Origin of the sequence: Pseudomonas sp. LB-090624 (assembly GCF_003205205.1) — a bacterium.
Taxonomy (GTDB): domain Bacteria; phylum Pseudomonadota; class Gammaproteobacteria; order Pseudomonadales; family Pseudomonadaceae; genus Aquipseudomonas.
In genome coordinates this window covers 57,672-114,208 of the sequence record NZ_QJRL01000004.1, presented here as the reverse complement: position 1 = coordinate 114,208, position 56,537 = coordinate 57,672, and the positions used below count along the sequence as shown (strand labels likewise).

At 62.8% G+C, this 56,537-nt stretch carries 52 protein-coding genes (1 of these 52 only partly in view); 33 read left to right on the top strand and 19 right to left on the bottom strand.

What is annotated here, in order from left to right:
- From DMX11_RS06190 to DMX11_RS06180, 3 genes are all read left to right on the top strand, one after another.
- Positions 1–431: the 3' portion of a LysR family transcriptional regulator gene (locus DMX11_RS06190; protein WP_012273604.1), read on the top strand. The gene continues 463 nt to the left of window position 1, outside the view; only the last 431 of its 894 coding nucleotides appear in the window; its start codon lies off the left edge, out of view; the stop codon is at positions 429–431.
- Between the two features lie 136 nt (positions 432–567).
- A complete protein-coding gene (locus DMX11_RS06185) occupies positions 568–2,133 on the top strand; it encodes a PAS domain-containing methyl-accepting chemotaxis protein (RefSeq protein WP_110743689.1) in 1,566 nt (521 codons plus the stop codon).
- Positions 2,134–2,217: 84 nt separating this feature from the next.
- Complete coding sequence (locus DMX11_RS06180; RefSeq protein ID WP_110743688.1) at positions 2,218–2,817, top strand: tRNA-uridine aminocarboxypropyltransferase; 600 nt, start codon at positions 2,218–2,220, stop codon at positions 2,815–2,817.
- Between the two features lie 114 nt (positions 2,818–2,931).
- Here the strand turns inward: DMX11_RS06180 and DMX11_RS06175 are convergent, their stop codons facing one another.
- The 3 genes from DMX11_RS06175 to DMX11_RS06165 form a co-directional block, all read right to left on the bottom strand.
- On the bottom strand, positions 2,932–4,290 hold the full coding sequence (locus DMX11_RS06175) for a TolC family outer membrane protein (protein ID WP_110743687.1): 1,359 nt from the start codon (positions 4,288–4,290) through the stop codon (positions 2,932–2,934).
- Positions 4,291–4,600: 310 nt separating this feature from the next.
- A complete protein-coding gene (locus DMX11_RS06170; protein WP_110743686.1) occupies positions 4,601–4,966 on the bottom strand; it encodes a YbaN family protein in 366 nt (121 codons plus the stop codon).
- 7 nt (positions 4,967–4,973) lie between these two features.
- Positions 4,974–5,561, bottom strand: a complete 588-nt coding sequence (locus DMX11_RS06165) for a YecA family protein (protein WP_110743685.1) — start codon at positions 5,559–5,561, stop codon at positions 4,974–4,976.
- 244 nt (positions 5,562–5,805) lie between these two features.
- On the opposite strand from DMX11_RS06165, the gene recQ reads away from it, so the two are divergent.
- Together recQ and DMX11_RS06150 are read left to right on the top strand one after the other, a co-directional pair.
- Positions 5,806–7,953, top strand: a complete 2,148-nt coding sequence (recQ, locus tag DMX11_RS06155) for a DNA helicase RecQ (RefSeq protein ID WP_110743684.1) — start codon at positions 5,806–5,808, stop codon at positions 7,951–7,953.
- Positions 7,954–8,103: 150 nt separating this feature from the next.
- Positions 8,104–8,541 carry a MarR family transcriptional regulator gene (locus tag DMX11_RS06150; RefSeq protein WP_110743683.1) on the top strand — a complete coding sequence of 146 codons (438 nt, stop codon included), beginning with the start codon at positions 8,104–8,106 and terminating at the stop codon, positions 8,539–8,541.
- Between the two features lie 32 nt (positions 8,542–8,573).
- Here the strand turns inward: DMX11_RS06150 and DMX11_RS06145 are convergent, their stop codons facing one another.
- Positions 8,574–10,760, bottom strand: a complete 2,187-nt coding sequence (locus DMX11_RS06145; protein ID WP_110743682.1) for a patatin-like phospholipase family protein — start codon at positions 10,758–10,760, stop codon at positions 8,574–8,576.
- Positions 10,761–10,827: 67 nt separating this feature from the next.
- Here DMX11_RS06145 and DMX11_RS06140 point away from each other — a divergent pair, with 67 nt between their 5' ends.
- Positions 10,828–11,109 (top strand): SelT/SelW/SelH family protein, encoded by a 282-nt coding sequence (locus DMX11_RS06140; protein WP_110743681.1) that lies wholly within the window; start codon positions 10,828–10,830, stop codon positions 11,107–11,109.
- Here the strand turns inward: DMX11_RS06140 and DMX11_RS06135 are convergent, their stop codons facing one another.
- Both DMX11_RS06135 and DMX11_RS06130 read right to left on the bottom strand, forming a co-directional pair.
- Positions 11,110–12,000 carry a DMT family transporter gene (locus tag DMX11_RS06135; RefSeq protein WP_110743680.1) on the bottom strand — a complete coding sequence of 297 codons (891 nt, stop codon included), beginning with the start codon at positions 11,998–12,000 and terminating at the stop codon, positions 11,110–11,112.
- A gap of 107 nt (positions 12,001–12,107) precedes the next feature.
- Positions 12,108–12,875, bottom strand: a complete 768-nt coding sequence (locus tag DMX11_RS06130; protein ID WP_110743679.1) for an AraC family transcriptional regulator — start codon at positions 12,873–12,875, stop codon at positions 12,108–12,110.
- Positions 12,876–13,001: 126 nt separating this feature from the next.
- Between DMX11_RS06130 and DMX11_RS06125 the strand changes: the two genes are divergently transcribed.
- Positions 13,002–13,793: a UDP-2,3-diacylglucosamine diphosphatase gene (locus DMX11_RS06125; RefSeq protein ID WP_110743678.1), complete on the top strand. Its 792-nt coding sequence runs from the start codon at positions 13,002–13,004 to the stop codon at positions 13,791–13,793.
- A gap of 40 nt (positions 13,794–13,833) precedes the next feature.
- Here DMX11_RS06125 and DMX11_RS06120 read toward each other — a convergent pair whose 3' ends face one another.
- A complete protein-coding gene (locus DMX11_RS06120; RefSeq protein ID WP_110743677.1) occupies positions 13,834–14,145 on the bottom strand; it encodes a DUF962 domain-containing protein in 312 nt (103 codons plus the stop codon).
- A gap of 151 nt (positions 14,146–14,296) precedes the next feature.
- On the opposite strand from DMX11_RS06120, the gene DMX11_RS06115 reads away from it, so the two are divergent.
- Positions 14,297–15,358, top strand: coding sequence for an AraC family transcriptional regulator (locus DMX11_RS06115; RefSeq protein ID WP_110743676.1), 1,062 nt, complete (start codon positions 14,297–14,299; stop codon positions 15,356–15,358).
- Here DMX11_RS06115 and DMX11_RS06110 read toward each other — a convergent pair.
- The gene (locus DMX11_RS06110) at positions 15,315–16,769 is read right to left on the bottom strand and encodes a TrkH family potassium uptake protein (protein WP_049275125.1); all 1,455 of its coding nucleotides are present in this window, start codon (positions 16,767–16,769) and stop codon (positions 15,315–15,317) included. The two genes, DMX11_RS06115 and DMX11_RS06110, sit on opposite strands and share 44 nt — an antisense overlap.
- Positions 16,770–16,871: 102 nt before the next feature.
- On the opposite strand from DMX11_RS06110, the gene DMX11_RS06105 reads away from it, so the two are divergent.
- A complete protein-coding gene (locus tag DMX11_RS06105; protein WP_110743675.1) occupies positions 16,872–17,429 on the top strand; it encodes an NAD(P)H nitroreductase in 558 nt (185 codons plus the stop codon).
- Between the two features lie 85 nt (positions 17,430–17,514).
- Here DMX11_RS06105 and DMX11_RS06100 read toward each other — a convergent pair whose 3' ends face one another.
- The 5 genes from DMX11_RS06100 to DMX11_RS06080 all read right to left on the bottom strand — a co-directional run bounded on the left by DMX11_RS06100 (position 17,515) and on the right by DMX11_RS06080 (position 21,126).
- Entirely contained in the window at positions 17,515–18,855 is a 1,341-nt protein-coding gene (locus tag DMX11_RS06100) for a HAMP domain-containing sensor histidine kinase (RefSeq protein WP_110743674.1), read from the bottom strand.
- A gap of 58 nt (positions 18,856–18,913) precedes the next feature.
- Positions 18,914–19,330 carry a Spy/CpxP family protein refolding chaperone gene (locus tag DMX11_RS06095; RefSeq protein ID WP_110743673.1) on the bottom strand — a complete coding sequence of 139 codons (417 nt, stop codon included), beginning with the start codon at positions 19,328–19,330 and terminating at the stop codon, positions 18,914–18,916.
- Positions 19,331–19,431: 101 nt separating this feature from the next.
- A complete protein-coding gene (locus DMX11_RS06090) occupies positions 19,432–20,109 on the bottom strand; it encodes a response regulator transcription factor (RefSeq protein WP_110743672.1) in 678 nt (225 codons plus the stop codon).
- Positions 20,110–20,231: 122 nt separating this feature from the next.
- On the bottom strand, positions 20,232–20,531 hold the full coding sequence (locus tag DMX11_RS06085; RefSeq protein ID WP_015271283.1) for a YciI family protein: 300 nt from the start codon (positions 20,529–20,531) through the stop codon (positions 20,232–20,234).
- Position 20,532: 1 nt separating this feature from the next.
- Positions 20,533–21,126 (bottom strand): septation protein A, encoded by a 594-nt coding sequence (locus tag DMX11_RS06080; protein WP_110743671.1) that lies wholly within the window; start codon positions 21,124–21,126, stop codon positions 20,533–20,535.
- A gap of 67 nt (positions 21,127–21,193) precedes the next feature.
- On the opposite strand from DMX11_RS06080, the gene DMX11_RS06075 reads away from it, so the two are divergent.
- From DMX11_RS06075 to DMX11_RS06050, 6 genes are all read left to right on the top strand, one after another.
- On the top strand, positions 21,194–22,054 hold the full coding sequence (locus tag DMX11_RS06075) for a PHP domain-containing protein (RefSeq protein WP_110743670.1): 861 nt from the start codon (positions 21,194–21,196) through the stop codon (positions 22,052–22,054).
- Positions 22,055–22,067: 13 nt separating this feature from the next.
- Positions 22,068–22,697: an L-threonylcarbamoyladenylate synthase gene (locus tag DMX11_RS06070; RefSeq protein ID WP_110743835.1), complete on the top strand. Its 630-nt coding sequence runs from the start codon at positions 22,068–22,070 to the stop codon at positions 22,695–22,697.
- A gap of 125 nt (positions 22,698–22,822) precedes the next feature.
- On the top strand, positions 22,823–23,545 hold the full coding sequence (locus DMX11_RS06065; RefSeq protein WP_177410717.1) for a ScpA family protein: 723 nt from the start codon (positions 22,823–22,825) through the stop codon (positions 23,543–23,545).
- Positions 23,535–24,317 carry an SMC-Scp complex subunit ScpB gene (gene scpB / locus DMX11_RS06060; RefSeq protein ID WP_110743668.1) on the top strand — a complete coding sequence of 261 codons (783 nt, stop codon included), beginning with the start codon at positions 23,535–23,537 and terminating at the stop codon, positions 24,315–24,317. Before DMX11_RS06065 ends, scpB begins: the two co-directional genes overlap by 11 nt.
- 137 nt (positions 24,318–24,454) lie before the next feature.
- Positions 24,455–25,522: a 23S rRNA pseudouridine(2605) synthase RluB gene (rluB, locus tag DMX11_RS06055; RefSeq protein WP_110743667.1), complete on the top strand. Its 1,068-nt coding sequence runs from the start codon at positions 24,455–24,457 to the stop codon at positions 25,520–25,522.
- A 643-nt stretch (positions 25,523–26,165) separates the two neighbouring features.
- Positions 26,166–27,584, top strand: coding sequence for an amino acid permease (locus DMX11_RS06050; RefSeq protein ID WP_177410713.1), 1,419 nt, complete (start codon positions 26,166–26,168; stop codon positions 27,582–27,584).
- A gap of 94 nt (positions 27,585–27,678) precedes the next feature.
- Here DMX11_RS06050 and DMX11_RS06045 read toward each other — a convergent pair whose 3' ends face one another.
- Positions 27,679–28,563, bottom strand: coding sequence for a LysR substrate-binding domain-containing protein (locus DMX11_RS06045; RefSeq protein ID WP_110743665.1), 885 nt, complete (start codon positions 28,561–28,563; stop codon positions 27,679–27,681).
- A gap of 152 nt (positions 28,564–28,715) precedes the next feature.
- Here DMX11_RS06045 and DMX11_RS06040 point away from each other — a divergent pair, with 152 nt between their 5' ends.
- Positions 28,716–31,736: an FAD-binding and (Fe-S)-binding domain-containing protein gene (locus tag DMX11_RS06040; RefSeq protein ID WP_110743664.1), complete on the top strand. Its 3,021-nt coding sequence runs from the start codon at positions 28,716–28,718 to the stop codon at positions 31,734–31,736.
- Between the two features lie 167 nt (positions 31,737–31,903).
- Here DMX11_RS06040 and DMX11_RS06035 read toward each other — a convergent pair whose 3' ends face one another.
- The 4 genes from DMX11_RS06035 to phhA form a co-directional block, all read right to left on the bottom strand.
- Positions 31,904–33,103, bottom strand: coding sequence for an MFS transporter (locus DMX11_RS06035; protein WP_110743663.1), 1,200 nt, complete (start codon positions 33,101–33,103; stop codon positions 31,904–31,906).
- A 91-nt stretch (positions 33,104–33,194) separates the two neighbouring features.
- Positions 33,195–33,323, bottom strand: a complete 129-nt coding sequence (locus tag DMX11_RS26165) for a hypothetical protein (RefSeq protein WP_256590512.1) — start codon at positions 33,321–33,323, stop codon at positions 33,195–33,197.
- A 190-nt stretch (positions 33,324–33,513) separates the two neighbouring features.
- Positions 33,514–33,870: a 4a-hydroxytetrahydrobiopterin dehydratase gene (locus tag DMX11_RS06030; protein ID WP_110743662.1), complete on the bottom strand. Its 357-nt coding sequence runs from the start codon at positions 33,868–33,870 to the stop codon at positions 33,514–33,516.
- Between the two features lie 39 nt (positions 33,871–33,909).
- On the bottom strand, positions 33,910–34,698 hold the full coding sequence (phhA, locus tag DMX11_RS06025) for a phenylalanine 4-monooxygenase (protein WP_110743661.1): 789 nt from the start codon (positions 34,696–34,698) through the stop codon (positions 33,910–33,912).
- A gap of 256 nt (positions 34,699–34,954) precedes the next feature.
- Between phhA and DMX11_RS06020 the strand changes: the two genes are divergently transcribed.
- Positions 34,955–36,514 carry a sigma-54-dependent transcriptional regulator gene (locus DMX11_RS06020; RefSeq protein ID WP_110743660.1) on the top strand — a complete coding sequence of 520 codons (1,560 nt, stop codon included), beginning with the start codon at positions 34,955–34,957 and terminating at the stop codon, positions 36,512–36,514.
- A 152-nt stretch (positions 36,515–36,666) separates the two neighbouring features.
- On the opposite strand, the gene DMX11_RS06015 is transcribed toward DMX11_RS06020, so the two are convergent.
- The gene (locus DMX11_RS06015; protein ID WP_003254526.1) at positions 36,667–36,921 is read right to left on the bottom strand and encodes a DUF2790 domain-containing protein; all 255 of its coding nucleotides are present in this window, start codon (positions 36,919–36,921) and stop codon (positions 36,667–36,669) included.
- Between the two features lie 398 nt (positions 36,922–37,319).
- Between DMX11_RS06015 and acs the strand changes: the two genes are divergently transcribed.
- The 16 genes from acs to csrA all read left to right on the top strand — a co-directional run bounded on the left by acs (position 37,320) and on the right by csrA (position 56,487).
- A complete protein-coding gene (gene acs / locus DMX11_RS06010) occupies positions 37,320–39,281 on the top strand; it encodes an acetate--CoA ligase (RefSeq protein WP_110743659.1) in 1,962 nt (653 codons plus the stop codon).
- A 507-nt stretch (positions 39,282–39,788) separates the two neighbouring features.
- On the top strand, positions 39,789–40,574 hold the full coding sequence (locus DMX11_RS06005) for an ABC transporter substrate-binding protein (protein ID WP_110743658.1): 786 nt from the start codon (positions 39,789–39,791) through the stop codon (positions 40,572–40,574).
- Positions 40,575–40,662: 88 nt separating this feature from the next.
- Positions 40,663–41,352 carry an ABC transporter permease gene (locus tag DMX11_RS06000; RefSeq protein ID WP_003254523.1) on the top strand — a complete coding sequence of 230 codons (690 nt, stop codon included), beginning with the start codon at positions 40,663–40,665 and terminating at the stop codon, positions 41,350–41,352.
- Positions 41,349–42,047 carry an ABC transporter permease gene (locus tag DMX11_RS05995; protein ID WP_110743657.1) on the top strand — a complete coding sequence of 233 codons (699 nt, stop codon included), beginning with the start codon at positions 41,349–41,351 and terminating at the stop codon, positions 42,045–42,047. Before DMX11_RS06000 ends, DMX11_RS05995 begins: the two co-directional genes overlap by 4 nt.
- 22 nt (positions 42,048–42,069) lie before the next feature.
- Positions 42,070–42,834, top strand: a complete 765-nt coding sequence (locus DMX11_RS05990) for an ABC transporter ATP-binding protein (protein WP_016711851.1) — start codon at positions 42,070–42,072, stop codon at positions 42,832–42,834.
- 98 nt (positions 42,835–42,932) lie between these two features.
- The gene (argR, locus tag DMX11_RS05985; RefSeq protein WP_110743656.1) at positions 42,933–43,913 is read left to right on the top strand and encodes a transcriptional regulator ArgR; all 981 of its coding nucleotides are present in this window, start codon (positions 42,933–42,935) and stop codon (positions 43,911–43,913) included.
- Between the two features lie 308 nt (positions 43,914–44,221).
- The gene (locus DMX11_RS05980; RefSeq protein WP_110743655.1) at positions 44,222–45,442 is read left to right on the top strand and encodes an aspartate aminotransferase family protein; all 1,221 of its coding nucleotides are present in this window, start codon (positions 44,222–44,224) and stop codon (positions 45,440–45,442) included.
- Positions 45,443–45,577: 135 nt separating this feature from the next.
- Positions 45,578–46,597 carry an arginine/ornithine succinyltransferase subunit alpha gene (gene aruF / locus DMX11_RS05975; RefSeq protein ID WP_110743654.1) on the top strand — a complete coding sequence of 340 codons (1,020 nt, stop codon included), beginning with the start codon at positions 45,578–45,580 and terminating at the stop codon, positions 46,595–46,597.
- A 78-nt stretch (positions 46,598–46,675) separates the two neighbouring features.
- A complete protein-coding gene (gene astA / locus DMX11_RS05970; RefSeq protein WP_110743653.1) occupies positions 46,676–47,704 on the top strand; it encodes an arginine N-succinyltransferase in 1,029 nt (342 codons plus the stop codon).
- Positions 47,705–49,168, top strand: coding sequence for a succinylglutamate-semialdehyde dehydrogenase (astD, locus tag DMX11_RS05965; protein WP_110743652.1), 1,464 nt, complete (start codon positions 47,705–47,707; stop codon positions 49,166–49,168). It abuts the gene before it with no gap.
- A 23-nt stretch (positions 49,169–49,191) separates the two neighbouring features.
- Entirely contained in the window at positions 49,192–50,541 is a 1,350-nt protein-coding gene (astB, locus tag DMX11_RS05960; protein ID WP_110743651.1) for an N-succinylarginine dihydrolase, read from the top strand.
- A 13-nt stretch (positions 50,542–50,554) separates the two neighbouring features.
- Positions 50,555–50,845, top strand: coding sequence for a topoisomerase II (locus DMX11_RS05955; RefSeq protein WP_110743650.1), 291 nt, complete (start codon positions 50,555–50,557; stop codon positions 50,843–50,845).
- Between the two features lie 10 nt (positions 50,846–50,855).
- Complete coding sequence (gene astE, locus DMX11_RS05950) at positions 50,856–51,863, top strand: succinylglutamate desuccinylase (protein WP_110743649.1); 1,008 nt, start codon at positions 50,856–50,858, stop codon at positions 51,861–51,863.
- A gap of 305 nt (positions 51,864–52,168) precedes the next feature.
- On the top strand, positions 52,169–54,793 hold the full coding sequence (alaS, locus tag DMX11_RS05945; RefSeq protein ID WP_146230340.1) for an alanine--tRNA ligase: 2,625 nt from the start codon (positions 52,169–52,171) through the stop codon (positions 54,791–54,793).
- Positions 54,794–54,895: 102 nt separating this feature from the next.
- Entirely contained in the window at positions 54,896–56,131 is a 1,236-nt protein-coding gene (locus DMX11_RS05940; protein ID WP_110743647.1) for an aspartate kinase, read from the top strand.
- 167 nt (positions 56,132–56,298) lie between these two features.
- Positions 56,299–56,487, top strand: coding sequence for a carbon storage regulator CsrA (gene csrA / locus DMX11_RS05935; RefSeq protein ID WP_003254503.1), 189 nt, complete (start codon positions 56,299–56,301; stop codon positions 56,485–56,487).
- The last annotated feature ends 50 nt before the right edge of the window (positions 56,488–56,537 follow it).

The window sequence follows — 56,537 nt, the reverse complement described above, 5'->3', positions numbered from 1 at the left end:
CGTTTTCCTCGCGCATGAGCGGCCTGCTGTACCAGCCGTTGTACCGCGAACAGCACTGGCTGTACTGCAGCAGCCGCCACCCGTTGTATACCGAACGGCGTATCCCGGAGCAGGTGGTGACCCAGCAGCGCATGGTCGGGCGTGGTTACTGGAGCCAGGCAGAGCTGGCCCGGCATGGGTTCAAGCACAGTGCGGCGACCGTGGAGAGCATGGAGGCGCAGTTGATCCTGATCCTGTCCGGCGCCTATATCGGTTACTTGCCCGAGCACTATGCCCAGGCCTGGGTCGACAAGGGCGACTTGCGCGTGCTGTCGCCGTCCACCTTTGGCTACCAGGCGCCGTTCTCGCTGATCATCCGCCGCGGGCGTAGTCGCGAACCGCTGATCCAGACCTTCCGTGACCTGCTGAAAAGCCAGCTTAACGTGGGTTGAGTGGCGCCGTGGTCATGTATTCCGTCGGGCGGCGTTAAATTTCGGTAGAAGCAGACCGCTAACCTGATAGCGCTCTGCTACATATCAACTTGCGCTGATGATTTCCCTTAATTTCATCCTGCAAGGATCGCCCAAGATGCGCATGAACTTGCCCGTCACTGAGCACGAAAGAACCTTCCCCAGCGAACAACGGCTGATATCCACCACCGACCTCAACAGCCGCATCACTTATTGCAACGACGCCTTTGTGGCGATCAGCGGGTTCACCTATGACGAGCTGGTCGGTCAACCGCATAACCTGGTACGCCACCCCGACATGCCGCCGGCGGTGTTCGGCCACATGTGGGAAACCATCAAGCAGGGCAAGCCGTGGATGGGCGTGGTCAAGAACCGGGCGAAGAACGGTGATTATTACTGGGTCAGCGCCTATGTCACGGCGGTCTACGAACAAGGCCGCATCAGCGGCTACGAGTCGGTGCGTTCGGTGCCCACGCGCGAGCAGATCCGCCGCGCCGAGGCGTTGTACGCGCGCTTGCGCGATGGTCGCGCGCCGGTATCGTGGGCAGCCCGCATGGGGCATGGACTGGGTCACGGCTGGCCACTGATGGGTGCGGGCCTGGTGGCGGCAGCGGGCTACTTGTGGCTACCGCCTTACGCGGCGCTCGGGGTGCTGATGGCCAGCCTGCTGCTGGCCTGGTACCTGGTGGAGCACCGGCAGAACCAGGCCATCCGTCGCACACTGGCGGAGCACCCCAAGGCCTTCACCAGCCCGCTGGTGGCGCTGACCTACAGCGACAACCCGGGCCTGCAGGGCCAGCTGGATCTGGCCATCATCAGTGAGGAGGCCCGCTTGCAAACGGCCCTGACGCGCCTGGTGGATGCCGGGGTTGGGGTGAAGTCGCGGGCCGCGCAATCCTCCGACCTGTCCGATGCACAGGCGCAGATGCTCGACCGCCAGCGCAGCGAGACCGACCAGTCGGCCACGGCCATCGCGCAGATGGCGGCAACCATCCAGCAGGTCACTCACAACGTGCAGAGCACGGCGCATGCCGCGGGAGATGCCGACCAGTTGGCGCAGCAGGGCAGCGAGCTGGCGCTGCAGAGCCTTAAAGCCATGGGCAGCATGAGCGATGCGGTCAACGACATTGGTCAGGCGGTGAATGCCTTGGCTGAGCAGACCCAGTCGATTGGCAGCGTGGTCGACGTGATTACCTCGATTGCCGAGCAGACCAACCTGCTGGCGCTCAACGCCGCCATTGAAGCGGCGCGTGCCGGCGAGCAGGGGCGAGGGTTTGCCGTGGTGGCCGATGAGGTACGCTCGCTGGCCCAGCGCACGCGCGCTTCGACCGAGGAAATTCACCAGATCATCGCGTCGTTGCGTGCCGGGGCGGAACGGGCGGTGAGTACTGCCAGCCGTGGTGAGCAGATATCGCGCGACAGCGTGCACAGTGTCGAGGCGGTGCAGGCCGCCTTGGGCGGGATTGCCCAGGCGGTCAGCCGCATCACCGGCATGAGTCAGCAGATGGCCACGGCGTCGGAACAGCAAAGCCATGTGGCCGAGGACATCAACCAGCAGATCGTGCGGATTGCCCAGCTGTGCGACCAGAGTGCCGGGCAGGCCAGGCAAGGTGCGGAGATCAGCCAGGACCTTGAGCGCATGGCAGAGTATCTGCATAGCCTGGCGGAACGGTTCAACCGCTGAAAGCGCTGGGGCCGCCTTGCGGCCCATTCGCTGGCAGAGCGGGTGCAGGTTCTGTGGCAAAATGTCCCCGCCAAGGAGACCTCCATGCCCAGACCCCGTTGCGAGCGCTGCCAGCGCCCGCTCGACCATTGCCTATGCCCGCTGATTCCCGCGCTCGACAGCCGTACCCGGGTGATCTTGTTGCAGCACCCCAGTGAAACCGCTCATGCGCTGAATACTGCCCGGCTGGCCGCCCTTGGCCTGCGTAATGCCGAGCTGCGGGTAGGTGAGGTATTCGATGACCTCGCACAGTTACTGGCTACCCCTGGCTACCGGCCTGCGCTGCTGTTCCCCGGCGACGACGCCCAGGTGCTGACCGCGTATGACGATGGGCGCGACAAACCGTTGCTGCTGATCGTGCCCGACGGCACCTGGCGCAAGGCGCGCAAGCTGCTGTACCTGAACCCGTTGCTGGAGGCCTTGCCGCGGGTCACGCTGGGGCAGGTGGCAGCTTCACGCTATCGCTTGCGCAAGGCGCCGGAAGCGGGAGGGTTGTCGACCATCGAGGCGGTGGTGGGGGCGTTGAACGCGCTGGAGCCGCCGGCCTGTTTCGATGCGCTGCTGGCACCGTTCGAGGCTTTGATCGAGGGGCAGATCAGGGCCATGGGCGAGGAGACGTATCAACGTAACCATGGTGACGGATGAGGGGGCAGGGAGGGCCTGTGGGGCAGGCTCATAGCGCGAAGCAGGCAAGTGGCTACAAGACGCGGCTGTGAGACGCAAAAGGGCCGCAAAGCGGCCCCGGTACTCTCACCCCGATCAACGCATCTCTGGCAAGCGCGCCTCGGTACGTACTTCGGTCGTTGCCAGCGCCTCTGGCGGCAGTGAAATACGCTGCTTGGTCAGCAATTCACCCATGGTCGCCAGCACGCGGTAGCGCGAGAACTCCTCGGTGTAACGCACTTCGGTGTAGCGGCGGTCGGCGTTGTACAGTTCGTTCTCACTGTCCAGCACGTCCAGCAGGGTACGCTGGCCCAGGCCGAACTGGTCTTGGTAGGCCGCGCGCACGCGCTTGGTGGTTTCGGCGTATTCACGCGCAGTCGGCAGCTGCTTGCTGGCGTTGTTCATGGCGTTCCACGCCAGGCTCAGGTTCTCGGTCAGTTCGCGCAGGGCGTTGTTGCGAATATCCAGGGCCTGGTTGATCTTGTGCGCGTCGGACTGCAGGCGAGCCTTGTCACTGCCGCCGCGGAACAGGTTGTAGTTCATCTCGACGCCGGCTTGCCAGTCGTTGTTGTTGTGACCCTTCTCGCCGCCGGTGTTGTTGTTGGCACCGGTCGCCAGAATGGCATCGAAGCGCGGGTAGAAGGTCGACTTGCCCACTTCGTACTGCTGCTCGGCGGCGTTCACGTCAGCCTGGGCCGACTTGATGTACGGGTTGTTCTGGCGCATGCCGTCGCGTGCCTCGTCGAGGGTGACAGGCACTTCACCCTTGATGGTCTGCGGGCTTTCCAGTTCGTCCGGTGCGCGGCCGATGACGCTGAAGAAGTTGGCCTCGGCATCGGCCAGGTCGACTTCTGCGGTGTCCAGGTTGTTCTCAGCCAGGGCGCGACGGGCGCGGGACTGGTCGAGGTCGGCAGTGCTGCCGACACCACGCTCATTACGCAGGCCGATCTGGTCATTGACCCGCAGGTGGGCTTGCAGGTTGTTCTTGGCCAGGGTCACCAGCTCACGACGCTTGAGCACTTCCAGGTACACCTCGACCGCACGCAGGGCCACATCCTGGGCCACTGCCTGGGTGTAGTAGGCGCGAGAGGTGGAGACAGCCTCGGTACGGCCCACTTCATTCGAGGTGTTGAAACCGTCGAAGATCATCTGCCGCAGGCGCAGCTCGGACTGGGTGTAGTTGAGGGTTTCCTTGTTGTGGTTACCTTCGGCACGGGTAGTGGCGTTGTCCGAGCGCTGGCGGCCGTAGCCGGCGACCAAGTCCACGGACGGGTAGTAGCCACCACGTGCGAACTTCACGTCTTCGTCGGCCGACAGCTTGCTGTTACGGTTGGAGCTGACTTGTGGGTGGTAGTCCACGGCGCTTTGGACAGCCTCGGTCATCGACATCGCCTGTACGTTGGCACTCGCCAGGGCCAACAGTAATGCACTGGTGATGGGGTTCAAAACGCGCATGGTACATCTCCCTGATCCTGGAATTGATCCTGCTGCTCGCCAAAAAAATGACGATAATTTATCGCGTATAGTGTTGCAGGTTTTTAACCACACAGCTAAGTACATTCAACGCGATAGATAAGAAGATTTATTCATATCAATGTGCCATGTAATAGTTTAATTGTCTAACGCGTTTATCCAAATAATCGTGCGTCGATCACCCGAAAACCCTTTCGATCCAGTAACTACAAGGGTTTCCTACGGTTCCAGAACCATTTCAGATAAATAAAATGATTGTTAGGCAAATTTGATATTTGGCGACAAAATATTGTCACTTTGGTTTGCGCAGGGTTTTTTGGCGGAGGATGTACAGGCTGACCAACACGGCACTCGTCAACATGAAGGCACGCGCCCAGAACAGCGGTACCAGGTAGCACGAAAGGCCGATGCTGGCCCACATCAGGCCGATGGCGTAGACCTTGCCCCTGAGGGGTATGCCTTCACCACTGAGGTAGTCGCGGATCCATGGCCCAAGCTTGGGGTGATGGACCAGCCAGTGGTGAAAGCGCGGCGAGCTGCGGGCAAAGCAGGCTGCCGCCAGTAGCAGGAACGGGGTGGTGGGCAAAACCGGCAGGAATATCCCCAACACCCCCAACGCGACGCTGAGCCAGCCCGCGGCCAGCAGCAGGTAGCGCACAGGCGGCTTAGTGGTGGCGTGGCTTGAGCAACGCCGGCTTTTCGTCGGGAGCGTGCAGCAGCAGGAACAGGGCAGTCAGCGCTTCGGGAATCTGTACGATCATGTCGTCCTGCAGGTTGGCGTTGCTGGCGATGTCGGCGAACTCTGGCTGTTCGTCGAACAGGCCCGAGCCGACCATGATCGGCAGCAGCATCTCGCTGACTTCTTCCTCGGCGTTTTCGAACCACGCCTCTTCACGCAGGAATACGCCTTCCATGAAGCCGATGCACCAGCCGCGCAGGTCGGAATCGTCCGGCTCGTCGCCCAGGTCGAGGTCGCACGGCAGCTCGAATTCGTCGTCGCTGGCCAGTTGGCGGGCGATGTGCGCTTTCAGCGCCACCAGGGTGGCCTCGATTTCGGTGCGCTGAGCTTCGCTGGCGTAGTGCGGCTCTTCGGCGAACAGCGCGTCGATCCACTCCCGCTCGGGCACGTCCTCGGCGTTGATCGACAGGGCAGTGAGGTAGCCGTGGGCGGCGACATAGTCCAGCGCTTCTTCGTGCAGCTCGTCGGCGTCGAGGAAGGCTTGCAGGCGGGTCAGTTGCTCGGCGAAGGACATTACAGGGCTACCTTGGGGAATAAACGATAACGAATTCTAGCACCTTGCAGCGGCAGCGGGGCAAAGGGAACGTCTGTCACCGTGGTGTCCTGCGCAGCGCGGTGCTGCGGTATACTCCGCGATTTTCAATCCAGGGGCAGGTTTTGCCGGCTGCCTGGCAAAAACCGCTTACGCATTTGGCGTGTGCGGGGCGGGTTTTTCGTCCAGCCTGTCTCCAGGATGGTACGGCGATTTGGAGTTGCACATGCTCGAACAGGCTCAGCGCGTTCTCAAGGATATCTTCGGCTACGACAGTTTCCGAGGGCGCCAGGCAGCGATCATCGAATGCGTGGCCAATGGCGGCGATGCCCTGGTGCTGATGCCCACTGGTGGCGGCAAGTCGTTGTGTTTCCAGGTGCCGGGGCTGCTGCGCCCGGGCCTCACAGTGGTGGTCTCGCCACTGATCGCGCTGATGGACGACCAGGTCGCCACCCTGGACGAGCTGGGCGTGGCGGCAGCCGCACTGAACTCCACGCTGACCGCAGAGCAGCAGCGTGACCTGGCCGGGCGCCTGCGCCGGGGCGAGGTGAAAATGCTTTACCTGGCGCCGGAGCGCCTGGTGCAACCGCGCATGCTCGACTTTCTGCGCGACCTCGACATCTCGCTGTTCGCCATCGACGAGGCGCACTGCGTGTCGCAATGGGGCCACGATTTCCGCCCCGAGTACCTGCAATTGGGCCAGCTGGCCGAGCTGTTCCCGCATGTGCCGCGCATCGCCCTGACCGCCACCGCCGACATGCGTACCCGCGAAGAGATCGTCCAGCGCTTGCATCTGCAAGGTGCCGAGCGCTTCCTGTCGAGCTTCGACCGGCCCAACATCTTCTACCGCATCGTGCCCAAGGAAGCGCCGCGCAAGCAGCTGATGGCATTCCTCGGCGAGCGCCGTGGCAACGCCGGCATTGTCTATTGCCTATCGCGCAAGAAGGTCGATGAAACCGCTGCGTTCCTTTGTGACCAGGGTTTCCCGGCACTGCCCTATCACGCCGGCCTGGCTGCCGAGACACGGGCGGCCAACCAGCACCGCTTCCTCAACGAGGAAGGGCTGATCATGGTCGCCACCATTGCCTTCGGCATGGGCATCGACAAGCCCAACGTGCGTTTCGTTGCCCACCTCGACCTGCCAAAGTCGCTGGAGGCCTATTACCAGGAAACCGGCCGTGCCGGCCGTGACGGCCTGCCATCCGATGCCTGGATGGCCTACGGCCTGCAGGACATGGTGATGCTCAAGCAGATGCTGCAGAACTCGGAAGGCGACGAGCGCCACAAGCGCATCGAACAGCACAAGCTCGACGCCATGCTGGCGCTGTGCGAAGAAACCCGCTGCCGTCGCCAGTCGCTGCTGGCCTATTTCGACGAAACCCTCGAACAACCTTGCGGGCACTGTGACAACTGCGTCGACAACATCCAGACCTGGGACGCCACCGAGCCAGCGCGCCAGGCGCTGTCGGCAGTTTTCCGCACCGGCCAGCGCTATGGCGTCGGCCACTTGGTGGATGTGCTGTTGGGCAAGGACACCGAGAAGGTGCGCAATTTTGGGCATGAGAAGCTTTCGGTGTTTGGCGTGGGTAAGGGCATGGCCGAAGTCGAGTGGCGTTCGCTGTTCCGCCAGCTGGTGGCGCGCGGCCTGGTCGATATCGACCTGGAGGGCTACGGCGGCCTGCGCCTGTCCGACAGCTGCCGGCCACTGTTGCGCGGCGAGGTGACCTTGCAACTGCGCCGCGACCTCAAGCCGCAGACAACCGCCAGGGCCTCGTCGTCCGGCGGCGGCAGCCCCGCCAGCCAGCTGGTGCGCGCCGAAGAGCGCGAGCTCTGGGAAGCCCTGCGTACCCTGCGGCGCAAGCTGGCCGAAGAGCACAGCGTGCCGCCCTACGTCATCTTCCCCGACTCGACGCTGCTGGAGATGCTGCGCAGCCAGCCGGTCAGCCTCAGCGACATGGCCCAGGTCAGCGGCGTGGGCGCGCGCAAGCTGGAGCGTTACGGCCAGGCGTTTCTCGAGGTGCTGAACAACAGCGGTGGCACCGAAGAGGCGCCGAAAGTGGTCCTGGACCTGCGTCACGAGCTGGTCAGCCTGGCCCGGGCCGGCATGACTCCGGCGCAGATCGCCGGGCAGCTCAACTGCAGCGAGAAGAACGTGTACAGCCTGCTGGCCGAAGCGCTGGGGCGGCAGGAGCTGAGCCTGGACCAGGCCCTCGACCTGCCGGAAGACCTGCTGATGGAAGTGCAGGATGCCTTCCTCGATGGCGAAGGCGAGTTGCCTCCGGTGTCGACGATTGCCCCGCTGTTTGGCGCACGGGTGCCTGAAGGCGTGCTGTATTGCGTCCGCGCGGCGCTGGCGGCGGAGTTCGAGCTGTAGGCATCGGCAGGATCGAAGGCAGAAGCGCCATCTGCTGACCTTTGTCATGCTTTTTGACGATTATCGAACACGCAAGCGTGCCCGAGCCTTGCCTCGTGGGGCCGGGCATGGTTAGCTGCCTAATAATTAGATCTACTCAATGAGTTGCTTATGCCCCTGACCGACAACCAACACCGCTTCGGCATGCAGCTGGCCCAGATGTCCCGGGGCTGGCGTGCCGAGCTGGACCGCCGCCTGGCCGGGCTCAACCTGTCCCAGGCGCGCTGGCTGGTGTTGCTGCACCTGGCCCGCTTCGAAGAAGCCCCCACTCAACGTGAGCTGGCCCAGAGCGTGGGCGTCGAAGGCCCGACCCTGGCGCGGCTGCTGGACAGCCTCGAAGCACAAGGCTTGGTGCGCCGGCAGGCGGTGGTAGAAGACCGGCGGGCCAAGAAGATCTTGCTGTGCCCGCCGGCCAAGCCGCTGATCGAGCAGATCGAAACCATCGCCAACCAGCTACGGGTGGAGCTGTTCAACGGCGTGGATGAGGCGGACCTGCAGGTGTGCATGCGGGTGCATGCCAAGATCCTCGCCAACCTCGAAAAATCCTGACATAGCCCGAACGTTACGGAGCAGTGCACGTTTCAGAAGGTATGCCCCAAGTTCAGGTATACCGCCTGCTCATGCGCACTGTTGGTGCCATAGCTGAAGTTCAGTGGCCCCAATGGTGTCTCCAGCCCCAGGAAGATACTCGCCGCATTGATGTAGCCGCTGTCGAACTCGTTGTCGTTGTTCCACGCGCGGCCACGTTCCAGCGACCCGCCAATGTACAGCGGGAAGTCCAGCGGCACGTAGGCTCGCGGCGTCAGCCGGCGGTAGTAGACCATGCGCATCAGGCTCACGTTCTGGCCCGAAACCGAGTCCTGGCGGAAGCCTGACAGCTCGCGCGCGCCGCCCATCACGAAGCTCGACGTCACCACTTCGGTGGCGTCCAGCGTGCGCCCATACCGCCCGCCCAGCACGAACGTATTGGGCCCGCTGCTGATGGCCTTGTCCAGGTTGAACAGCCACTGCCGGTAATCCTGGTCGGAGTCCAGTGACTTGTCGTACTTGCGCAAAGTCAGGCCAATGTCCTCACCGCTGTGCGGAAAATACACGTTGTCGAGGGTGTCGAACGAATACTTCAGTTCATAGAAACCTTCGTTGAAGCTGACCTTGGGCAGGTCCTGGTCGCCAATGCGTACCTCGGCCTCGCCCCATGCCTTGCCCACGCCCAGGCGCACTTCACCGTTGGTGCCAATCTGCCGCCCGAGGTTAAGGCCAAAGCCATAGCGCTCCAGGCGGTACTCGGCGACGGGGTCGTTGTCCAGGGTGGCCTCGATGTTCTGTGAGCTGAAGTCCAGGTACGGCGCGATGAAGTAGCGCGAGCCCACGTCCAGCGGCTGGTAAAACTCGCTGTACAGTTCTTGCTGGTCGCCAATCTGGCCACGTGTCAACCACTCGGCACCCAGGCTGTTGATGCCGTTGACCCGGTAGCTGGCGCCCAGGTTGAAGGCGCTGTCACCGCGCAGGTCGTCCGACAAGTTCAGGCCTAGCCGCAGGTAGTCGGTGCCGCCGCGTCGACCGCGCGCGTTGATGACCAAGGTGTTGTCGTCGCCTTTGTGCACCACGCGGTACTGCACCCGGTCGAAGTAGTCCAGGCCGTACAGCGTGCCCATGTCGGTTTGCAGGCGGTCCAGCTCCAGCGGTGCGTCGATCGGCTGACGGATGTAAGAGCGGATCACATCGTCGCTGACCTTGGAGTCATTCTCGATCTTGATCGCGGTGATCGTTGGCGTGCGCTGGCGTGGCGAACGCGCCACGGCCAGGCTGCTGTCGCCCTCAGGGTGGCGCAGGGCGGCCAGGCGAGGCTCGAGCAGACGGGTGGCGCGGTAGCCGGCGTCGATCATGTCCCGCGCGCGGCCGAAGTCGGTTACGCCAAAGGCGGCCAGTGGCGGCTGGATGAGGATGTCGTCGCGGTGCAGGCTGGCCAGTTGTTCTTCCGAATTGCGGCGGGTCATCAGGGTGATCGACTGGTTGAGCACATCGACTACCGTCAGCAATTGCTTGCGGTCCCGCAATGGGGTGCCGATATCGACCACGATGGCCAGGTCCACCCCCATTTCACGGGCGACATCGACCGGGATGTTGTCGACCATGCCGCCGTCCACCAGCAGGCGGCCATCCAGTTCGACCGGGGCGAATACCGCCGGAATCGACATGCTGGCGCGGATCACCTGGGGCAGGTGACCACGGCGGAACACCACCTTTTCGCCACTGGCGATGTCGGTGGCCACCGCGCGGAAGGGGATGGGCAGTTTGTCGAAGTCCCGGGTGTCGGCGGTGTGCGCCAGCTTGCTTTCCAGCAGCAGTGACAGGTTCTGCCCCTGAATCACGCCCAGCGGCAGGCCCAGGCTGCCGTCATCGCGAAAGCTGAGCTTCTGTTTGACCAGGAAATCGCGGTCATCCTGCTTGCGTCGGAACGGTACGTCCTTGCGCGGCGGGGCATCGGACAACGCCTGTTGCCAGTCGAGTGTGGTAGCGAGCTTTTCCAGTTCCTCGACACTGTAGCCCGAGGCATAGAGCCCGCCGACCACCGCGCCCATGCTGGTACCGGCAATCGCATCGATGCGTACGCCCTGTTCTTCGAGGGCCTTGAGCACGCCGATGTGGGCCAGCCCACGGGCGGCGCCACCGGATAGAACCAGGCCGACCTTGGGCCTGGCCGGTTCGGCGGCGCTTGCTGCGAGCGAGGTGAGGGTGAACAGGAAACAGAACAGCAAACGGCGCATCGTGAGTCTCAAACCGTGGGCTAAAGACCGCTAGTATAAGCGGCCCCCTACCTGGAGATGTTTCACCATGGCCGACACCAAGCCGGAAATCGTCATCACGTATTGCACCCAGTGCCAGTGGCTGCTGCGTGCCGCCTGGCTGGCGCAGGAACTGCTCAGCACCTTTGCCGACGACCTGGGGCGAGTGGCGCTGGAACCTGGTACCGGCGGCATCTTCCGCGTTGCCTGCGATGGGGTGCAGATCTGGGAGCGCAAGGCCGACGGTGGTTTCCCCGAAGCCAAGGTGCTGAAGCAGCGGGTCCGCGACCAGATCGACCCACAGCGCGACCTGGGCCACAACGATCGCTGATCAGGCGCCCTCGGCCACTGGCCGCTGCCTGGGTGGCTGCTCTGCCGCCAGGCGGCTGGACAGCACGATGGCGAAGATGATCAGCGCGCCGCCCAGCAGCATGCGCACGGTGGGGGTTTCGGCAAACACCACCCAGGCCACGGCAATGCCGTAGACCGGCTCCATGCCGAACACCACGGCAGCGGTACGTGCTTTGATCACCGCCAGGCTGGCAACGAACAGGCTGTGTGCCACGCCGGTGCAGAAGATGCCGAGCAGCGCGATCCACAGCCAGTCCATGGGCGCCACGCCTGGCAGGCCTGGTGCTGCGAACGGCAGCAGGCAAAGACCCACCACCAGGTTTTGCCACAGCGCTGCCTGTACCGCAGGCAAGCGCCCGGAGCCGACGCGGTTGGTGAGCGACAGCAGGGAGAACAGCAGCCCGGACAGCAGTGCCCAGAGCAGCCCGCCAGTGGCCTCGCTGGCCAGGTCGAAGGCCGGTGTGACCAGTACCAGGCCAATGCTTACCAGCAGCACCAGCACTGCCTCGTTGCGGCGAATGCGTTCGCGGAACAGCAGGCCTTCAAGGATCACGGTAAAGGCCGGGAAGCTGGCGAAACCGAGGGTGGCGATGGCCACGCCGCCGACTTTGACGGCGATGAAGAAACTGACCCAGTGGCCGGCCAGCAACACGCCGCCGAGCAACAGCCGGCGCACGTCCTGGCTGCCAAGGCGTTGCCAGCCCGGGCCGGCCACACTGGCGAACAGGGCCAGGGCAAGCACGGCGAAGGCGGCGCGGCCGAACACGATGATTGCCGGGCTTGCGCTGGCGGCCAACTTGCCGAAGACGCCGGTGAGGCCGAAGAACAGCGCGCCAATGTGCAGCGCGCCGAGGGCGGTACGGTGGTTCATGATGGGTCCTTGCTCAAGATCTTCACGCCGTGGGGTGCGCCCACGAAAGGTCCGGTACAGGCTCAGTGTATAGGCTCAGGCAAACGCGTTCTGTCGCAAGACTGCTGTCAGTTGTCGCCAGGCTCTCGCCGCAAAGCTAATGGCGTACACCCGAACGCCCGCAACATCGCCGCTGAAAACGCACTCTGCGAGCCATACCCCACCTGCGCCGCAATTTCACCCATCGGCAGCAGGGTCTGTACCACCAACCGCCGCGCCTTGAGCAAGCGCCGCTGGCGAATGTAGTCCATTGGCGTCATCGCGCACTCGGCAGTAAAGCGCGCGTGCAGCCGAGCGCTGGACAGGCCGGCGATGCGCGCCAGGTCGGCGACCTGCAGCGGGTAGGCTGCATGCTGCTCGATATGCGCATCGAAGGCTGCATAGGGCAATCGCTGGCTGGGGCGCACGTTGGCTGCTGTCGTGGCGTTCAAGCTGGCCAGCAACAGCGCTGCGCCTTGCCGGGCAATCAGCGGGTCGTCCATGGGGCTGGCTGCCAACCAGTCCACCAGTTGCTGCTGGCGAGCATCCAGGGCGAGGGTGGCGGGGCGGTCGAGCAGGCGCCGGCTGGCGTCGGCATGCTCGCCCAGCTGCTCGCGCAGCCAGTGGTCCCCGGGCACATCCAGCACCAGGCATTCGCTGCCCTTATCGCTGGCACAGGTGTGGTGAGCGCCGGCCGGCACCACGACCAACCCTTGGCGGGCGATCCCCGCACCTTGCCCCTGCACCTCGAACGCCAGACGGCCGCGCAGGCCGAACACCAGTTGCGGGTGTTCGTGGCTATGGGCGATCAGGCTGTCGCGGTAGTGGCGCAGGGAGAGGATCGGGCCGACGATCATGGGGCGTCCTCGCAAGGCAAAGGCCCATTGTGCCCGATTCGCTGCTCACCATCACTCGTCACCGATTTGCCACGGCGCTGTCATGCGCGCCTGCCAGTCTCCAGCAAACTGCGCCGGAGCTTGCCCATGACCCATGCCGAACTGTCCCGCCCCTCGCGCAAGCAACGCGTGCGCACCTTGTGGATATCCGACGTGCACCTTGGCACCCGCGACTGCCAGGCCGAACACCTGTCGCAGTTTCTCAAGGGCTACCAGGCCGACCGTGTATACCTGGTGGGCGACATCATCGATGGCTGGAAGCTGCGTGGCGGGATCTACTGGCCGCAGGCCCACACCAACGTGATTCGCCGGCTGCTGACCATGAGCAAGCGCGGCACCGAGGTGATTTACGTCACCGGTAACCATGACGAGTTCCTGCGCCGGTATTCCAGGCTGATCCTGGGCAATATCCAGCTGGTCGACGAAGCCGAGCACCTGACCGCTGATGGACGCCGGTTGCTGGTGATCCATGGTGACCAGTTCGACGTGATTACCCGCTACCACCGCTGGCTGGCGTTTCTCGGTGACCGCGCGTACGAGCTCACGTTGGTGCTCAACCGCTGGCTGAACCATTGGCGCGCGCGTTACGGCTACGGGTACTGGTCGCTGTCCGCGTACCTCAAGCACAAGGTCAAAGGGGCGGTGAACTTCATCAGCGACTTCGAGGCTGCGATTGCCCACGAGTGCACCCGGCGTGGTTTTCATGGCGTGGTGTGTGGGCATATCCACCACGCCGAGATGCGCAAGGTGGGCGAGGTGGAGTACCTCAACTGCGGGGATTGGGTGGAGTCGTGCACGGCGTTGATCGAGCACTGGGATGGCAGTATCGAGCTGTATCGGCTGGCGCAGGCGCAAGCGGCGGTGCGGGCATTGGTGTAAGGCTCGAGGGCCATGGGGCCGCGACGCGGCCCTGGCAATCCTACAGCTTGAGCTTGCCGAGCAGAATATCGCGAAACATCACGAAATCCCCGGCCAGGCTATAAAACGGATAGGTGAAGGTGGCCGGCCGATTCTTCTCAAAAAAGAAATGCCCGACCCAGGCAAAACCGTAGCCGAACAGCGGCACGGCCAGCAGCAGCAGCCATTTGCCACTGCCGATGGTGTAGGCCACCAGGGCGATCACCAGGCTGGTGCCGACAAAGTGCAGGCGGCGACAAGTAGGGTTGCTGTGCTCCCCCAGGTAGTACGGGTAGAATTCGGCAAAACTGCGAAACTGCGCTGTGCTGTTCATGGCAGTACTCCGGGATTAATACTTCTGGACGAGATGCACGGCGTGGAGCCTGATTCGAGTCTAGAGTGATTGGCAGTGCCTACCAGTGACAATAGGCGCCAATTGAATATCCTTGGGGTTCACCGCAGGAGCGGTCAGGGAAGAGCCTGTCATGAGTGAAAGAACCACGTCAGCCAGCTGGGCATCAGGGATCGTGAAAGCACTTGAACTGGAAGGGCTGGACTGCCGGGCCATGTTCAAGCAGCTGGGGCTGGACTTCGCCGCCCTCGACGACCCTGATGCGCGCTTCCCTCAAGACTCGATGACCCGGCTCTGGCAACTGGCGGTGGAGTTGTCGGGCAACGAGGCTATCGGCCTGAACATGGCGCGTGTGGTGCGCCCAGCGTCGTTCCATGTGGTGGGCTACGCCTTGATGTCCAGCCGCACCCTGGCCGAGGGCTTCGAACGGCTGGTGCGGTACCAGCGCATCATCGCCGAAAGTTCCGACCTCAGCTTCGTCCTCGGTGCCGAGGGCTATTCGCTGATTCTCACCGTGCATGGCGACCACCTGCCGCCGACCCGGCACAGTGCCGAAGCCTCGCTGGCCTGCGCGCTGGCGCTGTGCAAGTGGCTGAGCGGCCGGCCGGTGCAGCCGCGGCGGGTACTGGTGCAGGGGCCGCAGCCCAAGGATGTCGAGCCGTACAAGACGGCCTTCCATTCGCCACTGGTGTTCGGTGCACCGCACGATGCGTTGGTGTTCGAGCGGGCCGACATGGAGGCGCCACTGCCCACCGCCAACGAAGCCATGGCGGTGCTGCATGACCGCTTTGCCGGGGAGTACCTGGCGCGCTTTTCCGAAAGCCGGGTTACCCACCGCGTGCGCCAGGTGCTGTGCCGTATCCTGCCGCAGGGTGAGCCCAAGCGTGAAACCCTGGCCCAGGCCCTGCATCTGTCGCAGCGCACTTTGCAAAGGCGCTTGCAGGAGGAGGGCACCAGCTTCCAGACCTTGCTCGACGATACCCGCCGCGAACTGGCCGAACAGTACCTGGCCCAACCGGGCATGACCCTGCTGGAAACCGCCTACTTGCTGGGCTTTGCCGACCCCAGCAATTTCTACCGGGCGTTCCGCCGCTGGTTCGATGCCACGCCCAGCGAGTACCGCGCCCGCCTGGGCGCCGGGGCCGAAGAGCTCAGTGACGCCAGAACGCCGGCATGCACAATACAAGCACCGTGATGATTTCCAGCCGCCCCAGCAGCATGCCGGCGGCGAGGATCCACTTGGCTGCGTCCGGCAGCGTAGCGTAGTTGCCCGAAGGGCCGATCACTTCGCCGAGGCCCGGGCCCACACCCGAAACCGTGCCGGCAGCGCCGGTCAATGCGGTCATCCAATCCACGCCCAGCAGTGACAGCAGCAGCGCCATGACGCAGATGGTGATGGCGAAGAAGAACGAGAATGTCAGGATCGAGCGCACGATGTCTTCGTCGAGACGGTGGCCGTTGTATTTCTGCTTGATCACCGCGCGCGGGTGGATCAGCTGGTTGAGGCTGGCCTTGAGCAGGATGTAGGCGACCTGGAAGCGGAAGATCTTGATGCCGCCTGCAGTCGAGCCGGAGCAGCCGCCAACGAAGCCCAGGTAGAAGAACAACATCAGCGAGAAATTGCCCCATAGGCTGTAATCGCCCAGGGCGAAGCCGGTGGTGGTGACCACCGAGGTCACGTTCAGCGCCACGTGCCGCAGGGCATCCAGCCAGTGCAGGTTGGTGCTGTACCAGTACCAGGTGCCCAGCACCAGCCAGGTGACCAGCAGCATGCCCAGCAAGCCCTGTACCTGCTGGTCGCGGATGAGCGCCTTGCGGTTGCCACGCAGGGTGGCCACGTACAGGGTGAACGGCAGGCTGCCCATGATCATCACCACCACTGCCACCCAGTGCACTGCCGGGATATCCCATTTTGCCAGTGACTGGTCCGAGGTGGAAAAGCCGCCGGTGGAGATTGCCGACATGGCATGGTTGATGGCATCGAACGGGCTCATGCCGGCCCACCAGAAGGCCAGTGCGCCAAGGATCGAGAAGCCGACGTAGACCCCCACGATCGACTTGGCGACCATGTGCGAGCGTGGCATGACCTTCTCGGAGCGGTCGGAAGATTCGGTCTGGAACAGACGCATGCCACCGATGCGCAGCAGCGGCAGGATCGCCACCGCCATGGCGATGAAGCCGATGCCGCCTAGCCAGTGCAGCATCGAGCGCCACATGAGAATGCCCGGCGACATGGTATCCAGCCCGCTGAGCACGGTGGCGCCGGTGGCGGTGATACCCGACATGCTCTCGAAGAAGGCGTCGGTGTAGCTGATGTGCTGGGTCAGCAGGAACGGCAGGGCGGCGAACACGCACACCACCAGCCAGCTGCTGACGGTGAGCAGGTACATGTCGCGCGGGCGCAGGTGCACATGTTCGGGGCGCCCCGGCACCACCAGCGCCAGGCCGGCGATGAAGGTGATCAGGCTGGACCAGAGGAACGACGGCATGTCGCCGGTGCGCTCGAAGATCACCAGGGTCGCCATGGGCACGGCCATGCCTACGGCCAGGGTAATCAGGAAGATGCCGATGATGAAACCAATGATCCTTAAGGTCGGCAACGCCATGTGATCTGCTCTGACTCGATTTGGAAGGGCGCCATTCTACCTATGGGTCTGCTGATGTAAACGCTAGAATGGCTGCACATTCAACTGCCAGGAGGGTAGCCGATGGAGGCTCTCGACGCATTGCTCAACCGTGTTTCCGTGCCACGCCTGACCGACCCGGCGCCCAATGCCGCCCAGCGCGAGGCGCTGTTCCAGGCCGCCTTGCGTGCCCCGGACCATGGCCAGCTGCGGCCGTGGCGGTTCCTGACCATCGAAGGCCAGGGCCGCGAGAAACTGGGCGAGCTGTTCGCCGAAGCGGTGCAGCAAAAGGGTGATGCCAGCCAGGCTGCGCTGGACAAGGCTCGCGCCATGCCGCTGCGCGCGCCGTTGCTGATCGTGGTGGTGGCCACGCTGCAAGACCACTTCAAGGTGCCCAAGTCCGAACAGCGCCTGGCGGCGGGCTGTGCGGCGCACGGCATTCTGATCGCTGCGCATGCGCAGGGCATCGGTGCGGTGTGGCGTACCGGTGACATGGCCTTTGATGCCCATGTGCACAAGGGCCTGGGGCTGGCCGAGAACGAGGAGCTGATTGGCTACCTGTATGTCGGCACGCCGCTGACCGAGCCGCGGACCGCACCGGTCCTGGAAACGGCTGATTTTGTCAGTGCCTGGGGTGAGTAACCTGGCCTTGGGCTGATTCGTGTATCAAGGCTGGCGGCCTCTTCGCGGGTGAGCCCGCGAAGAGGCCAGGCGCCGTTACATCCCATCAACTGCCTGCCGCTTCAGCCAAGGGCAACTCCAGCCTGGCTACAAACCCGCCCTGTGGATGATTCTCCAGCACCAGACTACCGCCGTGGCGCTCCGCAGCCTTGCGCGCAATCGCCAACCCCAGGCCATGCCCCGGCGCTTCTTGCCCCGGCGCGCGGAAGAACGGCTCGCCCAGTTGCGCCAGGTGCTCCGCTGCCGCCCCAGGCCCATGGTCACGCACGCTGATCACGATCCGGTCCTGCGCGCGCGCGGCGCTGACCTCGACCGGTTGGCCCACCGGATTGAAGCGCAGGGCATTGCGCAGCAGGTTGTCCACGGCACGCTCGATCAACGTTGGCCAACCCTGCAAACTCAACCCCGGCTGCGCTTCCAGGCGCACGTCCTGATCCGGCGCGCTCAGCAGGGCGTCCTTGCGCACGCTGCCGAGCAAGGCATTGATGTCGACCGGTTCGGCATGAGCCTGTTCGGCATCGACCCTGGCCAAGGCGAGGATCTCGCTGATCAGGTCTTCCAGGCGGTCGCACTCGCGGGTCAGGCGTGGCCACAGCGCTTGCCGCTGCTCAGGCTCGGCGCGTTCGGCCAGGGCCAGGGCGATACGCAGCCTGGCCAGCGGCGAGCGCAGTTCGTGGGACACATCGCGCAGCAACTGGCGCTGGCTGCCAATGGTGCTTTGCAGGCGCGCGCCCATCTTGTTGAAGTCCTGGGCCAGTACCCCGAATTCGTCACGCCGCGCGGCAAGCCTGGCCAGGCTATTCTGCTGGTAGGTGCTCTGGCCCAGGTCGTGCACGGCACTGCGCAGGCGGCTTAGCGGGCGGGTGATGGACAAGGTCACCAGCAGGCTGAACAGGGTCAGTACCACCAAGGCAATACCCAGCGCGCTGAGTGGCCACATCAGGCTTTCACGATGCCAGGCGTCCAGCGCCGGATGGGGGATGCGGTAGATCAACAGGTAGGTTTCGCCGGTGTCGGGGCTGGTGTATTCCTCGGTCAGCCGGCGCCACGGCAAGCGCCGCTGGTCATTGTGCTGGCGTGCCTCGAAGGCTGCCGCGCGGCGTGGGAAGGTACCGGGCACCACCGCCTCGCCACTGTCGTCGAGCACCTGCACGTCTATCTTGTAACGGCCCTTGCGCTGCTCCAGGAACTGCTGCGCCGCCTCCAGGCCTTCCTGCTCATAATGCCTCGCCCACTGGCTGGCCAGCGTGTTCAGGCCCGGGTGGCGGCTGAGGATCCAGGCGTCCTGGTTGAGCATGTGGCCCAGCAGGATCGACAGGCCTGCGACCAGGGTGATGGCCAGCCAGAAGCTGGCCAGGATGCGCCAGAACAGTGAACGCAAGTGCACCTCCTAAACAGAAAAAGCCCGGCTCGCGCTTGGGCGGGCCGGGCGTTGGGCGGACAGCTTACTGGGCCTTGTTGCCTTTTTCAGCTTTCCAGGCCTGGAACTCTTGCCACTCGGCTTTCTTGGCGGCGCGTTCCTTTTGCAGTTCGTCGAACTTCTTCTGCTGGTCAGGCTTGAGCAGGTTGCGCACGGCGGTGTCGGTCTTGGTGCGACTGGCTTGCAGTTCGTCCTTCATGGCCTTCTGGTCGGCGGCCGGGAGCTTGGACAGGTAACGCTCAGTGATGTCGCGGCGCTGTTGCATCTGCTCGCCCATCAGCTTGCCGATCTGCTGGCGCTGGTCGCGGCTCAGGTCCAGTTGCTGGAAAGGCGCATCACCGCGATGATGCGGGCCGTCGTGACGCGGGCCGCCATCAGGCATGGCCATGGCTACGGTCGGCAGGGCGGCGGCGAACATCAGGGCGATAAGGGTCTTGCGCATGGTGTCTCTCCTTTCATAGGCCGGTGGTTACCGGATGAGCACAGTCTAGGGAGATCACCGTCAAGCGCAGTCAGCGGATGGTAAAGGCTCGGTAAAGATGGTCAGAGGCAGTAGTAATAGCCACGGCTGCGCAGCGCGACGATGCGTGGGCGGCCATCGGCGTGTGGGCCGATCTTCTTGCGCAGGTTGCTGACGTGCATGTCCAGGCTGCGGTCGTACAGGGTCAGCTTGCGCCCCAGGCCGATTTGCGCGAGTTCCTGCTTGTCCAGCGGTTCGCCGGGCTGGCGCAGCAGGGCTTCGAGAATGCGGCTTTCGGACAGGGTCAGGGTCATTTCGCGGCCATCGATGCTGGCCACACCACGTGCAGGGCTGTAGACCAGGTCGCCCAGCGCCACCTGGCTGGTGGTAGCGGTGGGGTGGCTACGGCGCAGCACCGCGCGCAGGCGGGCGGTAAGCTCACGCGGATCGCAGGGTTTGGCCAGGTAATCGTCGGCGCCCAATTCCAGGCCGAGGATGCGGTCCAGTGGCTCGCCACGGGCCGAGAGCATCAGCACCGGGAGTTCGGCATGTTCGCTGCGCAACTGCTTGAGCAACTCCAGGCCACTGCCGTCGGGCAGCATCACATCCAGCACCACGGCAGCGGGGGCGTGTTCGGCCAGGGCCTGGCGTGCGCTGTGGCCGTCGTGGCAGGCACGTACAGTGAACCCTTCCTGGGTCAGCCAGCTGCTGAGCAGCTCGCACAGCTCCTGGTCATCATCAATCAGTAACAGCTCGCTCATGACTCACTCAATTCAACCATTGACGGCGGTTAGATCGGCCCGCCAGTGGCAAAGATACCGCAGACTGATGGCAACCGCATAACTGCCGCACCGCGAAGGAGCTGACGCGGTGCGGAGGCTGATCAAGGCAGCACTTGCTTGAACGGCTTGACCACAACCTTGTCGTAGACACCTGCTGCAATATACGGATCAGCATCGGCCCAGGCCTGCGCTGCGGCCAGGGAGTCGAACTCGGCAACGATCAGGCTGCCGCTGAAGCCTGCTTCGCCAGGGTCGTTGCTGTCGATGGCCGGGTGCGGGCCGGCCAGCACGACGCGGCCTTCGGCCTTGAGTTGTTGCAGGCGCTCGATGTGCGCCGGGCGGGCGGCCAGGCGCTTTTCCAGGGAGTTTGCGACGTCGCTGGCGATAATGGCGTAGAGCATGTCAATCCTTGGGTTTGGAGGTAGAAGGGTCGTCGTGCAGGTGGCGCGACAGGTACACGCCTTGCGCCACCAGGAAGATCACGGTCATGCCCAGGCTGCCGAATACCTTGAAGTCCACCCAGAAGTCCTGGAAGGTGAAGGCGACGAACAGGTTGGCCGCGCCGCAGAACAGGAAGAAGGCGATCCAGGCCAGGTTCAGGCGGGCCCAGATGGCATCCGGCAGGGTCAGGGCGTGGCCCATGATGCGCTTGATCAGTACCCGGTCGCCGATGAAGTGGCTGCCGGCAAAGCCCAGGGCGAACAACCAGTTGACCACCGGCGCCTTCCACTTGAGGAAGGTTTCACTGTGGAAGGTCAGGGTCAGGCCGCCGAAGACCAGGCAGGCGACCAAGGTCAGCCACTGGCCTTTTTCCAGCTTGCGCTGGCGCAGGAACAGCGCACCGTACACCACCAGCGAGCTGATGATCAGCATGGCTGTGGCGCTGTAGATGCCGCCGAATTCGAAGCTGTGGCCGGCGACTTCCATGGGGCGCGGGTCGAGCTTGTAGACGATGAAGAACAGCAGCAGCGGGATGAAATCGATGAATTGTTTCACAATGGCAGCCAGAATCGGGATGTGACGGCATAATAACAAACATCGATTCCAGCGAAAGCGCTCCTCCATGAATGTTGATCTGCACTGTCACAGCACGGCCTCCGACGGCGCCCTGTCGCCCGCGATCCTGGTTGCCCGGGCCCATGAGCATGGGGTGCAAACGCTGGCGCTGACCGACCATGACACCATCGAAGGCCTGCCCGAGGCGCACCAGGCGTGCATTGAGCGGGGCATGCACTGGGTCAGCGGGGTAGAGCTGTCATGTACCTGGGGTGGCGCCACTATCCACGTGCTCGGCTATGACTTCCCGCTCGATGCGCCGCCGCTGCTGGCGGCGATCGAAGCGTTGCACCGTGGCCGCTGGCTGCGCGCCGAAGAAATTGACAAACGGTTGGCCGCCAAGGGCATGCCCGGCACCCTTGAAGGCGCCCGCGCCGTGCAGCACGAGCTGGGCGACAGCGGCAATGCCCCGGCCCGCCCGCACTTTGCCGAGTATTTGGTGCGTGCCGGGCACGTCAAGGACCGCGGCGAGGCGTTTCGCAAGTGGCTGGGCGCCGGCAAGCTGGGTGACGTGAAACAGCATTGGCCGACTCTTGACGAAACCGTTGCCACGTTACGGCAGTCCAACGCCTGGGTGAGCCTGGCGCATCCCATGCACTACGACCTGACCCGCAGCAAGCGCAGACGGCTGATTGCCGACTATATTCAGGCAGGTGGGCAGGCGCTCGAAGTGGTCAACGGGATGATGCCTGCCGAGCAAGTGGGCACCATGTCCATCCTTACCCGTGAGTTCGGCCTGCTGGCAAGCGCTGGCAGTGATTTCCACGGCCCCGGCACCTGGGGCGAGATCGGTGCCTACCGGCCTTTGCCCGAGGACCTGCCACCTCTGTGGCGCCGATTCAGCCATGAACAGCCTATGGCGGTATGAACAGGACGATTACGTGAGCCAATTTTTCCAGATTCATCCGGAGAACCCGCAGCAGCGGCTGATCCGCCAGGCGGTGGAGATCATCCGCAAGGGCGGAGTGGTGGTGTATCCCACCGATTCGGCCTATGCGTTGGGTTGCCAGATTGGCGACAAGGCGGCGATCGAACGCGTGCGGCGCCTGCGCGGCCTGGACAAGACCCACAACTTCACCCTGATGTGCTGCGACATGTCGCAGTTGGGGCTGTATGCCAAGGTCGACACCGGCACCTTCCGCCTGCTCAAGGCCCATGTGCCAGGGCCTTATACGTTCATTCTCAACGGTACCCGGGAGGTGCCGCGCCTGCTGCTGCACGAAAAGCGCCGCACCATCGGCCTGCGCGTGCCGGACCACGCCATTACCCTGGCGCTGTTGGCCGAGCTGGGCGAGCCGCTGATGAGCGTGAGCCTGATCCTGCCGGGGGACGACGAGCCGATGACCGACCCTTACGAAATTCGTGAGCGCCTGGAGCACCACGTCGACCTGGTGATCGACGGTGGTTTCGGCGACCTCAAGGCATCGACCATCATCGATCTGTCCGGTGACGAGCCGGAGCTGATCCGCGAAGGCTGCGGCGATCCGACTCCGTTCCTGGTCAACGCGTGAGCCAGGTGGAAGCGCCCGAGGCGCCGGCCGAGCAGGCCGAAGAGCCTCGGCAGTTACAACTGGCCCTGGTCTACGGCGAAGCCCTCACCGAGCTGCCGCTGGACCTGTATATCCCGCCAGACGCCCTGGAGGTCATCCTTGAAGCCTTCGAAGGCCCGCTGGACCTGTTGCTCTACCTGATCCGCAAGCAGAACATCGACATCCTCGACATCCCGGTGGCAGAAATCACCCGCCAGTACATGGGCTACGTGGAGTTGATGAAGAGCGTACGCCTGGAGCTGGCTGCCGAGTACCTGGTGATGGCGGCCATGCTCGCCGAGATCAAGTCGCGCATGCTGCTGCCGCGCTCCGCCGACATCGAGGAAGAAGAGGGCGACCCGCGCGCCGAGCTGATTCGCCGCCTGCAAGAGTACGAGCGCTTCAAGGCCGCCGCCGAGGGCATCGAGGAATTGCCGCGGGTTGGCCGTGACGTGGTAGTGCCCCGCCTGGAGGCCCCGCAGGCCAAGGTGCGCAAGCTGTTGCCGCAGGTCAGCCTGGAGGAGCTGCTGGTGTCCATGGCCGAGGTAATGCGCCGCAATGACCTGTTCGAAAGCCACCAGATCACCCGTGAAACCCTGTCCACCCGCGAGCGCATGAGCCAGGTGCTGGAACGCCTGAAGGGCGGCGCTTTCATACCGTTCGTCGAGTTGTTCGGCGCAGACGAAGGCAAGCTGGGCGTGGTGGTGACCTTCATGGCGGTGCTTGAGCTGGTGAAGGAATCGCTGATCGAACTGGTGCAGAATGAACCTTTCGCCGCCATCCATGTGCGGCTTCGCCCGGCGCTAGTTGAAGAACCCGATGAACCTTAATGAACCCCGCGACCTGGCGTCGCTGATCGAAGCCTTTTTGCTGGCGTCGGGCAAACCGCAATCCCTCGAGCGCCTTTACGAGCTGTTCGAGGAGGCCGAGCGCCCCGAGCCCAAGGTGTTCAAGCAGGCCCTGGAGGTGCTGGGCAAGTCCTGCAACGGCCGCGCCTTTGAGCTGAAGGAGGTGGCCAGCGGCTACCGTCTGCAAATTCGCGAAGACTATGCACCCTGGGTCGGGCGCCTGTGGGAGGAGCGGCCGCAACGCTATTCGCGGGCTTTGCTGGAGACCCTGGCGTTGATCGCCTACCGCCAACCGATCACCCGTGGCGAGATCGAAGACGTGCGCGGCGTGGCGGTGAACAGCAACATCATCAAGACCATGATGGAGCGCGAGTGGATACGCGTGGTCGGCTACCGCGAGGTGCCCGGGCGCCCAGCGATGTTTGCCACCACCAAGGCGTTTCTCGACCACTTCAACCTGAAGAGCCTGGACGAGCTACCGGCCTTGGCCGAGCTGCGCGAGATGGAGCCCGAGCCTGTGCTTGACCCGGATGATGCGCCGGTACCGGCGCATTTGCAGGCGTTGGCCGATGCCAGCCTCGGCGAAGAGGAAGCGGAGGGCGAGCCGAAGGAGGAAACCAGTTTCCGCAGCTTGCTGGTGGAACTGGATGCCATGGAAGAAGGGTTGAAAACCGACTTCGATGACTTGCGTGCAGAAGAGCCTGAAGGGTCTGTAGACGAAGAGGGCAAGGCACAGCCAACCCATCACCATTAGGCAGAAACCCCTCCCGGCCCGCACAAAACCCTCTAATCTCCAGTGCGTTCCCATGGCGAACCGCGTATGATGCGCGACCTTTTGGCGCTTCCGTCGCCAGAAACCCCTTTTTCATTCCTACACCGGGAGGTGCCCAGATGAGTGAGCAAGACCTGCAAGATACCGAGATCACCCCGCCATCCGGCGAAAAGCTGCAGAAAGTGCTGGCACGCATTGGCGTGGGCTCGCGCCGTGATGTCGAGGCCTGGATCAGCCAGGGCCGTATCAAGGTCAACGGCGTCGAGGCCACCCTCGGCCAGCGCGTCGACCTGCACGACGCCATTGCCGTTGACGGCAAGCTGATCAAGCGCGAGGAAGCCGCCGAGGCCACTCGCCGGGTGATCATGTACAACAAGCCCGATGGCGAAATCTGCACCCGTGACGACCCAGAAGGCCGCCCGACCGTGTTCGACCGCCTGCCACGGCCGAAAGAAGGCCGCTGGATCAACATCGGCCGCCTCGACATCAACACCACCGGGCTGCTGCTGTTCACCACCGACGGTGAACTGGCCAACCGCCTGATGCACCCGTCGTACGAAATGGACCGTGAGTACGCGGTACGTGTGCGTGGTGAAGTGGACGACGAGATGATCGAGCGCCTGAAGGCTGGCGTGATGCTGGAAGACGGCCCGGCCAAGTTCACCGACATCCAGAAGGCACCCGGTGGCGAAGGCTTCAACCACTGGTACCACTGCGTGGTGATGGAAGGCCGTAACCGTGAAGTGCGTCGCCTGTGGGAATCCCAGGGCATGGTGGTCAGCCGCCTGAAGCGCGTGCGTTTCGGCCCGGTGTTCCTCAATTCCGACCTGCCGATGGGCCGCTGGCGGGAAATGTCCCAGGGCGAGATCGACATCCTGGCCGCTGAAGTAGGATTGCAGCCAGTTGCGCTGCCAACCCTGAACCTCAAGGCCAAGGACAAGATGGAGCGTATGCAGCGCAAATCGTCTCGCCCACTGGGCCGTGGCGAGCGCGTGCGCAACTTGCGCCCGGCGCAAGAGGGCGCAGCTGCTGGCGAACGCCCTGCGCGTCAACCGCGTGAAGAAGCCCCGCGCAAGGGCAGCCGCGGCAGCGCCGTGGCCGAGCGCCCAAGCGAGATGCGCAAGCGCCCGGGCAAGCCTGATGGTGACAAGCCGGCAGGCCGTGGTCGCGGCAAGCCGCGTGGCTGACAGGCCTTTGCGGTAGAGAGAACCAGCCTTCGGGCTGGTTTTTTTATGCCTGTGAGAAGTGGGGGCGGCAAAACCACCTCAAGATATTGAAGAAAAAGAATTTTTCGGATGACTGGCAAGTTCTTGAACCGGCTTGTAAATAAAACTATACAAGCCTGGCTGATTTCAGCCTGCATTTCAGAATATGCCCGATCTTGTAAACAAACCTTGCCGCTCTTGACGCTGGCAATGCCCCGCCCATGTCCTGCCCACCCTTGCCCAAACCCCCGCCCCACGGTGTTATAGCCGCCATTGCCGTGTGCAAGAGCCTGCCCGAAGAGGCCGGCTGACAAAACAACAAATGGAGGCGCCATGTACGCCGATCACGTTGCCTATCAAGGCCCATACCACAGGATCGCTGCGTTTTTTCCCAAGGAAACGATGCAACGCGTTGACGCCTGCGCGCTTGCAGGGGTATACAGTGCGCCGCGTTTTACCTGTGACCCTCTTGCGTACCGCGCACTCTTGATCACGCCTGGTTGACCCGCCTCGGCGGCACCTGAGGTCGAGAAACCCAAGGTAACCACCTTGCCCATTCCGCTGCGCCACGAGCGCGGTGGGTCCGATTCCGTCACAGATAAAAACAATGCAGGTGACTTCGTTCATGAGTGGACAAAACATGCATTCAGGCGAGCTCAAACGGGGCCTGAAGAACCGCCACATCCAGTTGATCGCCCTCGGCGGCGCGATTGGTACCGGCCTGTTCCTCGGCTCGGCAGGCGTGATGAAATCCGCCGGCCCGTCGATGATCCTTGGCTACGCTATCTGCGGCTTCATCGCCTTCATGATCATGCGCCAGCTTGGCGAGATGATCGTCGAAGAGCCGGTGGCCGGCTCGTTCAGCCATTTCGCCCACACCTATTGGGGCGGTTTCGCCGGCTTTCTGTCGGGCTGGAACTGCTGGGTGCTGTACATTCTGGTGGGCATGTCGGAGCTTTCGGCGGTCGGCAAGTATGTCCACTACTGGTGGCCGGAGATCCCGACTTGGGTGACCGCAGCAGCGTTCTTCGTGCTGATCAACGCCATCAACCTGATGAACGTGAAGTTCTTCGGAGAGGCCGAGTTCTGGTTTGCCATCATCAAGGTGGTGGCCATCGTCAGCATGATCGGCCTGGGTGCCTACCTGCTGACCAGCGGCAGCGGCGGCCCTGACGCCACCGTGGCCAACCTGTGGTCGCACGGCGGCTTCTTCCCGAATGGCGTCAGCGGGCTGGTAATGGCCTTGGCCTTCATCATGTTTTCCTTCGGTGGCCTGGAAATGCTCGGCTTTACCGCTGCCGAGGCCGACAAGCCGAAGACCGTGATCCCCAAGGCGATCAACCAGGTCATCTACCGCATCCTGATTTTCTATGTCGGTGCCCTGGTGGTGCTGTTGTCGCTGACCCCCTGGGACAACCTGGTCGCCAGCATCGACGCTTCGGGTGGCAGCTATGGCAGCAGCCCGTTCGTGCAGGTGTTCTCGTTGCTGGGCAGTGATGTGGCAGCCAACCTGCTTAACTTCGTGGTACTGACTGCGGCGCTGTCGGTGTACAACAGTGGTACCTACTGCAATGCGCGTATGCTGCTGGGCATGGCCGAGCAGGGCGATGCACCGGCATCGCTGGCCAAAGTCGACAAGCGCGGCGTGCCTGTGCGTTCGATCCTGGTGTCGGCTGCCGTGACTTTGGTTGCCGTGCTGCTCAACTACCTGATGCCGCAAAACGCCCTGGAACTGCTGATGTCGCTGGTAGTGGCCACCCTGGTGATCAACTGGGCGATGATCAGCTACTCGCACTTGAAGTTCCGCCAGCACCTCGACCGTACCGGTCAGAAGCCGCTGTTCAAGGCGTTGTGGTACCCGTACGGTAACTATGTGGTACTGGCCTTCGTGGTGCTGATCCTCGGCATCATGCTGATGATTCCGGGTATCCAGGTGTCGGTGTACGCGATCCCGGTGTGGCTGTTTGCGATGTTCGTGGTGTACATGGTCAAGCAGCGTCGCCAGCTGAATGCGGGCGGTAGCGTTGAGACTGTGGCCAAATAAGGCACCCTGGGCGGTATGCCAAAACCCGGAGTCACGTGAGTGGCTTCGGGTTTTTTGTTGCCGGTGCGGGCCTGTTCGCGGGTACAGGCGGCAATCAGATCTGTTTCAGCAACCATCCCCTGAATGCTCGCAGCGACGGCAGCGCCTCATTCCTCGGCGGGTAGATCAGGTAATAGCTGCGCTGGCTGGCAAATGCCACCCCTGGGCTGTGCAGCTCACCCTTGGCCAGTTCCTCCTCCACCAGTATGCGCGGCACCAGCCCGATCCCGATCCCGGCCCGCACGGCCTGGATCAGGTGCGATGTCAGCTCGAAACTGGGCCCCAGGCGCATCGCTCGATGGGGCAGGCCGTGGTGCGAGAACCACTCGCCCCAGGCATGCGGGTTGTTGGCCACGTTCAGCAGCACCTCCTCGCTGATCCTGGCCGGGCTCCAGTTTTTACTGTCGGCCTCGGCCTGCGGCGGCAGAATCACCACCAGTTCCTCGGCATGCAGGCGATGGCAGATCAGCCCTGGCAGGTCGTGGCTGGCCACGCCGATGGCGGCATCGATCTCGCTGGTGTCGAAGTTGATGGCTTCGATGCGTGAATGGATGTGCACCAGCATGCCTGGGTGAGCGCTGTAGAACGCGTGCAGTCGCGGCAGCAGCCATTTCGAGCCGAATGTCGGCAGGGTGGCCAGGCGCAAGGTGCCGACCCCGGACTGGTAGGCCAGCGCCTGCAATGTGGCGCTGCGGATGCGGCCCAGCGCCTCGCTGAGCTCGCGCTGGTACAGGCGGCCGACATCGGTAAGCTGCACCTGGCGGCCTTCGCGGCGGAACAGGGTCAGGCCCAGTTGTTGTTCCAGTGCCTGCACTTGGCGGCTGACCGCGCTTTGGGTCAGCGACAATTCGGCAGCGGCGCGGGTGTAGCTTTCATGCCGGGCGGCGGCCTCGAATGCCAGCAGCAGCGACATGGAAGGTGTCAGGTGGCGGTAATTCATTCATAAAAGTCATTGATAGCGGCAGGATTATCCGTTTGCCCCTGAAGCCAAACTACAGGAACATTGGCCTATACGTCATCCCCGCATGCCTGAACCCATGCCGGGGCGTCAGGAATCCCGTGAATTAGCCAATATCAAGAGGCCATCCTTCGATGATCGCCCAGCTGTCGACCGTTGCACCGAGCGCCAACTACCCCGAATTCCTTGAAGCCCTGCGCCATAGCGGCTTCCGTGGGCAGATCAGTGCCGACTATGCCACCCGTACGGTGCTGGCCACCGATAACTCGATCTATCAGCGCCTGCCACAGGCAGCGGTGTTCCCGCTGGATGCCGACGACGTGGCGCGGGTCGCCACGCTGATGGGCGAGCCACGCTTCAGGGAGGTCAAGTTGACCCCGCGCGGCGGCGGTACCGGTACCAATGGCCAGTCGCTGACCGACGGCATCGTCGTCGACCTGTCGCGCCACATGAACAACATTCTCGAAATCAACGTCGAGGAACGTTGGGTGCGGGTGCAGGCAGGTACCGTCAAGGACCAGCTCAACGCTGCGCTCAAGCCACACGGGTTGTTCTTCGCGCCTGAGCTCTCCACCTCCAACCGTGCCACCGTCGGCGGCATGATCAACACCGACGCCAGCGGGCAGGGCAGTTGCACCTACGGCAAGACCCGCGACCACGTGCTGGAGCTGCACAGCGTGCTGCTCGGTGGCGAGCGCCTGCACAGCCTGCCGATCGACGATGCCGCACTGGAGCAGGCCTGCGCCGCGCCTGGCCGGGTTGGCGAGGTGTACCGCATGGCGCGGGACATCCAGGAAACCCAGGCCGAGCTGATCGAGACCACCTTCCCCAAGCTCAACCGTTGCCTGACCGGCTACGACCTGGCGCACCTGCGCGATGAGCAGGGCCGCTTCAACCTCAACAGTGTGCTGTGTGGTGCCGAGGGCTCGCTGGGTTACGTGGTCGAAGCCAAGCTCAACGTGCTGCCGATCCCCAAGTATGCGGTGCTGGTGAACGTGCGCTACACCAGTTTCATGGATGCCCTGCGTGACGCCAATGCGCTGATGGCGCACAAGCCGCTGTCGATCGAGACGGTCGACTCCAAGGTGCTGATGCTGGCGATGAAAGACATCGTCTGGCACAGCGTTGCCGAGTATTTCCCGGCCGACCCTGAGCGCCCGACCCTGGGTATCAACCTGGTGGAGTTCTGTGGTGACGAGCCAGCCGAGGTCAATGCCAAGGTGCAAGCGTTCATCCAGCACCTGCAGAACGACACCAGTGTCGAGCGCCTGGGCCACACCCTGGCCGAGGGCGCTGAGGCGGTCACCCGCGTCTACACCATGCGCAAGCGTTCGGTGGGCCTGCTGGGCAACGTCGAGGGCGAAGTGCGCCCGCAGCCTTTCGTCGAGGACACGGCTGTACCACCGGAGCAACTGGCCGACTACATTGCCGACTTCCGCGCGCTGCTCGATGGGTATGGCCTGGCCTACGGCATGTTTGGCCACGTCGATGCCGGCGTGCTCCACGTGCGCCCGGCGCTTGATATGAAAGACCCGGCCCAGGCCGCACTGGTCAAGCCGATTTCCGACGCCGTGGCGGCGCTTACCAAAAGTTACGGCGGCCTGCTGTGGGGCGAGCACGGCAAGGGTTTGCGTTCGGAATATGTGCCGGAGTATTTCGGTGAACTGTACCCGGCGTTGCAGCGCCTGAAAGGCGCCTTCGACCCGCATAACCAGCTCAACCCGGGCAAGATCTGCACCCCACCGGACAGCTCCGAAGGCCTGACCAAGGTCGATGGCGTAACCCTGCGCGGTGACCTCGACCGCACCATCGACGAGCGTGTGTGGCAGGACTTCCCTAGCGCCGTGCACTGCAACGGCAACGGTGCCTGCTACAACTACGACCCCAACGATGCCATGTGCCCGTCGTGGAAGGCCACCCGTGAACGCCAGCATTCGCCCAAGGGGCGTGCCTCGTTGATGCGCGAGTGGCTGCGCCTGCAGGGCGAAGCGAACATCGACGTTCTGGCTGCGGCGCGCAACAAGGTGTCGTGGCTCAAGGGGCTGCCGGCACGCCTGCGCAACAATCGCGCACGTAACCAGGGCCAGGCTGATTTCTCCCATGAGGTGTACGATGCCATGGCCGGCTGCCTGGCGTGCAAGTCGTGCGCCGGGCAATGCCCCATCAAGGTCAACGTGCCAGACTTCCGCTCGCGCTTCCTCGAGCTGTACCACGGCCGCTACCAGCGCCCGCTGCGCGACTACCTGATCGGCTCGCTGGAGTTCACCATCCCCTACCTGGCGCACGCGCCAGGCCTGTATAACGCAGTGATGGGGTCGAAGTGGGTGAGCCAGCTGCTGGCTGACAAGGTCGGCATGGTCGATAGCCCGCTGATCAGCCGTTTCAACTTCCAGGCCACCCTGGCCCGCTGCCGCGTTGGCGTGGCCACGGTGCCGGCGCTGCGTGAGCTGACCCCTGCCCAGCGCGAGCGCAGTATCGTGTTGGTGCAGGACGCCTTCACCCGTTACTTCGAAACGCCGCTACTGTCGGCCTTCATCGACCTGGCCCATCGCCTGGGCCACCGGGTATTCCTGGCACCGTATAGCGCCAACGGCAAGCCGCTGCACGTGCAGGGCTTCCTCGGTGCGTTCGCCAAGGCCGCGATCCGCAATGCCACCCAGCTCAAGGCCCTGGCGGATTGCGGCGTGCCGCTGGTGGGCCTGGACCCTGCCATGACCCTGGTGTACCGACAGGAGTACCAGAAGGTGCCAGGCCTGGAAGGTTGCCCGCAGGTGCTGTTGCCGCAGGAGTGGCTGATGGATGTGCTGCCCGAACAGGCGCCTACCGCGCCGGGCAACTTCCGCCTGATGGCGCACTGCACCGAGAAGACCAACGTGCCGGCCAGCACCCGTCAGTGGGAGCAGGTGTTTGCCCGCTTGGGGTTGAAGCTGGTTACCGAAGCCACCGGCTGCTGCGGGATGTCCGGTACCTATGGGCATGAAGCGCGCAACCAGGAAACCTCGCGGACCATCTTCGAGCAGAGCTGGGCGACCAAGCTGGACAAGGAAGGCGAGCCGCTGGCCACGGGCTATTCATGCCGCAGCCAGGTCAAGCGCATGACCGAGCGCAAAATGCGCCACCCGCTTGAGGTGGTCTTGCAGTACGCCCGGCGCTAGGCCCTTGGTGGGCTGCTTGGCAGCCCATTCACGGGTAAACCCGCTCCCACAGGGATTGCGCTGGATTCTAGAAATCGAGCAAGACTGTTGCTTCCACGCGGACCGCGTCAGTCTTGATGGATGCGGTCCCTGCTGGGGCGATAGGGCGAGCGCGGGCAACACAAGCCTCAGGGTTCTTGTACCCGATCTCTGTGCCGCCGCGCCTGCCTGTACAGATAGAGGCTCAGAACCAGCCCGCAAGCCGCCGCAGCGGCCGCGAACAGAAACATCGAAGCGAACCCGAACCCCGCCGCCACCGCGCCCACCAGCGGCCCGGTCACTCCTAGCGACAAATCGACAAACAGTGAATAAGCACCCACCGCCGCCCCGCGGTTGGCCGCTGATACCTGGTTAACTGCTTCCACGCCCAGTGCCGGAAACACCAGCGAGAAACCAAACCCACTCAGTGCTGCGCCCGCCAGCGCCAGCTCGCTGCTGGGCGCCAGCCACAGCATCAACAAGCCTAGTGTTTCAACCGACAGGCAAGCGATCGCCACCCTGAAGCCACCAATCCGGTTGATCAGGTTGCCGAACAGCAGGCGCGCGCTGATGAAACTGGCACCAAACAGGCTGAGTGTCAGTGCGGCATTGGCCCAGCCTCGGCTGGCGTAGTACAAGGTAATGAAGGTGGCTATGGTGCCAAAGCCGATCGAGCCCAGTGCGAGTCCCGAGCCGTGCGGAAACACCTTGCCCAACACCCGCAAGAACGGCAGGCGTACGCCGCTGACGATGGGTGCGGCCTGCTTGGGCCAGGCCAGCAGCAGGCCAAGCATGCACAGCAGAATGATGCTCACGCCCATGCTCCAAAGCCCCAGGGCCTTGACCATCAGTACGCCCAGCGGGGCGCCGACGGCCAGTGCGCCGTAGCTGGCAATGCCGTTCCAGGAGATGACCTTGGCCGTGTGGGCCGCTCCCACTCGGCCGATACCCCAGCCGATGGAGCCCGCGCCCACCAGGCTTTCGGCACTCCCCAGCACCAGGCGGCCGAGCAGCAGGCAGGCCAGGCTCAGCCACGGCATATGCGTGAGAAAGGCGCACGCCAGCATGAACACCCCGCTGAGGCCGCAGCCGGCGAGGCCGTACATCACGGCTTTCTTGCTGCCGTGGTTGTCAATGATGCGGCTGGCGGTAGGGCGGCTGAGCAGGGTGGCCAGGTATTGCACGCTGATCACCAGCCCGGCGACCACGGCGCTGAAACCTAGGTCGTTGTGCACATAGCCAGGCAGCACGGCCAGCGGGATACCGATGTTCAGGTAGCCAATAAAGGTGAAAAGGACGATGGAGACGACTTGCAGGGTGACCGCAAGGGGGCGCGGTGAGTCGGGCATGGGGGCCTACGAGAGTTCTGGACGGTGTGAAAACGTGATGACGGGGGTGGCCCGCAGGTCAGCCGTTTTCACACAGTCGGGGGATGCGCAGTTATTCCTGGTCAGCGCTGGGTTGATCGTCACCATCCTGCTCGACGGCAGCTGCCGGTTCGGCGTGAACGGTCACGGTTGGCTCTTCTGGGTTCAGGCTTGGGAAGGGAAGATTCGGGATCTCATGCATCTCGTCGTTCCTCGCAAGTGTGATTGAAAAGTCTGCGCCAGGCGCGTTGGAAGCTTCGCAAAGCTGGGGCAGGATACACAAGTCTGAATGACAGTTTGGGTTTTTTCCCGTTCGCTTGTCGGTTTTACGGGCGAACAGCGCACATTTCCCCCATGAAAAAAGGGGCCATCTGGCCCCTTGATCTCGGTGCTTACTTACGGCCTTCAGCGGCTTCCGCGAGCTTGTCAGTGCGGGCGCACATGATGAAATCATTGCGGTGCAGGCCTTTGATCGAGTGGCTCCACCAGGTCACGGTGACCTTGCCCCACTCGGTCAGCAGCCCTGGGTGGTGGCCTTCGGCCTCGGCGATTTCGCCCACGGCATTGGTGAAGGCCAGGGCGTGCTTGAAGTTCTTGAACAGGAACACGCGCTCCAGCTCCATGTGGCCGTCACGTACTTCGATGTTCCAATCCGGAATTTCGCGAATCAGTACAGCCAGCTCTTCGTCAGTGACTTTCGGGGCGTCTGCGCGGCAGGCTTCGCAATGGGCTTGGTTCAAGGCATTCATGAGATCTTTTCCGGTTCGAGTTGTTATCGGCAAGGTCGCTCAGGCGGCGACCTTGGGTGGAAATTTCGGTGCGTGCAGCCCCAGCTGCATGGCCTTGTGGACCATGCCCATGATGTCTTCGTGGGCGAGGTCGAACAGGCGTTTCATGTTCGGCAGTACGAAGTACAGTGGCTGCAGGATGTCGATGCGGTACGGCGTACGCATGGCTTCGATCGGGTCGAAGGCCTGGTGCTCGGGTTCGCCAGACAGACTGTAGACGGTCTCCTTCGGCGACGAGAGGATGCCGCCACCGTAGATCTTGCGGCCTTGGGTGGTTTCCATCAGGCCGAACTCGATGGTCATCCAGTACAGGCGCGCCAGGTACACGCGCTGTTCCTTGGTCGCGGCCAGGCCGAGCTTGCCGTAGGTGTGGGTAAATTCGGCAAACCATGGGTTGGTCAGCAGCGGGCAGTGGCCAAAGATTTCGTGGAAGATGTCCGGCTCTTGCAGGTAGTCGAGCTCCTCCGGGGTGCGGATGAAGGTGGCGACCGGGAAGCGCTTGCTGGCCAGCAGTTCGAAGAAGGTCTGGAAGGGGATCAGCGCCGGTACTCGGGCAACCTGCCAGCCGGTCGTGGCGCCCAGTACCTTGTTGACCTCGCCCAGTTGCGGAATGCGGTCATGGGGCAGTTTCAGCTGGTCGATGCCGTCCAGGTATTCCTGGCACGCGCGGCCTTCGATCACTTTCAACTGGCGGGTGATCAGGGTGTTCCATACCGCATGCTCTTGCTGCGAGTAGTCGATAAAACCATGCGCATCGGGCTCGCGAGCCACGTATTGCGTCTGTTTCATAAGGCTCTCCTGGTGAGGGCTTTTCTTGTTATGTGCAGGACATACCTAAGGAATATCCCTCCGCTGGCTGTTTTGCACGAGGCTGGCAACGGTCGGCAGGGCGCGACAGGCTCATTTTTGTAACGATAATTTTACAAACTTGCCCAGGTGTCGGAAAATCCTGGGCATCTGGCTGGCGTTTTCGCTGTTTTTGTCAGCTTATCTTTACGAATTTTCTGCGCGGTGTTGAAAAACATTGGCGCTGCGAGAGCCCCTCATGCGTATCAAAGTGCACTGCCAGAACCGCATTGGCATCCTGCGCGACATCCTCAACTTGCTGGTGGAGTACGGCATCAACGTGCTGCGTGGCGAGGTGGGCGGTGACCATGGCAATGCGATCTATTTGCACTGCCCCAACCTGATCAACCTGCAATTCCAGGCATTGCGGCCGAAGTTCGAGGCCATAGCCGGCGTGTTCGGCGTCAAGCGTGTGGGTCTGATGCCCAGTGAACGCCGTCACATGGAGCTCAATGCACTGTTAGGGGCGCTGGACTTCCCGGTGCTGTCGATCGACATGGGTGGCAGCATCGTCGCGGCTAACCGCGCCGCTGCGCAGCTGCTGGGGGTGCGGGTGGACGAGGTGCCAGGTATGCCGCTGGCACGCTATGTCGAGGACTTCGACCTGCCGGAACTGGTGCGCGCCAACAAGTCGCGCATCAATGGCCTGCGTATCAAGGTGAAGGGCGATGTATTTCTGGCCGATATCGCGCCCTTGCAGTCCGAGCATGACGAAAGCGAGGCGCTGGCCGGCGCCGTGCTTACCCTGCACCGTGCCGACCGTATCGGCGAGCGCATCTACAACGTGCGCAAGCAGGAGCTGCGGGGCTTTGACAGTATTTTCCAGAGTTCGCGCGTCATGGCGGCCGTGGTGCGCGAAGCGCGGCGCATGGCACCGCTGGATGCACCGTTGCTGATCGAGGGTGAGACCGGCACCGGCAAGGAGTTGCTGGCGCGCGCCTGCCATCTGGCCAGCCCGCGTGGGCAGTCGCCGTTGATGGCACTGAACTGCGCCGGCTTGCCCGAGTCGATGGCCGAGACCGAGTTGTTCGGTTATGGCCCTGGGGCTTTTGAAGGGGCGCGGGCGGAGGGCAAGCTCGGGCTGCTGGAGCTGACCGCCGGTGGCACGCTGTTTCTCGACGGGGTAGGGGAAATGAGCCCGCGCCTGCAGGTCAAGCTGCTGCGTTTTCTGCAGGACGGTTGCTTCCGCCGGGTTGGCAGCGACGAAGAGGTGTACCTGGACGTGCGGGTGATTTGTGCAACCCAGGTGGATTTGTCCGAGTTGTGTGCCCGTGGCGAGTTTCGCCAGGACCTGTATCACCGGCTCAATGTACTGTCGCTGCACATTCCGCCTTTGCGCGAATGCATGGATGGTCTGGAGGGGTTGGTGCAGCATTTTCTCGATCAGGCCAGTCGACAGATTGGCTGCGCCATGCCGCGCCTGGCACCGGCGGCAATGGACAAACTTGGGCAGTACCACTGGCCAGGTAATGTGAGGCAGTTGGAAAACGTTTTGTTCCAGGCGGTTTCGTTATGTGACGGCGGCGTGGTTAAAAGCGAGCATATCCGCTTGCCGGATTATGGCGTGCGGCAACCGTTGGGTGAGTTTTCGCTGGAAGGGGATCTTTCGCAGATAGTAGGGCGCTTTGAAAAGGCGGTGCTGGAAAGTTTGATAGGTGAGTTTCCCAGTAGTCGGGCCTTGGGCAAAAGACTGGGTGTTTCGCACACGACAATTGCCAACAAGTTGAGGGATTACTCGCTTAACAAGTCGGCGGATTAGTTGTTGGGCAAAGAACCTGGGGCTGCGTTGCAGTCCTTTCGCGACACAAGGCCGCTCCCACAGGTAATACGCTGTGCTCTGGCTGAGCGCATTACCTGTGGGAGCGGCCTTGTGTCGCGATAGGGGCCCGCAGGGCCCCCGATTCCAAGGTATCAGCCGTTAGAGCAGCCGTTCCCCATCACGCGGTATTCGAGAATGTGCTTCTGGCCCTGGGAGTCCTCGTAGGTCATGCGCGCTGGCACGACTTCGCACACATTGGGCACTTCGCTCATCGAGATGACGCGGGCAATGTCCAGGTGCTGCGAGTAACTGTATTGTTCAACCGGAATCTGCTCGGCATCTTTGGCTTCGCCGGCCATCGCCGCGCCGCAAAGACTGCCAAGTACCAATACCAGTAAAGCTTTCATTTTCTATTTACCTGTCTAAGGTCGTGAGGGGGCACGCGGCGCTTATGGCGCCGCGAGTACTGCAAGTTTTAACTATCGGAATGAGAGGGAGATTAACGTGTGCCTTCGTGGGGGCTGTTACCAGTTGTTAATCGCCTTGCCGTTGCTGGCGAGGTGAATTTTAGGGCTGTGCACAAGGCTGAAACAGTGGGTGTTTTGATAAAGTGTTTTGGCAGAATCTGTAACAATCCTCTGTCAATGCCGGTCGGTTTCTTTCTGTGCGGGCTGTAATGCGCATGCCAGAGCGCTTTGCCGGGACGGTCGTGCCAAATTACTACCAACGTCGAATGGCTTTTGTCGCTCTGGTACAGTTACAAACGGTTCCATACAAAAACAACTATTACACCGAGGTAACACAGATGAGTGCGGCTCCACTGTATCCCGTTCGTCCCGAGGTTGCGGCCACTACCCTGACCGACGAGGCCACCTACAAGGCCATGTACCAGCAATCGGTGATCAACCCGGACGGCTTCTGGCGCGAGCAGGCCCAGCGTATCGACTGGATCAAGCCGTTCACCAAGGTCAAGCAGACCTCCTTCGACGACCACCACGTCGATATCAAATGGTTCGCCGACGGCACTCTGAACGTCTCCTCCAACTGCCTGGACCGTCATCTCGAAGAGCGCGGCGACCAGTTGGCCATCATCTGGGAAGGCGATGACCCTTCCGAACACCGCAACATCACCTACCGCGAGCTGCACGAGCAGGTCTGCAAGTTTGCCAACGCCCTGCGTGGCCAGGACGTACACCGCGGCGACGTGGTCACCATCTATATGCCGATGATCCCCGAAGCCGTGGTCGCCATGCTGGCCTGTGCCCGTATCGGTGCGATCCACTCGGTGGTGTTCGGCGGCTTCTCGCCCGAGGCGCTGGCCGGCCGTATCATCGACTGCAAGTCCAAGGTGGTGATCACTGCCGACGAAGGCCTGCGCGGTGGTCGTCGTACCCCGCTCAAGGGCAATGTCGACCTGGCGCTGACCAACCCTGAAACCAACAGTGTGCAGAAGATCATCGTGTGCAAGCGCACCGGTGGTGACATTGCCTGGCACCAGCATCGCGACATCTGGTACGAAGACCTGATGAAAGTGGCCTCCAGTCACTGCGCACCGAAAGAAATGGGTGCCGAGGAAGCACTGTTCATCCTGTATACCTCTGGCTCGACCGGCAAGCCCAAGGGTGTGCTGCACACCACCGGCGGTTACCTCGTGTATGCCGCGCTGACCCATGAGCGCGTATTCGACTACCGCCCGGGCGAGGTGTACTGGTGCACCGCCGACGTGGGTTGGGTCACCGGCCACAGCTATATCGTCTACGGCCCGCTGGCCAACGGCGCCACCACGCTGCTGTTCGAGGGGGTGCCGAACTACCCGGACATCACCCGCGTGTCGAAGATCGTCGACAAGCACAAGGTCAATATCCTCTACACCGCGCCAACCGCCATCCGCGCCATGATGGCCGAAGGGCAGGCTGCTGTTGAGGGGGCTGATGGCTCCAGCTTGCGCCTGCTGGGCTCTGTGGGTGAGCCGATCAACCCTGAGGCGTGGAACTGGTACTACAAGACCGTGGGCAAGGAGCGTTGCCCGATCGTCGACACCTGGTGGCAGACCGAGACCGGCGGCGTACTGATCAGCCCGCTGCCGGGGGCCACGGCGCTGAAGCCGGGCTCGGCGACTCGCCCGTTCTTCGGTGTGGTGCCGGCGCTGGTGGACAACCTGGGCAACCTGATCGATGGTGCTGCCGAGGGCAATTTGGTGATCCTCGACTCGTGGCCGGGCCAGTCGCGTTCGTTGTACGGCGACCACGACCGTTTCGTCGATACCTACTTCAAGACCTTCCGTGGCATGTACTTCACCGGCGACGGTGCGCGCCGCGACGAAGATGGCTACTACTGGATCACTGGGCGTGTGGATGACGTGCTCAACGTCTCCGGCCACCGCATGGGCACTGCGGAGATAGAGAGCGCGATGGTGGCCCACGCGAAGGTGGCCGAGGCTGCGGTAGTGGGTGTGCCGCACGACATCAAGGGGCAGGGTATCTATGTGTACGTCACCCTGAATGCCGGTGTAGAGGCCAACGAGCAGTTGCGCCTGGAGCTGAAGAACTGGGTGCGCAAGGAGATCGGCCCCATCGCTTCGCCGGACGTGATCCAGTGGGCGCCGGGGTTGCCGAAGACCCGTTCGGGCAAGATCATGCGCCGTATCCTGCGCAAGATCGCCACGGGTGAGTACGATGCGCTGGGCGACATCTCGACCCTGGCTGACCCGGGTGTGGTGCAGCACCTGATCGACACCCACAAGGCCATGAACCTGGCTTCGGCGTGACCGCCGCGTCGCATACGATTCCGTAAAGGTTGATGCAGTCCATGAACCCCGCCCGGGCAACCGGCGGGGTTTTTGCTTTACTGTTACCCGACAATCATCGGTAACCGTTCTGTCACCGCCCCTGCACACTATCGGGGCTTCAGGAAACAATTCCACCCCGTTTCGGTGCATTCCTGAAGCCATTTTGTGCAACGCAGCACGCTGCACTTGCCGTAGTTCAAGGCTTTGCCAATAATAGGCCCAGGAATTGCTAGGTCTATAGGTTCTATTTCTTGCGCTTTTGCATATTTTGCAATGGCTGTCAACATCGCCCGCAGCGGTTTCAGGCGCTTCTGTAAGTAGTTGTCGCTTTGAAGAAATATCGACTACCGGGCTGTCGTTAAAATGCCACTCACTCGCTCGTGGTATGCGGCCTTGGTCGAACCCTGCGCGGCTCGCGTTGTACTCATTCGCATATTGGGCAGCCGTTACCTGCCTTGTATTGCCCCGTACCGATGGAGTTACCTGATGAAGAAGCTTGCACTGCTTGGCGCCCTGGCGCTGTCCGTGTTTTCCCTGGTATCGCACGCCGATGAAAAGCCGCTGAAAATCGGCATCGAGGCTGCCTACCCACCCTTCGCCTTCAAGCAACCTGACGGCAGCATCGCCGGCTTCGACTACGACATCGGCAACGCCCTGTGCGAAGAGATGAAAGCCAAGTGCACTTGGGTCGAGCAGGAATTCGATGGCCTGATCCCGGCGCTGAAAGTGCGCAAGATCGACGCCATTCTGTCGTCCATGTCGATCACCGAAGACCGCAAGAAATCGGTCGACTTCACCAAGCGCTACTACCTGACCCCGGCACGCCTGGTGATGAAGGACGGCACCAGCGTCAGCGACAGCCTGGATGAACTCAAGGGCAAGAAGATCGGTGTGCAGCGCGGTTCGATCCACGACCGCTTCGCCAAGGAAGTGCTGGGTGCCAAGGGTGCCACCGTTGTTCCTTACGGTACTCAGAACGAAATCTACCTGGATGTGGCAGCCGGCCGCCTCGATGGCACCGTCGCTGACGCCACCTTGCTGGAAGACGGCTTCCTCAAGACCGACGCCGGCAAGGGCTTCGCCTTCGTAGGCCCGGCCTTCACCGACGCCAAGTACTTTGGTGACGGCATCGGCATTGCCGTGCGCAAAGGCGACAAGGCCAACGTCGATCGCATCAACGCGGCCATCGACGCCATCCGTGCCAACGGCAAGTACAAAGAAATCGAGAAGAAGTACTTCAACTTCGACATCTACGGTCCAGACTCGAACTAAGACGTCGGGTTTCACCTGTGCAATGGTGCAAACAGCAGAGGCTCTGAGGTTTGCACCATTTTTCATTCTCTAGGTCGAGGACCTCATCATGTTGAAAGGCTACGGGGCAGTCATCCTCGACGGGGCGTGGCTGACGCTGCAGCTCGCCCTGTCGTCGATGGCCCTGGCCATCGTGCTCGGCCTGATCGGTGTGGCGCTGCGCTTGTCGCCGGTGCGCTGGCTGGCCTGGCTGGGCGACCTGTATTCCACGGTGATCCGTGGCATTCCGGACCTGGTCCTGATCCTGCTGATCTTCTACGGCGGGCAAGACATCATCAACCGGGTGGCACCGCTGCTCGGCTACGAAGACTACATTGACCTGAACCCACTGATCGCGGGCATCGGTACCCTGGGCTTCATCTTTGGCGCCTACCTGTCGGAAACCTTCCGTGGCGCTTTCCTGGGCATCCCCAAGGGCCAGGCCGAAGCCGGCGTGGCCTATGGCATGAGCCCGCGGCAGGTGTTCTTCCGCATCCAGGTGCCGCAAATGATTCGCCTGGCGATTCCGGGGTTCACCAACAACTGGCTGGTACTGACCAAGGCCACTGCGTTGATCTCGGTCGTCGGCCTGCAGGACATGATGTTCAAGGCCAAGCAGGCGGCCGACGCCACCCGCGAGCCTTTCACCTTCTTCCTGGCTGTGGCGGCGCTGTACCTGGTGCTGACCAGTGTCTCGTTGCTGGCGCTGAAGTATCTGGAGCGCCGCTACTCGGTGGGCGTCAAGGTGGCTGAACTATGATTTTCGACTACAACGTCGTCTGGGAGGCGCTGCCGCTGTACTTCGGCGGCCTGCTGACCACCCTCAAGCTGCTGGCGATTTCGCTGTTTTTCGGCCTGTTGGCGGCCATACCGCTGGGCCTGATGCGGGTGTCCAAGCAGCCGCTGGTCAACATGACCGCATGGCTGTACACCTACGTGATTCGCGGTACGCCAATGCTGGTGCAGCTGTTCCTGATCTACTATGGCCTGGCCCAGTTCGAGGCTGTGCGGGCAAGCGTATTCTGGCCGCTGCTGTCCAGCGCCACCTTCTGCGCTTGCCTGGCGTTCGGCATCAACACCAGTGCCTACACCGCCGAGATCATTGCCGGCAGCCTGAAGGCCACGCCGCACGGCGAAATCGAGGCGGCCAAGGCCATGGGCATGTCGCGCATGAAGATGTACCGCCGCATCTTGCTGCCATCGGCCCTGCGCCGGGCGCTGCCGCAGTACAGCAACGAAGTGATCATGATGCTGCAGACCACCAGCCTGGCGTCGATCGTTACCCTGATCGACATCACCGGTGCAGCGCGCACGGTCAATGCCCAGTACTACCTGCCTTTCGAGGCCTATATCACGGCGGGCGTGTTCTACCTGTGCCTGACCTTCATCCTGGTGCGCCTGTTCAAGATGGCCGAACGCCGCTGGCTCGGCTACCTGGCGCCGCGCAAGCACTGACCGCTTTGTGAGAATCGACAGCATGTACAAACTCGAAGTCCAAGACCTGCACAAGCGCTATGGCAGCCACGAAGTGCTCAAGGGCGTGTCGCTGGCGGCCAAGGCCGGCGACGTCATCAGCATCATCGGCTCCAGTGGTTCGGGCAAGTCGACCTTCCTGCGCTGCATCAACCTGCTGGAGCAGCCGCACGCCGGCAAGATCCTGCTCAACAACGAAGAACTGAAGCTGGTCGCCGGCAAGGACGGCGCGCTGAAGGCTGCCGACCCGCGCCAGCTGCAGCGTATGCGCTCGCGTCTGTCGATGGTGTTCCAGCACTTCAACCTGTGGTCGCACATGACTGCACTTGAAAACATCATCGAAGCGCCGGTGCATGTCCTGGGCGTGAACAAGAAGGAAGCCCTGGAAAAGGCCGAGCATTACCTGGCCAAGGTGGGTGTTGCCCATCGCAAGGATGCCTTCCCGGGGCACATGTCCGGTGGTGAGCAACAACGTGTGGCAATTGCCCGTGCGCTGGCCATGGAGCCGGAGGTCATGCTGTTCGACGAGCCGACCTCGGCGCTCGACCCGGAGCTGGTCGGCGATGTGCTGAAGGTGATGCAGGCGTTGGCGCAGGAAGGTCGAACCATGGTCGTGGTCACCCACGAAATGGGTTTTGCCCGCGAGGTGTCCAACCAGTTGGTGTTCCTGCACAAGGGCCTGGTGGAAGAAACCGGCTGCCCGCGCGAAGTACTGGCCAACCCGCAGTCGGAGCGCTTGAAGCAGTTCCTTTCGGGCAGCCTGAAGTAAAAGCTGCATTTTTGCACCAGAATAGGGCATGCTGCGCGGCGAGCGCAGCCTGACCCGGCGCACAGACTCGAACGACCTCAGGTTTCGGACCGTACCCTATGAGCACCCAGCGAATCGGTTTTCTCATCTGGCCCAGCACCAGGCCTTTGACCCTGGCGCTGGCCGAGGAGGTGTTGCAGGTGGCGCAGCGGGTGCATCCGGATGTCGTCTACGAAATGGCCTTCCTGCAGGCCGAGCCTGCGCAGGAAGGTGCCTGGCGTTTGCCGGGCGAGCCGTGGAACGGCCGCCTGGAGGGTTACCACAAATTGTTCCTGCTGGCTGACGAGCCGCCTGTGGCGGTGGGTGCTGCATTGTCGGCGGCGCTCAAGCAGCTGGCACGCAGTGGCTGCATGATCGGCGGGCTGTCTGCCGGGGTGTATCCGCTGGCGATGCTGGGCCTGCTCGACGGTTATCGGGCGGCCGTGCATTGGCGCTGGCAGGATGACTTTGCCGAGCGCTTCCCCAAGGTCATCGCCACCAGTCACCTGTTTGACTGGGATCGTGACCGCCCGACGGCTTGCGGCGGCATGGCCGTGACCGACCTGCTGTTGGCAGTGCTGGCGCGCGACCATGGCGCGGAGCTGGCCGGTGCGGTGTCGGAGGAGCTGGTTGTCGAGCGTATCCGCGAAGGCGGCGAGCGCCAGCGCATTCCGCTGCAGAATCGCCTGGGCTCCAGCCATCCCAAGCTGACCCAGGCGGTGTTGCTGATGGAAGCCAACATCGAAGAGCCGCTGACCACCGACGAAATTGCCCAGCACGTGTGCGTTTCGCGCCGGCAGCTGGAGCGCATCTTCAAGCAGTACCTGAACCGCGTGCCTAGTCAGTACTACCTGGAGCTGCGGCTGAACAAGGCGCGTCAGATGCTGATGCAGACCAGCAAATCGATCATCCAGATTGGCTTGTCCTGTGGTTTCTCCTCGGGGCCGCATTTCTCCAGTGCGTATCGCAATTTCTTTGGTGCGACGCCGCGGGAAGACCGTAATCAGCGACGCAGCAGCAGCCCGTTTGAGTTGAGCTCGGCGCCGGCTGAAAAAGGCTGAGCTTTCGGGAGGGCGGAAATCGAGCGCCACGCGGGCGGCGCTCGATATGCGGCACAACACAAAAACAACGCCTCACACCCGCGACCCTCTCCACTTTGCCTGTGAACACCCGTTCACCCAGCTCCCGCTCTCCCGTACACTGCGCGATTGCGACAGTGTTTGTCGCATTGCCGAAAGCCTTGTCAAAACTGGGTTTTGCGCTGTAACAAGTTGTCGCTTGGCCGCAAGGACAGGCGCGGATCAGTCCTTACAATCCCCCCATCGCTCGCCACTTCCAGGCCAGCGTTCCTCTTCAGGAGACTCATCAGATGTCCGTTGAGCAAGCCCCGGTGCAACGTGCCGATTTCGACCAGGTCATGGTCCCCAATTATTCTCCGGCGGCCTTCATTCCTGTGCGAGGCGAGGGTTCCCGTGTCTGGGACCAGTCGGGTCGCGAGCTGATCGACTTTGCCGGCGGCATCGCGGTGAATGCATTGGGCCACTGCCACCCGGCACTGGTCAAGGCCCTGACCGAGCAGGCCAACACCCTCTGGCACGTCTCCAACGTATTCACCAACGAGCCGGCCCTGCGCCTGGCGCACAAGCTGGTGGACGCCACCTTTGCCGACCGTGCGTTCTTCTGCAACTCCGGTGCCGAGTCCAACGAGGCCGCCTTCAAGCTGGCCCGTCGCGTTGCCCATGACCGCTTCGGCCCGGAAAAGCACGAAATCATCGCCACCGTGAACAGCTTCCACGGCCGTACCCTGTTTACCGTCAGTGTCGGCGGCCAGCCGAAGTACTCCGATGGTTTCGGCCCGAAGATCACTGGCATCAGCCACGTGCCCTACAACGACCTGGAAGCGCTGAAGGCACAGATTTCCGACAAGACCTGCGCCGTGGTGATCGAGCCGATCCAGGGCGAAAGCGGCGTGGTGCCGGCCGACAAGGCCTACCTGGAAGGCGCGCGCAAGCTGTGTGACGAGCACAACGCCCTGCTGATCTTCGACGAAGTGCAGACCGGCGTAGGCCGTACCGGCTCGCTGTATGCCTACCAGCACTTCGGCGTGACCCCGGACATCCTGACCAGCGCCAAGAGCCTGGGCGGTGGTTTCCCGATCGGCGCCATGCTGACCACCAGCGAGCTGGCCAAGCACCTGGCTGTCGGTACCCACGGCACCACCTACGGCGGCAACCCACTGGGCTGCGCCGTTGCTTGCGCGGTACTGGACGTGGTCAACACCCCTGAAACCCTGGCTGGCATCAAGGCCAAGCACGCGCGTTTCAAAACCCGCCTGGAGCAGATCGGCCAGAAGTACAGCCTGTTCAGCCAAGTGCGCGGCGTTGGCCTGCTGCTGGGCTGCGTGCTGACCGAAGCCTGGCAGGGCAAGGCCAAGGACGTACTCAATGCCGCCGAAAAGGAAGGCGTGATGGTGCTGCAGGCCGGCCCGGACGTGGTTCGCTTCGCGCCAAGCCTGGTAGTGGAAGATGCCGATATCGATGAAGGCCTGGACCGCTTCGAGCGCGCCGTGGCTACCCTGACCCAAGGCTGATACGCCTGCGGTCCCTTCGCCGGCTCCGGCCAGGGTTGTGCCGGGCCGGCGATACCCGATTCCAGTGCAGGTACCCGTGTGCCTGCCGTTTTTCCGTGCCGCCATGAGCGGCCCGTATTCCAAAGGAGTGACACCATGCTGGTGATGCGCCCCGCGCAAATGGCTGATCTGAACGAAGTGCAGCGCATGGCTGCAGACAGCCCCATTGGTGTCACCTCGCTGCCGGACGACACCGCTCGGCTGGGCGACAAGATTGCCGCCTCCGAGACTTCCTTCGCCGCAGAGGTCAGCTTCAACGGTGAAGAAAGCTACTTCTTCGTGCTCGAAGACAGCGAGACCGGCAAGCTTGCCGGCTGCTCGGCCATCGTCGCTTCGGCCGGCTACTCCGAGCCGTTCTACAGCTTTCGTAACGAGACCTTCGTGCATGCCTCGCGCGAGCTGAAAATCCACAACAAGATTCACGTGCTGTCGCTGTGTCATGACCTCACCGGCAATAGCCTGCTGACCAGCTTCTATGTGTTGCCGGAGCTGGTGAACAGCGGCTGGGCGGAGCTCAACTCGCGCGGTCGCCTGCTGTTCATGGCGGCACACCCGGAGCGCTTCGCCGACTCGGTAGTGACCGAGATCGTCGGCTACAGCGACGAGCAAGGCGAATCACCGTTCTGGGATGCCATCGGGCGCAACTTCTTCGACCTCAACTATGCCCATGCCGAGCACCTGTGCGGCCTGAAGAGCCGTACCTTCCTCGCCGAACTGATGCCGCACTACCCGATCTATGTGCCGCTGCTGCCTGACCTGGCGCAGGAAGCCATGGGCCAGGTGCACCCGCGGGCGCAGATCACCTTCGACATCCTCATGCGTGAAGGCTTCGAAACCGAACACTACATCGACATCTTCGACGGCGGCCCGACCTTGCATGCGCGCACCTCGGGCATTCGCTCGATCGCCCAGAGCCGGGTGGTGCCGGTGAAGATCGAAGAGGCGCCGGCCAAGGGCGGGCGCCCTTACCTGGTGTGCAACGGCCAGCTGCAGGACTACCGCGCGGTATTGCTGGACCTCGACTGGGTGCCGGGCAAGCCGGTCAGCCTGAGCGTGGCTGCAGCCGAAGCGCTGGGCGTGGGCGAGGGCGCCAGTGTGCGCCTGGTGGCGGTCTGAGGTCTGGCAACAGACGTTTCGGGATTGATGCGTTAGCAGAGTTTCGCGCCGGCCGATGCCGCCGCACAAGGAGATAGCATGATCGTTCGTCCTGTACGCAGCAGCGATTTGCCTGCGTTGATCGAATTGGCACGCAGCACTGGTACTACCGGGCTGACCACGCTGCCGGCCAACGAAGAGCGCCTGCGGCATCGCGTTGGCTGGGCGGAAAAGAGCTTCCGCGGCGAAGCCGAGCGTGGCGACACCGACTACCTGTTCGTGCTGGAAAACGACGAGGGCATGGTGGTGGGTATCAGTGCCATTGCCGGTGCCGTCGGCCTGCGCGAGCCTTGGTACAACTACCGCGTCGGCCTTACCGTCAGTGCTTCGCAGGAGCTGAAGATCTACCGCGAAATCCCCACGCTGTTCCTGGCCAACGACCTGACCGGCAACTCCGAGCTGTGCTCGCTGTTCCTGCGCAGCGACTACCGCTCCGGGCTCAACGGGCGCCTGCTGTCGCGTGCGCGCATGCTGTTCATCGCCGAGTTCCCCGAGCTGTTCGGCAAGAAGATCATCGCCGAAATGCGCGGTATGTCCGATGAGCAGGGCCGCTCGCCGTTCTGGGAAAGCCTGGGCCGACACTTCTTCAAGATGGAGTTCAGCCAGGCCGACTACCTTACCGGCGTGGGTAACAAGTCGTTCATCGCCGAGCTGATGCCCAAGTTCCCGTTGTATACCTGCTTCCTGTCCGAGGCCGCGCGCAATGTGATAGGTCGTGTGCACAAGGATACTGAGCCGGCGCTGGCCATGCTCAAGCAGGAAGGTTTCAACTACCAGGGCTACGTCGACATCTTTGACGCCGGCCCCGCCATCGAATGCGACACCGCCAGGATCCGCGCGGTGCGCGAGAGCCAGACCCTGGTACTGGCGGTCGGAACGCCGGGCGATGACGCTACCCCCTACATCATTCATAACCGCAAACGCGACGACTGCCGCATTACCGCTGCACCCGCGCGGCTGGCCGCCGGCACGCTGGTGGTCGACCCGCTGACTGCCAAGCGCCTGCGTATGGGCGCCGGCGACAATGTGCGCGCCGTGCCGCTGTCGGCTAGCCGGGAGGCCCAGTAAATGAGCACGCATTACATCGCAGGCAATTGGCAGGCTGGCCAAGGCGAAACCCTGCAGTCGCTGAACCCGGTGACCCAGGCCGTGATCTGGCAAGGGCAGGGCGCAGATGCCAGCCAGGTGGACGCCGCCGTCCAGGCTGCGCGTCAGGCCTTCCCGGCGTGGGCGCAATTGAGCCTTGAGGCACGTATCGATGTCCTGGAGAAATTCGCCGCGCAGTTGAAGGTGCATGCCGAAGCCATGGCCCAGTGCATTGGCGAGGAAACCGGCAAGCCGCTATGGGAGTCGGCGACCGAAGTCACCAGCATGATCAACAAGGTGGCCATCTCGGTACAAAGCTATCGTGAGCGCACGGGTGAGAAAAGTGGCCCCCTGGCTGACGCCACGGCGGTGCTGCGGCACAAGCCGCACGGCGTGGTGGCGGTGTTCGGGCCCTACAACTTCCCTGGCCATTTGCCCAACGGCCACATCGTGCCGGCGTTGCTGGCCGGTAACTGCGTGGTGTTCAAGCCCAGCGAGCTGACCCCCAAGGTTGCCGAACTCACCGTCAACTGCTGGATCGCCGCCGGCCTGCCGCCGGGTGTGCTCAACCTGCTGCAAGGCGGGCGTGAAACCGGCGTGGCGCTGGCCGCCAACCCGGGTATCGATGGGTTGTTCTTCACCGGCTCCAGCCGCACCGGTAACCTGCTGCACCAGCAGTTCGCCGGGCGCCCGGACAAGATCCTCGCCCTGGAAATGGGCGGCAACAACCCGTTGGTGGTCGATGAGGTCAAGGACGTCGATGCGGCGGTGTACACCATTATCCAGTCAGCGTTCATTTCCGCCGGCCAGCGCTGCACCTGCGCGCGGCGCCTGCTGGTCCCGCAAGGTACCTGGGGTGATGCGCTGATCACCCGCCTGGTCGAGGTGTGCAAAACCATCACCGTGGGGGCATTCGATGAACAGCCGGCGCCGTTCATGGGCTCGGTGATTTCGCTGCAGGCGGCCCGGGCACTGATGGCGGCCCAGGCTGAACTGGCTGCCAAGGGGGCGGTGAAACTGCTGGAAATGACCCAGCCGCACGCCGATGCCGCGCTGCTGACCCCGGGTATTGTCGATGTCACCGCGGTGGTTGAGCGCCCGGACGAAGAGTTCTTCGGCCCGCTGCTGCAAGTGATCCGCTACGCCGACTTCGACGCCGCCATCGATGAGGCCAACAACACCCAGTATGGCCTGGCCGCCGGGCTCTTGTCCGACTCGCGCGCCCGCTACCAGTACTTCTGGCTGCGCAGCCGTGCCGGCATCGTCAACTGGAACAAGCAGCTGACCGGCGCCGCCAGCACTGCGCCGTTCGGTGGCGTCGGTGCCAGTGGCAACCACCGTGCCAGTGCCTATTACGCGGCTGACTACTGCGCTTACCCCGTGGCTTCGCTGGAGGCCGCCAGCCTTGCCTTGCCGGCGACCCTGACGCCGGGCGTCACCCTATAACAACAGGTCACGGAGCCTAGCCGATGAAATCCTATGAAGTGAATTTTGATGGCCTGGTGGGGCCTACCCACAACTACGGCGGCCTGTCCTATGGCAACGTGGCTTCACAGAGCAACAGCCAGCAGGGGTCCAACCCGCGAGAAGCCGCGCGCCAAGGGCTGGCGAAGATGAAGGCGCTGGCCGACATGGGCTTCAAGCAGGGCGTACTGGCGCCGCAGGAGCGCCCGGACGTGGCCGCGCTGCGCCGCCTGGGCTTCAGTGGCAGCGATGCCGAAGTGATCCAGCGTGCTGCCAGGGATGCCATGCCGTTGCTGGTGGCCAGTTGCTCGGCATCAAGCATGTGGGTGGCCAACGCCGCCACGGTCAGCCCCAGCGCCGACACGGCCGATGGCCGCGTGCACTTCACTGCCGCCAACCTCAACTGCAAGTACCACCGCAGCATCGAGCACCCGACCACCAGCCGCGTGCTCGGCGCCATGTTCAACCATGAGCAACACTTTGCCCACCATGCAGCGCTGCCTGCCGTGGCACAGTTCGGTGACGAGGGCGCTGCCAACCACACGCGCTTCTGCCGCGACTATGGCGAAGCTGGCGTGGAGTTTTTCGTCTATGGCCGCAGTGCCTTCGACAACCGTTACCCGGCACCGCAGAAATACCCGGCCCGGCAAACCCTGGAGGCCTCGCAAGCCGTGGCCCGGTTGCATGGGTTGAGCGATGACGGTGTGGTCTACGCTCAACAGAATCCGGGGGTGATTGACCAGGGTGTATTCCACAATGACGTAATTGCGGTCGGGAACGGTGAGGTGCTGTTCTACCACGAGGACGCGTTCCTCGAGACCGACGCGGTACTCGGCCAGCTGCAAGCTAAACTGGCCAGCAAGGGTGGCAACTTTCAGGCCATCTGCGTGCCCCGGGCGGCGGTGACGGTAGAGGACGCGGTGCGTTCCTACCTGTTCAACAGCCAGCTGCTCAGCCGTGATGACGGCTCCATGCTGCTGGTGGTGCCGGAAGAATGCCGCAACAACGAGCGGGTCTGGGCCTATCTCGGCCAGCTGACCAGCCAGGGCGGCCCGGTGAAGGAGGTCAAGGTGTTCGACCTCAAGCAAAGCATGCAGAACGGCGGTGGCCCGGCTTGCCTGCGTTTGCGTGTGGCATTGAAGGAAACGGAACTGGCGGCGGTCAACCAAGGCGTTATCATGACCGCCCCGCTGTACGACACCCTGTTGCAGTGGGTCGACACGCACTATCGCGACCGCCTCGTCGAGGCGGACCTGGCCGACCCGCAATTGCTGCTGGAATGCCGTACGGCACTGGACGAATTGACCCAGATCCTGAAGTTGGGCTCGGTGTACCCGTTCCAACGCCAACCTTGAAGAGAGAATTGTAATGACCGACGCCCTGCGCCTGATCCTCGAAGATGAAGACGGCACCCAGCTGGAAACCTCCTGCACCCGGTTCGCCGTGGTGTGGCAAGGCAAGGAAGTGTGGATTCAGCAGGACGGCCGTGGCCAGTTGCTGATCGGCGTGGATGTCGAGGAAGACGACACCGAGTACGCCAACTTGCTGCTGCGCCCGATGGCCACCAACCTGGTCAGCCTGCAGCTGGAAATGGAGCCGGCTGAAGTCGCTGAAGACGACGATCACGTCCATGGCCCCGACTGCGGCCATACACACTAAGGAAGTCCCTATGCTCGCCCTTGGCAAATTGCTTGAGCTGACCCTCACCGATCACGAACCGGCCGAGAAGACCCAAGTGACCCCCAAGGGTGCGCGTTTGCGCTGGCTGGGAGAGGGCGCGCTCGAAGTGCGCCCGGCCGAAATCGATGATTGCGGGCTGGACTTGCTGTTGTCGGCCGGCATCCATGGCAATGAAACGGCACCGATCGAATTGCTCGAACGGCTGCTGCACGGCGTGGCCAATGGCAAGATAAAGCCCAAGGCGCGGGTGTTGTTCCTGTTCGGCAATCCACCGGCAATCCGCAAGGGCGAGCGCTTCATCGAGCAGGATATCAACCGCCTGTTCAACGGCCGGCATGAGCTGTCCAGCGGGTTTGAAGCATTGCGTGCTGCCGAGCTGGAGCAATTCGCCCGGGTATTTTTCAGCAAGCCGGGGCGCAGTCGCCTCCATTACGACCTGCACACTGCCATTCGGGGTTCAAAGATCGAGCAGTTCGCCTTGTACCCTTATAAGGAAGGGCGCAAGCATTCCCGCCGCGAGCTGGCACGGCTGGCGGCAGCGGGCATGGAAGCCGTGTTGCTGCAGAGCAAGTCGTCCATCACCTTCAGTGCATTCACCTACGAGCAGCTGGAAGCAGAAGCCTTCACCCTGGAGCTGGGCAAAGCACGCCCGTTCGGCCAGAACGAGCAGGTCAACCTCGACAAGCTCGAAGAGCGGCTTGTCCGCATCATCGAGCATACCGAGCCAGAGGATGAGGGCTCGCTGGATGGTCTGCAGCTGTTCAGTGTCGCCCGCGAGATCATCAAGCACAGCGACAGTTTCCACCTGCACCTGCCGGCGGACATCGAGAACTTCTCCGAACTGAGCAAGGGCTACCTGTTGGCTGAGGACCTGGCCGAGATGCGTTGGGTGGTCGAGGAGGAGGGCGCGCGCATCATCTTCCCCAACCCCAAGGTCAGGAACGGTCTGCGCGCCGGCATCCTGATCGTACCGGACTCTGGGCAGCGGCTGGGCTGAGGCGGGGGTCACCCGCTTCGCGGGGGGTGCAGTTTCGGATCCTATCCATGATGAAAACCTTTTAATTCACCGCCTGTTCCATTTTCCCTCCCCATAAGCGGTAATTGGCTTGCCAGTGGCGAAACACAGGATTTAGCATCCGGTCATGTCGTTTTCGTTTGCATAGCCCGAAAAACCGTCCAAACGATGGTTTCAATCGTATAAACACACTGCATCGAGACTGCAGGACCGATATAATGCGGCCCTTTGCCGTCGTTTCGTCGACGCGTTTGCCCAACAGGGCCGCCGTTTCCGTGGAAGAACCTATGAAAAGCGCAGAAATCCGTGAAGCCTTCCTTCGCTTCTTCGAAGAGCAGGGCCATACCCGAGTCGCCTCCAGTTCGCTGATCCCGAACAACGACCCGACCCTGCTGTTCACCAACGCAGGCATGAACCAGTTCAAGGACTGCTTCCTCGGTGCAGAGAAGCGTGCCTACACCCGTGCGGTCAGCAGCCAGAAGTGCGTGCGCGCGGGCGGTAAGCACAACGACCTGGAAAACGTCGGTTACACCGCGCGTCACCACACCTTCTTCGAAATGCTGGGCAACTTCAGCTTCGGCGACTATTTCAAGCGCGACGCCATCACGTTCGCCTGGACCTTCCTGACCTCGGACAAATGGCTGAACCTGCCCAAGGAAAAGCTCTGGGTCACCGTCTACGCCACTGATGACGAAGCCTACGACATCTGGACCAAGGAAGTTGGCGTGCCAGCCGAGCGCATGGTGCGCATTGGCGACAACAAGGGCGCGCCGTACGCTTCCGACAACTTCTGGACCATGGGCGATACCGGCCCTTGCGGCCCTTGCACCGAGATCTTCTACGACCACGGTGCGGATATCTGGGGCGGCCCACCCGGCTCGCCAGAAGAAGACGGTGACCGCTACATCGAGATCTGGAACAACGTCTTCATGCAGTTCAACCGCACCGCCGACGGCGTGCTGCACCCGCTGCCAGCGCCGTCGGTGGATACCGGCATGGGGCTGGAGCGCGTCAGCGCCGTGCTGCAGCACGTGCACTCGAACTACGAGATCGACCTGTTCCAGAACCTGCTGGCTGCCGCAGCCAAGGCCATCGGTTGCAGCAATGACGGCCAGGCCTCGCTGAAAGTGGTCGCCGACCACATCCGTTCGTGCGGCTTCCTGATTGCCGACGGCGTGCTGCCGTCCAACGAAGGCCGCGGGTACGTACTGCGCCGCATCATTCGCCGCGCATGCCGCCACGGCAACAAGCTGGGCGCCAAGGGTAGCTTCTTCTACCAGATCGTTGCGGCCCTGGTCGCCGAAATGGGCGAAGCCTTCCCGGAGCTGAAGAGCCAGCAGGCGCACATCGAGCGCGTGCTCAAAGCCGAAGAAGAGCAGTTCGCCAAGACCCTGGAGCAAGGCCTGCGCATCCTCGAGCAGGACCTGGCCCAGTTGCAGGGCGACGTGGTACCGGGCGACGTGGTGTTCAAGCTGTATGACACCTACGGCTTCCCGATGGACCTGACTGCCGACATCGCCCGTGAGCGCGAGCTGACCATCGACGAAGCCGGCTTCGAGCGTGAAATGGACGCCCAGCGTGAGCGTGCCCGTTCCGCCAGCGCCTTCGGCATGGACTACAACAGCCTGGTCAAGGTCGACAGCGCTACCGAGTTCCTCGGTTACGACGCCACTGAGGGGCAGGGCAAGATCATCGCCCTGTACAAGGACGGCCAGTCCGTTGACCAGCTGGGTGAAGGCGAGCAGGGCGTTGTGGTGCTCGACCGTACCCCGTTCTACGCCGAGTCCGGTGGCCAGGTCGGTGATAGTGGTTTCCTGCAGGCGGGTGCTGCACGCTTTGACGTGCGTGATACCACCAAGACCGGCGGCGCCTTCCTGCACCACGGCGTGGTGGCCAGCGGTGCGCTGCTGATCGGTTCGCCAGTCGAGGCCAAGGTCGATGCCGACGTTCAGCACGCCACCTCGTTGAATCACTCCGCCACCCACCTGTTGCACGAAGCATTGCGCCAGGTGCTGGGCGAGCACGTACAGCAGAAGGGTTCTCTGGTCGACAGCCAGCGCCTGCGTTTCGACTTCAGCCACTTCGAAGCGGTGAAGCCGGAGCAGATCAAGCAGCTGGAAGACATCGTCAACCGCGAGATTCGCAAGAACACCCCGGTTGAAACCGAGCTGACCGACATCGAAACCGCCAAGGCCAAGGGCGCCATGGCGCTGTTTGGCGAGAAGTACGGCGACACTGTGCGTGTGCTGAGCATGGGCGGCGATTTCTCGGTCGAGCTGTGCGGCGGTATCCACGCCAAGCGCACCGGTGACATCAGCCTGTTCAAGATCATCAGCGAAGGCGGCGTAGCGTCTGGTGTGCGCCGTATCGAAGCGGTTACCGGTGCTGCTGCGCTGGCCTACCTGAACGCTGCCGAAGAGCAGGTCAAGGAAGCCGCGCAACTGGTCAAGGGTAACCGCGACAACCTGATCGACAAGCTGTCGGCTGTGCTCGAGCGCAACCGCCAGCTGGAGAAGCAGCTGGAACAGCTGCAGGCCAAAGCCGCCAGCGCCGCCGGGGATGATCTCTCCAACGCGGCCGTTGAGGTCAAGGGTGCCAAGGTCCTCGCCGCCCGCCTGGATGGGCAGGATGGCAAGGCCCTGCTGGCCCTGGTCGATCAGCTGAAGAACAAGCTCGGCCACGCAGTGATCCTGCTGGGCAGCGAGCATGAGGGCAAGGTCGTGCTGGTGGCCGGCGTGACCAAGGACCTCTCCAGCCAACTCAAGGCTGGCGATCTGATGAAGCAAGCCGCTGCGGCGGTGGGTGGCAAGGGTGGTGGCCGTCCGGACATGGCCCAGGGTGGCGGCGTCGACGTCGCTGCACTGGACCAGGCCCTGGCGCTGGCCGTGCCATTCGCAGAGCAGGGACTTTGAGATGAAGGGGTGGAGGGGCTAGTGGCCACACAGGCCACTCCCGCCCACCCCTTCATGTTGGATTGTTTTTTGGGGCCCTGTATGGGCTGAGGCACCATTGAAATGGCGTTGATCGTACAGAAATTTGGCGGCACCTCTGTCGGTTCCATCGAGCGGATCGAGCAGGTAGCCGAAAAGGTCAAGAAACACCGTGAAGCGGGCGACGATCTGGTAGTTGTGCTGTCGGCCATGAGCGGTGAAACCAATCGCCTGATCGACCTGGCCAAGCAGATCACCGATCAGCCGGTTCCGCGTGAGCTGGACGTGATCGTGTCGACCGGTGAGCAGGTCACCATCGCCCTGCTGACCATGGCCTTGATCAAGCGTGGTGTGCCAGCGGTGTCCTACACCGGCAACCAGGTGCGCATTCTCACCGACAGCGCGCACAACAAGGCGCGCATCCTGCAAATCGACGACCAGAAGATTCGCGCCGACCTCAAGGAAGGCCGCGTGGTCGTGGTTGCAGGCTTCCAGGGTGTGGACGAGCACGGCAGCATCACCACCTTGGGCCGCGGCGGCTCCGACACCACCGGCGTGGCTCTGGCGGCGGCGCTGAAGGCCGATGAGTGCCAGATCTACACCGATGTCGATGGCGTCTACACCACCGACCCGCGTGTTGTGCCACAGGCCCGTCGCCTGGAAAAGATCACCTTTGAAGAGATGCTGGAAATGGCCAGCCTCGGCTCCAAGGTGCTACAGATCCGTTCGGTGGAGTTCGCCGGCAAGTACAACGTTCCGCTGCGCGTGCTGCACAGCTTCAAGGAGGGTCCAGGTACCCTCATTACCATTGATGAAGAGGAATCCATGGAACAGCCGATCATTTCCGGTATCGCCTTCAACCGTGATGAAGCCAAGCTGACCATTCGCGGCGTGCCGGACACCCCGGGCGTGGCCTTCAAGATCCTCGGCCCGATCAGTGCTTCGAACATCGAAGTGGACATGATCGTGCAGAACGTTGCTCACGATAACACCACCGACTTCACCTTCACCGTACACCGCAACGAGTACGAGAAGGCGCAGAGCGTGTTGGAAAACACCGCCCGCGAAATCGGTGCCCGTGAAGTGATCGGCGACACCAAGATCGCCAAGGTCTCGATCGTTGGCGTTGGCATGCGTTCGCACGCCGGTGTTGCCAGCTGCATGTTCGAAGCCCTGGCCAAGGAGAGCATCAACATCCAGATGATCTCCACTTCCGAGATCAAGGTTTCGGTGGTGCTCGAAGAGAAGTACCTGGAGCTGGCCGTTCGCGCGCTGCACACCGCGTTCGACCTCGACGCCCCGGCCCGACAGGGCGAGTAAGGCGCTGCCCTTGAAGGGCGCGGCCGGTGCCGCGCCCTTCGTGTTTCTGCGCGCCGTACAGGCCCTGTCCTGCACTGTGCGGCGCGTAACCGGGCCACGTCGTCGTCCGCGACCGGCCCTGATACCCCAGACTGTTACCCCTGAATGTTTTGCGTAAGGAGAAAGCTATGTTGATTCTGACTCGTCGGTGCGCCGAGAGCCTGATCATTGGAGACGGCGAGATCACCGTGACGGTGCTCGGCGTAAAGGGCAACCAGGTGCGTATTGGCGTCAGCGCCCCGAAAGAAGTGGCTGTTCACCGCGAGGAAATCTACCTGCGGATCAAGAAAGAGAAGGATGAAGAGCCAAGCCTTTAATTTTTTTGAAGTTTTTTTCAAAAAAAGGGTTGCAAAGGTGAAAGAGGTTC

Coding starts and splice junctions, on each gene's coding strand:
- rluB (WP_110743667.1), top strand. CDS start 24,455: ATGAGTGAGCAAGACCTGCAAGATACCGAGATCACCCCGCCATCCGGC.
- aruF (WP_110743654.1), top strand. CDS start 45,578: ATGCTGGTGATGCGCCCCGCGCAAATGGCTGATCTGAACGAAGTGCAG.
- DMX11_RS06105 (WP_110743675.1), top strand. CDS start 16,872: ATGGAGGCTCTCGACGCATTGCTCAACCGTGTTTCCGTGCCACGCCTG.
- DMX11_RS06085 (WP_015271283.1), bottom strand. CDS start 20,531: ATGCTCTACGCCATTATCGCCAGCGACGTCGCAAACTCCCTGGAAAAG.
- DMX11_RS05955 (WP_110743650.1), top strand. CDS start 50,555: ATGACCGACGCCCTGCGCCTGATCCTCGAAGATGAAGACGGCACCCAG.
- DMX11_RS06175 (WP_110743687.1), bottom strand. CDS start 4,290: ATGCGCGTTTTGAACCCCATCACCAGTGCATTACTGTTGGCCCTGGCG.
- DMX11_RS05980 (WP_110743655.1), top strand. CDS start 44,222: ATGTCCGTTGAGCAAGCCCCGGTGCAACGTGCCGATTTCGACCAGGTC.
- DMX11_RS06180 (WP_110743688.1), top strand. CDS start 2,218: ATGCCCAGACCCCGTTGCGAGCGCTGCCAGCGCCCGCTCGACCATTGC.
- DMX11_RS06165 (WP_110743685.1), bottom strand. CDS start 5,561: ATGTCCTTCGCCGAGCAACTGACCCGCCTGCAAGCCTTCCTCGACGCC.
- recQ (WP_110743684.1), top strand. CDS start 5,806: ATGCTCGAACAGGCTCAGCGCGTTCTCAAGGATATCTTCGGCTACGAC.
- argR (WP_110743656.1), top strand. CDS start 42,933: ATGAGCACCCAGCGAATCGGTTTTCTCATCTGGCCCAGCACCAGGCCT.
- DMX11_RS06135 (WP_110743680.1), bottom strand. CDS start 12,000: ATGAACCACCGTACCGCCCTCGGCGCGCTGCACATTGGCGCGCTGTTC.
- DMX11_RS06050 (WP_177410713.1), top strand. CDS start 26,166: ATGAGTGGACAAAACATGCATTCAGGCGAGCTCAAACGGGGCCTGAAG.
- DMX11_RS06090 (WP_110743672.1), bottom strand. CDS start 20,109: ATGAGCGAGCTGTTACTGATTGATGATGACCAGGAGCTGTGCGAGCTG.
- DMX11_RS06075 (WP_110743670.1), top strand. CDS start 21,194: ATGAATGTTGATCTGCACTGTCACAGCACGGCCTCCGACGGCGCCCTG.
- DMX11_RS06030 (WP_110743662.1), bottom strand. CDS start 33,870: ATGAATGCCTTGAACCAAGCCCATTGCGAAGCCTGCCGCGCAGACGCC.
- DMX11_RS06150 (WP_110743683.1), top strand. CDS start 8,104: ATGCCCCTGACCGACAACCAACACCGCTTCGGCATGCAGCTGGCCCAG.
- DMX11_RS06045 (WP_110743665.1), bottom strand. CDS start 28,563: ATGAATTACCGCCACCTGACACCTTCCATGTCGCTGCTGCTGGCATTC.
- DMX11_RS06185 (WP_110743689.1), top strand. CDS start 568: ATGCGCATGAACTTGCCCGTCACTGAGCACGAAAGAACCTTCCCCAGC.
- DMX11_RS05995 (WP_110743657.1), top strand. CDS start 41,349: ATGATTTTCGACTACAACGTCGTCTGGGAGGCGCTGCCGCTGTACTTC.
- scpB (WP_110743668.1), top strand. CDS start 23,535: ATGAACCTTAATGAACCCCGCGACCTGGCGTCGCTGATCGAAGCCTTT.
- DMX11_RS06125 (WP_110743678.1), top strand. CDS start 13,002: ATGACCCATGCCGAACTGTCCCGCCCCTCGCGCAAGCAACGCGTGCGC.
- DMX11_RS06110 (WP_049275125.1), bottom strand. CDS start 16,769: ATGGCGTTGCCGACCTTAAGGATCATTGGTTTCATCATCGGCATCTTC.
- DMX11_RS06040 (WP_110743664.1), top strand. CDS start 28,716: ATGATCGCCCAGCTGTCGACCGTTGCACCGAGCGCCAACTACCCCGAA.
- DMX11_RS06120 (WP_110743677.1), bottom strand. CDS start 14,145: ATGAACAGCACAGCGCAGTTTCGCAGTTTTGCCGAATTCTACCCGTAC.
- acs (WP_110743659.1), top strand. CDS start 37,320: ATGAGTGCGGCTCCACTGTATCCCGTTCGTCCCGAGGTTGCGGCCACT.
- DMX11_RS06015 (WP_003254526.1), bottom strand. CDS start 36,921: ATGAAAGCTTTACTGGTATTGGTACTTGGCAGTCTTTGCGGCGCGGCG.
- DMX11_RS05940 (WP_110743647.1), top strand. CDS start 54,896: ATGGCGTTGATCGTACAGAAATTTGGCGGCACCTCTGTCGGTTCCATC.
- alaS (WP_146230340.1), top strand. CDS start 52,169: ATGAAAAGCGCAGAAATCCGTGAAGCCTTCCTTCGCTTCTTCGAAGAG.
- DMX11_RS26165 (WP_256590512.1), bottom strand. CDS start 33,323: ATGCATGAGATCCCGAATCTTCCCTTCCCAAGCCTGAACCCAGAAGAG.
- astA (WP_110743653.1), top strand. CDS start 46,676: ATGATCGTTCGTCCTGTACGCAGCAGCGATTTGCCTGCGTTGATCGAA.
- DMX11_RS06005 (WP_110743658.1), top strand. CDS start 39,789: ATGAAGAAGCTTGCACTGCTTGGCGCCCTGGCGCTGTCCGTGTTTTCC.
- DMX11_RS06140 (WP_110743681.1), top strand. CDS start 10,828: ATGGCCGACACCAAGCCGGAAATCGTCATCACGTATTGCACCCAGTGC.
- csrA (WP_003254503.1), top strand. CDS start 56,299: ATGTTGATTCTGACTCGTCGGTGCGCCGAGAGCCTGATCATTGGAGAC.
- DMX11_RS06130 (WP_110743679.1), bottom strand. CDS start 12,875: ATGATCGTCGGCCCGATCCTCTCCCTGCGCCACTACCGCGACAGCCTG.
- DMX11_RS06095 (WP_110743673.1), bottom strand. CDS start 19,330: ATGCGCAAGACCCTTATCGCCCTGATGTTCGCCGCCGCCCTGCCGACC.
- astD (WP_110743652.1), top strand. CDS start 47,705: ATGAGCACGCATTACATCGCAGGCAATTGGCAGGCTGGCCAAGGCGAA.
- DMX11_RS05990 (WP_016711851.1), top strand. CDS start 42,070: ATGTACAAACTCGAAGTCCAAGACCTGCACAAGCGCTATGGCAGCCAC.
- astE (WP_110743649.1), top strand. CDS start 50,856: ATGCTCGCCCTTGGCAAATTGCTTGAGCTGACCCTCACCGATCACGAA.
- DMX11_RS06145 (WP_110743682.1), bottom strand. CDS start 10,760: ATGCGCCGTTTGCTGTTCTGTTTCCTGTTCACCCTCACCTCGCTCGCA.
- DMX11_RS06000 (WP_003254523.1), top strand. CDS start 40,663: ATGTTGAAAGGCTACGGGGCAGTCATCCTCGACGGGGCGTGGCTGACG.
- astB (WP_110743651.1), top strand. CDS start 49,192: ATGAAATCCTATGAAGTGAATTTTGATGGCCTGGTGGGGCCTACCCAC.
- DMX11_RS06115 (WP_110743676.1), top strand. CDS start 14,297: ATGAGTGAAAGAACCACGTCAGCCAGCTGGGCATCAGGGATCGTGAAA.
- DMX11_RS06035 (WP_110743663.1), bottom strand. CDS start 33,103: ATGCCCGACTCACCGCGCCCCCTTGCGGTCACCCTGCAAGTCGTCTCC.
- DMX11_RS06020 (WP_110743660.1), top strand. CDS start 34,955: ATGCGTATCAAAGTGCACTGCCAGAACCGCATTGGCATCCTGCGCGAC.
- phhA (WP_110743661.1), bottom strand. CDS start 34,698: ATGAAACAGACGCAATACGTGGCTCGCGAGCCCGATGCGCATGGTTTT.